Source organism: Kumtagia ephedrae (assembly GCF_003012745.1).
GTDB classification, from domain to species: Bacteria; Pseudomonadota; Alphaproteobacteria; order Rhizobiales; family Rhizobiaceae; genus Kumtagia; species Kumtagia ephedrae.
Genome location: NZ_PXYK01000036.1, coordinates 1 through 52,856, shown reverse-complemented (window position 1 = coordinate 52,856; position 52,856 = coordinate 1). Strand labels below are relative to the sequence as shown.

Here is a 52,856-nt window from a genome sequence, read left to right as displayed (position 1 = left end):
GCCGGTACACCGCGCCAGTCTGTTCATGCATGACCAATCACTCCAAAGGATGTGACCAGTCATGAATCACGGCAAACCGCGGCAGGAAATCAAAATCTCAATACGTTAACCTGAACTCGCTGCCGTGCCGTAACACCCAGGGCAATTGCAAATGGAGCTACCCCCACCCCTAACCCCTCCCCTCAAGGGGGAGGGGGATCTTGCCACTGCTGTGCGACACATGAATCGGTGACGATTTCGCTCGGCATGGCGGTCGCAAAGTCCCCCTCCCCCTTGAGGGGAGGGGTTAGGGGTGGGGGTACGAAGCGGCGCAAGTACTGTCGTTTCTCATATGCCCTGCCGTAACACCGGCGAAGCCGCCCTGCCCTACGCCGCCGGCTTTGGCTCCCGCGACGGCGCCAGCCGCAGCAGCCAGTCCGAAAGCCGCTCCATGTAGACGTAGATCACCGGCGTGATGAACAGCGTCAGCACCTGCGACACCAGCAGGCCGCCGACCACGGCGACGCCCAGCGGCTGGCGCAGCTCGGCGCTGGCGCCGGCGCCGAGCGCGATCGGCAGCGTGCCCATCAGCGCGGCCAGCGTCGTCATCATGATCGGCCGGAAGCGCATCAGGCAGGCGCGGTGGATCGCCTCGTCCGGCGCCATGCCCTCGCGCCTGAGATTCAGCGCCACGTCGACCATCATGATGCCGTTCTTCTTGACGATGCCGATCAGCATCAGCATGCCGATGATGGCGATGATCGACACGTCCATCCCGGCCAGCATCAGCGCCAGCAGCGCGCCGACCACCGCCGACGGCAGGCCGGTCAGGATCGTCAGCGGGTGGACAAAACTCTCGTAGAGGATGCCGAGCACGATATAGATGGTCAGGATGGCGCCGCCGATCAGAAAACCCTGGTTGGCCAGCGAATCCTGGAAGGTCTTGGCCGTGCCGGCGAAGGTGGTCGAGATCGTCGGCGGCATCCCGATCTGCTGTTTCAGCGCGTCGATGCGGGTGACCGTGTCGCCCAGCGCCACGCCTTGCGGCAGATTGTAGGAGATCGTCACCGCCGGCAGCTGGCCGAGCTGGTTGACCGTCAGCGGCCCGGCGGTGCGCTCGACCCGGCCGAAGGCGCAGATCGGCACCAGGCTGCCGCTGGCCGTGCGCACGCGGATCGACTGGATGCGCTCCGGCGTCCAGTCGATGCGTGGATCGAGCTCCAAAATCACCTGATAGCTGTCGGCCGAGCCGTAGATGGTCGAGATCTGCTCGGTGCCGAAGCCGCCATAGAGCGTCGAGCGCAGCGTGTCGGCGTCGATGCCGAGGTTCGCCGCCTTGTCGCGGCCACAGCGTCAGCCCTGGATTGGGCACAGTCGCCTTGACCGCGAAGGTGCCGGAGGCGGTGTCGACGCTGGAATCGATGAAGTCGACGGTGCCGGTGCCGATCGGCGTGGGATCGTCGTCCTTGTGCAGCATCACCGTCGGCGGTGCCGGCGAGGCAAGCCCTTTCTGCAGCAGGCCGAGCTCCTTCTCGGGCAGATCGAACTGCACCTCGAGCGGGTCCATCTGCGTGATCGTCACCAGCGCGGCGACCGCCGTACCGCCGGTGTTCGGACCGACAAGATCGCCGATCGTCGTGTTCACCTGCCCCAGCCGGCCGGCGATCGGCGCGGTGATGGTGGCGAAGCCGAGCTGCACCTTGTCGGCGTCGAGCTGCGCCTGGTCGGCCGCCACGGTGGCGGCCGCCGACTTCTCCGCCGCAAGCGCCTGGTCGTAGGACTGCTGCGTTCCGATCCTGGTGGCGACGAGGTCCTTGGCCCGCCCGAGGTCCGCCTGGGCGCTGACCAGCAGCGCCTGATCCTTGTCGAGCATCGCCTGGTCGCGGTCGACCGCCGCCTGCAAGGCGCGGTCGTCGAGCTGCAACAGCACGTCGCCGGCCTTTACCATCTGGCCGTCCTTCACCTTGATCGCCGTCACCTGGCTCGACACCCTGGCACCAATCTCCACCACCGCCGGCGAGGTGACGAAGCCGATGGCGTAGCGGCGGATCGGAAAATCGGCCGTGCTGGCGACGGCGGTGGTGACGGTCGCTGCACGCGGGCCCTGGTGGCCTGCGTCCGCCGCTCGGACGCCGTGGTCCGTTGCAAGAAGCCGTGACGTCCTGTCGGCCAACCCCGGCGTAAGCACGAAGGCCGCGCCGACGGCCCCGGCGAGCAGGAGGATCGAGAACAAACCCTTGTGGCGCATCGTTCCGGGACCCCGCGATCTGGCGGTCGGCAAATATCTGCGCCAGGGTCATTACCCCCCGATAGATAGTCGCGCCGAGGGGCCGGACAGCGGCCGGAACCCTACATTAAGAACATTTAATGGGCGGTGAGCCGGGCGGCGTCACCTCAGCATCGGCCAGAGAGTCGCCGCCAGCAGCAGGCCCATCGCGATGTTGAACCACTTCAGCCGCATCGGATCGGCGAGAAAGCCGCGCAATGCCATGCCGAAGCCGGCCCAGGTCGAGACGCTCGGGAAATTGACGGCGGCGAAGGCGAAGCCGATCACCAGCACCGAGAAGAAAGGCTGCGCCGGATTGGTGTAGAGCGACATGGCGCCGACCGCCATCGCCCACGCCTTCGCGTTCACCCACTGGAAGGCAGCCGCCTCCAGGAACGTCATCGGCCGCGACTTGCCATCGACGCCGCCCAGCGTCCGCGACATGGCGATCTTCCAGGCGAGGTAGAGCAGGTAGGCGCCGCCGGCGACCTTCAGCACCAGTTCGAGCGCGGGAAACGCCTTGAGCACGGCGCCGAGCCCGAAACCGACCGCCAGAAGCAGCACCAGAAAGCCGATGGCGATGCCGGCCATATGCGGGATCGTCCGCACGAAGCCGAAATTCACGCCCGACGCCAGCAGCATGAGATTGTTCGGCCCCGGCGTGATCGAGGTCACGAAGGCGTAGACGATCAGGGCGAGGAACGTATCGAAGGGCATCGGGGACAACATCTGTAAATATGTCAGTGACACTGTCCCATTTCCGGTGGCCTGTCGATTTCCAACTTGTAATCGGGACAAGATTTCGGCCGGCCTGCCCCGACACAGTCGAGCGAGCCGCCGCGGAAAGGCAGCATCGACTTCGCCGATCCCGGCCGGCCGTGCTAACAGTGTCCGCATGCGGCCCGAATCCGTCGACTCGATCCTGGACTGGTTGGCTGAGGCCGGTTTGGCCGGAGCCGACGAAGCCGCGCTCGTGCGCGGTTTCTCGGAACGATGCATCGCCGCGGGGTGCCGGCTCAGCCGCGGCCTAGTCATCATCGACACGCTGCATCCGCTCTATGAAGGACGGGCCCTGATCTGGGAAGACGACCCCGCCGCCAATCTTCGCGACAACGAATTCCAGCCTGTCCGCGACGAGGACGAAAGCTGGGAGAACTGGCAGCGCAACCCATTCTTCCACATGTTGCGGGACGGCCAGGTCTACATGCGCTGCCGCCTGGTCGAAGGTGGGCCTCTGGACTATCCGCAGTTCGAGGAGCTGCGCCTGGCCGGCCAGACGGACTATCTCGCCGTCGTCCATCGCTTGCGCGACGCGCCGAGCGTGGAAGACGCGGACGGTTTCTATGCCAGATGGACGACAGCCGCGCCGCAGGGCTTCAGCGACGCCGACATCGATGCCCTCAAGAGGCTCACCACGCAGCTTGCGCTGGCGCTCCGGCTGGCGGCCCAGACGCGGCTCGCCGGCACCCTGGTCGAAACCTATCTCGGCCGCGACGCCGGCCGCCGGGTGCTGCAAGGCGGCATCGTTCGCGGCCGCGTCGAGAAGATCAGCGCCGTCCTGTGGTTCTCCGACCTTACCGGCTACACGCGGCTTTCGGAGGAGCTGCCGTCGGAGCAGATGATAACCCTGCTCAACGACTACGCCGAGGCGGTGATCGGCTCCGTGCACGACGCCGGCGGCGACGTGCTGAAGCTGATCGGCGACGGCGTGCTGGCGATCTTCCCCGGCCCCGATCTGAAGGAGGCCTCCATGGCAGCGATGGCGGCCGGGCGGGCTCTAGGGCAAAAACTGCGCAACCTGGCCGAGCGGCGCACCGCCGAGGGGTTGCCGGCCGCGAACGTCCATCTCGGCGTGCATTTCGGCGATGTCTATTACGGCAACATCGGCAGTCCCGACCGCCTCGACTTCACGGTGGTCGGCTCCGCCGTCAACGAGGTGAGCCGCATCGCGGCCATGTGCCATTCCGTCGATCGCCGGATCCTGTGCTCGTCCGAATTCATCGAGCTCTTGCCCGAGGCGGAGCGGTCCAACTTCGTGTCGGTCGGGCGCTTCGCGCTGCGCGGCGTCGGCAGAGCCCGCCATCTCTACACGCTCGATCCGGCGATGCTCCAGTACCGATAAGCATGTCGCCCGAAAGTGGGAACCGGTTTCGGGACCACGACATGCGTAGACACAAAGGTTAGAGCACGTCGGCATGAATCCGATTGGACGCGACGCGCTTTAGCGGATTACATCCCCTGCGGGCCGCGGTTCATCGCCGCCACGCCGGTGCGGCACACCTCGACCAGCCCGAGCGGCTTCATGATGGCGATGAACTGCTCGATCTTGGCCACCGCGCCGGTGATCTCGAAGATGAAATGCTCGGTATTGGCGTCGATCACTTTCGCCCGGAACGCCTCGGCCAGCCGCAGCGCCTCGACGCGATCATCGCCCTTCCCCGTCACCTTGACCAGTGCCAGCTCGCGCGCCAGCGGCTTGTCCTGTCCGAGCTCGCCGGCCCGCACCGACAGGTCGACGACGCGGTGCACCGGCACGATGCGCTCGAGCTGGTGCTTGATCTGCTCGAGCACGTGCGGCGTGCCGCGTGTCACGACGGTGATGCGCGACAGGTGCCTTTCGTGCTCGGTCTCGGAAACCGTCAGGCTTTCGATGTTGTAGCCGCGGCCGGAGAACAGGCCGATGACCCGCGCAAGCACGCCCGGCTCGTTGTCGACCAGCACCGACAGCGTATGCGTTTCGGGGCGCTCCGTCTCGCGGGCGATGAAATAAGCGGAGCCGGTGGGCTGGAGGTGGGGGTTCATGCGGTAACTCTCTGCGCTGCAGTTAAGGCGTGACGACTGGAATTGCGCCGGCGATCTTCTTGGCCCGCCGCTTGAAGTCAATGTCGAAGCTGGCCAGACCGTCGCATCCTTCCGAAGCGTGAAGGTGCATCGCATCGGCAAAATCCAGTCCCGCGCCGTGCGAAGTGATCACATCTGCAAGGCCGCGGCGATCCGAAAAGCTGATGTTGGCGCTGGCGAGGAGTGTCGCGAAAGTGCGGTTGATGTGGCTTCTGTCGAGTTTCATGATGCTGCGAAGCAACCATTCCGTCTCCAGAAGTACTGAGTCCGGGACAAAAATTTCCTTTTCGCTCAATAGCATGCGAGATCGTCGCGCCTGCTCGGACCCATCGTCGACCAGGGCTCTTGCCAGGACATTCGTGTCAACGGCGAGTGGCATTGAACCTCCGAGCCGCCTCTGCCAGCATCGCGCGGTCAATCTCTTCATCGGTTGGGAAAGGCCGTTTAATCCGAACGACATGTTTGAGGAATTCGCCCGCCGGAACCTTCGGATACCTCAGGTCGAAATCCTCAACTGGCTGTACGAAGAAGCCGCGCCCCTGCGGAACGAACTCGACCTCGGTGCCGTCGGTGATGCCAAGGCCCTCCCGTATCTGCTTTGGAATCACGACCTGTCCTTTGCTCGACACCTTCGCCCTGACGTTCATTGCAACCTCCAAGTAAGACACGGTAAGAAAATACATCTTACCGCGTCTTACTTCAACCTACACCAACTCCCGCCCCTTGGCGTCGATGGCGTTCGCCACCGCCTCGTCTGTCGCCTCGTCGGGCAGCAGCATCTCGTTATGCGCCTTGCCCGACGGGATCATCGGAAAACAGTTGGCCAGGTTGGCGACGCGGCAGTCGAACAGCACCGGCTTCCTGACGTCGATCATCTCCTTGATCGCGTCGTCGAGATCGCCCGGCTTCTCGCAGCGTATGCCATGCGCGCCGAAAGCCTGCGCCATCAGCACGAAATCCGGCATCGCCTCGGTGTAGGAATGCGACAGCCGGTTGCCGTGCAGCAGCTGCTGCCACTGCCGCACCATGCCCATGTACTGGTTGTTGAGGATGAAGATCTTTATCGGCGCATCGTACTGCACCGCGCAGCTCATCTCCTGCATCGTCATCTGCACCGAGGCGTCGCCGGCGATGTCGATGACCAGCGCATCGGGATGGGCGATCTGCACGCCGAGCGCGGCCGGCAGGCCGTAGCCCATGGTGCCCAGGCCACCGGAGGTCATCCAGCGGTTCGGCTTGTCGAAATGGAAATGCTGCGCCGCCCACATCTGGTGCTGGCCGACTTCCGTGGTGACGTAGACGTCCTTGTCGCGCGTCAGCTCGTAAAGCCGCTGGATCGCGTATTGCGGCATGATGACGTCGTTGCTGTTCCTGTAGGCCAGCGAATCGCGGGCCCGCCAGCGGGCGATCTGCTCCCACCACGGATGCAGCGCCTTCTTGTCGGCCTTGGCGGTCGCCCGCCACAGCCGCACCAGATCCTCCAGCACGCGGCCGACATCGCCGATGATCGGAACGTCGGCGCGCACGTTCTTGTTGATCGAGGACGGGTCGATGTCGATGTGGATCTTCTTCGAGTTCGGCGAGAACGCGTTGATGCGGCCGGTGATGCGGTCGTCGAAGCGCGCGCCGATGCACAGCATCACGTCGCAGTCGTGCATGGCCATGTTGGCTTCGTAGGTGCCGTGCATGCCGAGCATGCCGAGCCAGTTCCTGCCGCTGGCCGGATAGGCGCCCAGCCCCATCAGCGTCGAGGTGATCGGAAAGCCGGTGAGGTCGACCAGCTCGCGCAGCAGATGGCTCGCCTCGGGACCGGAATTGACCACGCCGCCGCCGGTGTAGATGACCGGCTGCCGGGCGGACGCCAGCAGCGCCACCGCCTCCTTGATCTTGTCGAGGTCGCCCTGCACCTTCGGCTGGTAGCTGGTGCGCGGCGCCGTCTGCGGCGGCGTGTAGACGCCCCTGGCGAACTGCACATCCTTCGGCACGTCGACGACCACCGGTCCCGGCCGCCCGGTCGTGGCGACGTGGAACGCCTCGTGGATGATCGAAGCGAGCTCGTTGACGTCCTTGACCAGCCAGTTGTGTTTTGTGCACGGCCGGGTGATGCCGACGGTGTCGCATTCCTGGAAAGCATCGGAGCCGATCAGCGAGGTCGGCACCTGCCCGGTGATGCAGACAAGCGGGATCGAATCCATCAGCGCGTCCTGCAGCGGCGTCACCGCGTTTGTGGCGCCGGGGCCGGAGGTGACCAGCATGACGCCGGCCTTGCCTGTCGAGCGCGCATAGCCCTCGGCCGCGTGCCCCGCCCCCTGCTCATGACGGACCAGGATATGCTGGACATCCTCCTGCTGAAACAATTCGTCGTAGATCGGCAGCACGGCGCCGCCGGGATAGCCGAAAATATGCTCGACGCCGTTGTCCTTGAGCGCCTGGACCACCATCTCGGCGCCCGTCATCTCGCGCCTGCCGCTCTCGCCCTTGGCCGTGCTCGTCATCTCGAATATCCCGTCTCTTCCGCCGCTGTCGGCGCTGCTGATCGTCTAGTCGTATCGTGGGCAATAAAAAAGGCCCCCGGGAGGGAGCCTGCGTTTAGCGCATGGGAGGACGTCGCCCGGCGGTTACACCGCCTTGCCCATGCGCATTCCTACGAGAATGAGGATCGTCTTCATGGGCGCGGACAATAGGGCCGGTTGTACCTTGCGTCAACAGGGTTTTGTCACAGCTTCGGATCGGCTTTTGCGGGATGCGGCCGTCACGCCGAAGCGCCGATCCGCTTCCAGTAGACCAGCGTCCCGGTCAGCCCGCCATGCGGCTTCAGCGCGAAGTCGGGTATCTCGCCGGCAAGCCGGAAGCCGAGCTTTTCGTAAAGCCGCCCTGCCCCGTTCTCGGTCGCGGTGTCGAGGACGAGCAGCGTCCTGCCGCGCTCCAGCGCCAGTCGTTCCGCGGCATGCATGAGTTGCAGGGCGACGCCCCTGCCGCGGAAATCCGGATGGGTCATCAGCTTGGCAATCTCGGCCCGGTGCGGCTGGTTAGGCGGGAAATCCAGCAGCAGCGTGACGGTTCCCGCCAGAACGCCGCCGACCCAGGCGCCGATCACGACGCGTTCGCCGCGCCCGGCGGCCGCCAGCGACGTCTCCCAAAAGGCATCCGCCGCCTCCGGCGCAAGCGGGTGCATGAAGCTGACTGATCCGCCGCCGGCAACCACCGCGACGAGAATCTCGCTCAGCCGCCGCTGGACGTCGGGCAAGGCCGTCAACGCCTCGATCGCGATCGGCGCCTCCGGCCCGTCCGCGGCCTGCTCCAGCAAAATATCATCCGACATGCTTCACCCGTCTCCGTTTTCGTGACCGCTTGGTCTCGCCGATACGCGCCGCGTCCTCCGCTTGCAGATGCCTGCCGCGCTCCAGCAGTTCGAGGGTGTATTCCTCATAGGTGAGCCCCAGCGCTTCGGCCTTGGCCAGCCTGAACAGCGCGATGTCGCGCGACTTCGGTTTCCAGGCGGCGTCATGCGCGCGCTTCCACTGCAGGAAGCGATGGGGATCGCCGCCCTTCCAGGGCGCCCCCTCATAATCGTCGAGCGGCGGCCCCAGATTGTCGCCGATGCGCCTGCGTTTACGCATCGTCAGCGCCTCAGCACGACCACCAGATAGACGGCTGGCGCAGGCCCCGGAGCATGGAAGGTGCAGTCCGTCGGCGGACCGAGCTCCAGGCAGTCGCCGGCATGCATCTCATGCACGAGCGAACCCTCGTGGAAGTCGAGCCGCCCGTCGATCAGCCAGATCAGATGACGGACGAAAGTGTAGGACGCCGCGGGAAAGCTCACCGACTGCCCCGCCGGCATCTCCACCCGGATCAGTTCCAGCGGACTGTCCGACGACGGCGAGACATGCCGGCGCACATAGCCGGTGGCGGGGTCGCGCCATTGCGGCTGCTCGGCGGCGCGCAAAAGCCTGCCCTGCGCCTTCTCGGCCCTGGCGATCAGCGCCGACAGCGTCAGGTCGAAGGCCGCGGCGATGCGCACCAGCAGGGCGGCGGTCGGGCTGGTCTCGCCGCGTTCGATGGCGCTCAGCATCGCTTTCGAGACGCCCGAGCGCTGGGCGAGATCGGCGAGCGACCAGCCGCGGCCGCTGCGTTCAAGGCGGATGCGATGCGACAGATCGGCGGAAGGATCGTCAGAAGAAGAAGACATTCGTCCAATATATCGGACGAATATCCATCATGGAAGCCCTGCTCGCCGAACCGTACCGCTGCAACTCTTCCTTGTAACGGACCTGAAACAAAGAGCGCGCTCATCCGAAATCAGATCGAAACAGAACGAAACGATAGAGGCGCCGCGGAACACGCCGACCGGCAGGCCCTGAATCGACGCGGGGCGGCGCCGGGAAATCAGCCGGCAAGCGGTCGCAACGCACCGACCGCAACAGACGAGGGGAATATCGGGGCCGCGCGTCGCAACGCGGCGATCGACGAAGACGTCGGAAGGCCGACGATAGTCGCTTTCATTTCCGGCCGCCAGGAGCGGCAGACGAACGTGCCCCGGATCGAGCGGGCACGCTTTTCCAAGTGCAACCACGAACCGCTCCGCGCCTCAAGGCGCGGGACGATCTTTGTCATTGAGGGAACCAAAGATGGCCGTCACCAGCACCTACCAGACCAACGTCACCACCAGCCAGTTCGCCGCCAACAGCTTCACCACCGGCGACCAGTTGCTGCCGCAGGTGACGGGCCTTTCCAACGGCGGCTTCGTCGTCGCCTATCGTAGCGGCGCCGTCGGCGCCGGCACCGTCCAGGTGGATTTCTACGACGCCAATCACAACCGCATCGGAACGTATCAGACTCCCAATGACGGGCCGATCTCGGCGATGGGCGCGCCGCAGGTGATCGAGCTGGCCAGCGGCGGCGTCCTGGTCGCCTGGAAGGAGAGCGGCGCCGGGCTGAAGGGTCATATCTTCTCGCCGCACGGCCAGCCGTTCGGCGACGAGATCGTGCTGACCACGGGCACCGGCGGAGAAGACTTCCAGTTTGCCGCGCGGCCGGACGGAGGGTTCGTCACGACGCACACCGTCGACGGCAATGTCTATCAGCGCGTGTTCGACAACAACGGCGAGGCGGGCGGCGGCTTCCAGGTGAATGCCGGCCTTCCCGGCGACCAGATCGATGGCACGGTCGCCGTGCTCAGCACCGGCGGCTACGTCGTGACCTACACGGATACCGGCCCGACCGAGCAGACCATCCGCGCCCGCATCTACAATGCCGACGGCACCACCAAGGTCAACGACTTCGTGCTGGCCGACATCGGCGACAACACACAATCATCTGTCGTCGGGCTGGCGAACGGCGGGTTCGCAGTGGCCTACAAGGACACCGGTTGGCCTGGAGCCGATACCGGCAACAGCGCAATCACCCTGCAGCTCTTCAACGGCAACGGCACCAATGTGACGCCCAATGTCCACATCCGGGTCAACACGCCTTCCGCACAGATCGAAGGCGATCCGGATATCACCGTCCTTGAGAACGGCTTCATCGTCGTCTCCTGGACGAAGCAGCTGAGCGCCGGCGATCACGACATCTGGGCCCGCGTCTATACGCCGGCCGGGGCAGCCGTCACCGACGCATTCGCCGTCACCGCCTCCGGCGACCTGGACATCCGCTCGTCGGTTTCCGCCCTGCTGTCCGGCAGCTTCGTTACGGCCTGGCAGGACAACACCACTGACGGCAGCGGCGGCCAGATCAGCGCACAGGTCACCGAGATCGTTCGCACGACCAACGGCGACGACTCTGCCGATGAAATTTTCGGCGATGCCCTCCGTGATGTCATCTTTGGTCACGGCAACAACGACAAGCTCGACGGCTTCGGCGGCGACGACTCCATCGAAGGCGGCTTGGGCAACGACATAATTGCCGGCGGCAACGGCAACGACGTCCTACTTGGCGGCGCCGACGACGACACCCTCTTCGGCGGATGGGGCGACGACTCACTCTGGGGCGGATCAGGTATCAACACGCTGACCGGCGGCATCGGCAATGACTTCTACATCCTGGAGGGCGATTTCGACACCATCATCGAGACCGCCGGCGGCGGCACCGACAGCGTCAAGGTGTTTGAAAACTACGCATTGGCCGACGACGCCGACATCGAAATTCTGGCTGCCTACCTAGCCAAAGGAGAAGACGACCTGAAGCTCACCGGCAATGCGGTGGCGCAGACCATCACCGGCAACTACGGCGACAATGTTCTCGACGGCAAGGGCGGGGCCGACAAGCTCCTAGGTCTGCTCGGCGACGACACCTATTATGTCGACGACGCCGGCGACATAATCGTCGAGGCAACCGGCGGCGGTTCCGATACGGTTGCAGTCAGCGTCAGCTACGCGCTCGGCGCGGACGCCGACATCGAGTTGCTGCGCACGACCTCCAACGCTGGCAAGGTGGCGATCGACCTCACCGGCAACAAGCTGGCGCAGACGATCACCGGCAATGCCGGCGACAACATCCTGCATGACGGCGGCGCCGGCGCGGCCGACACGCTGAAGGGGCTGGGCGGCAACGACACCTACCGCATCTTCAACGCGGGAGACGTCATCGTCGAAGGCGCGGGCCAGGGCACCGACAAGGTGATCGCCGCCGTCGACTACAAGCTCAGCGCCGGCGTCCATGTCGAGATAATGCAGACCAACGGCAGCGCCGGCAAATCGGGCATCGACTTGACCGGCAACGAGTTCGCCCAGACCATCACCGGCAACGCCGGCGACAACCGGCTGGAGGGCAAGGGCGGCGCCGACACGCTGACGGGCCTGGGCGGCAAGGATACCTTCGTCTTCGCCACCGCGCTCGGCGCCGGCAACGTCGATACCGTCACCGACTTCAACGTCGCCGACGACCGCTTCCTGCTGTCGGACGCGATCTTCAAGGCGCTCACCCCCGGCACGCTTGCGGCCGCGGCCCTCCGGGCCAACACGACGGGCCTGGCGGCGGACGCCAGCGACCGCATCATCTACGAGACCGACACGGGCGAGCTCTATTACGACGCCGACGGCAACGGCGCCGGCGCCGGCGTGCTGTTCGCAAAACTCGACATCGGCCTCAGCCTCACCAACGCGGACTTTGCGATCGCGTAATCCCTACAAGGCTCAACCTCGGCCGAAGGCTCCGGCCGAGGTCATTGTTGGTCGCCAAAGAACAAAACATGATCAAAATTCCATGCAAGCAATTGGCATGGAAGAGAAAGAAAGCCGCCTGTGGACGGCAAGCGCAGAACAACCATCCCCCACTGGAAGGCGTGCGGAAGGACATCCCTCGGTTGCGAGACGAGTTCGGGGCAGAGGAGTAACATATCGACTGCAGGCGAATGAAACTTCCATGCGCGTCTATCGTATCTGGGAAGAACGGCACCTGTTCCGTCGTTCATACGTCTTGATACGGCCTTATCGGCCGATCGATTTCGGATAGGTCAAAAAAAGCAATTCTGGGAGGACAGCATGGCCGACATCACCCTTGGCTCCGGCGACCAGACCTTCGATTTCTCTTCCGGATCGGGCGCCAATACCATCCTCGATTTCCGCTCCCGCTATTTCAGCGCCGTCCTGACCGGCGCCAACGAAGTCCCGGCGAATGCCAGCACCGCCACCGGCACCAGCACGGCGGTGCTGAATTTCAACCAGGACAGGCTCGACATCGACGTCAGCGTGCAGAACCTGAGCACCAATGCGATCAGCGGCCATATCCATCAGGAAGTCGCAGGCAAGAATGGCGGCATCGTCTTCAACCTCACGCCACCGTCGGCGCAGACCTTCGACATCTCCAGGACCTGGGACATTCCGATCACCGCGGTCGACGACCTGTTCGCCGAGGGCCTCTACGTCAACATCCACTCCTCGAAGTTCGCCGGCGGCGAGATCCGCGACCAGTTGCGCGCCGACAAGGGCGACACCGGCGCCGACGCCATCGATCTCACCGACTTCAACGTCGGCACCTTCGACGCGCTGCTGCATGTCCTGTCCGATACGGCTGGGGGCGCGGCGATCACCATCCGCAACAACGGCGTGGCCGACGTGCTGACGCTGGCCGACATCGAGGTCTCCGACCTGCAGGCATCGTTCTTCAAGTTCGCCGGCAACGTCAAGGAGACCATCAACGGCGCCGCCGGCATCGACGACCTGTTCGGCGCAGGCGGCGACGACACGATCAACGGCCTCGGCGGCGACGATCACCTGCTCGGCGAGACCGGCAACGACACGCTGGTCGGCGGAGCCGGCGGCGATCACCTGCATGGCGATGCCGGCAGCGACACGGCGAGCTATGCCGGCTCGAACGCCGCCGTCAGCGTGAACCTGTGGACCGAGACCTATTCGGGCGGACACGCGGCCGGGGACGAACTGTTCTCGATCGAGAACCTCACCGGTTCGTCGCACAACGACACGCTGGTCACCAACGATCTGAACAACAAGATCGTCGGGGGAGCCGGGGCGGACTCGATGAAAGGCCTGCACGGCGACGACTCCTATTTCGTCGACAATGCCGGCGACACGATCCTGGAGGCGGCCGGCGAAGGCACCGACACCGTCGCCAGCAGCGTCACCTACGTGCTCACCGCCGGCGCCGCGGTCGAGACGCTGCGCACCACTTCGAATGGCGGCACAGGTGCGATCAACCTGACCGGCAACGCCTTCGACCAGACCATAATCGGCAATAACGGGACCAATGTCCTGAAGGGCGGCGGCGGCAAGGATACGCTGCAGGGGCTGGGCGGCAACGACACCTATCTGATCTACACGGCGACCGACAAGGTTCTGGAGACCGCCACCGGCGGCACCGTCGACAAGGTGGCGGCAGCCGTCTCCTATACGCTCGCCGCCGGCGTGCATGTCGAGCAGATGAGCACCACCTCGGCGGGCGGAACGTCGGCCATCAATCTCGGCGGCAACGAGCTCGTCCAGATGATGACCGGCAATGCCGGCGCCAACCGGCTGGAAGGCAAGGGCGGGGCCGATCAGCTGCGCGGCCTCGGCGGCGCCGACACCTTCGTCTTTGCCACCAAGCTTGGCGGCGGCAACATCGACGCCATCCTCGACTTCAGCGTGCCCGACGACCGCTTCCTGCTGTCGGACGCGATCTTCACCGCGCTGAATCCCGGCACGCTCGCCGCCTCCGCCTTCCGGGCGAACACCACCGGCCTGGCCGGCGACGCCACCGACCGCATCATCTACGAGACCGACACCGGAAAGGTCTTCTACGACGCCGACGGCACCGGGGCCACGGCCGGCATCCATTTCGCCACGATCACGGCCGGACTGGCGCTCACCAACGCCGACTTCTCGGTGGCTTAGACCTGCCCTGCGCCGGCTGCCGCCCCACCACGGACGCGGGGCGGCAGCCGGTTTCGCACGAGATCCTCATGCTTGTTTCGGCCGTGGCGCAGTCGAGCCATACGGTTTCCATGCCTCCCCGCGGGAGAACTACCGGCAGCGCCATGGCAGCGGCGTGAACTGTCACGCACATAGCTCTTGATCCAAGCCGATCCCTCATCTACTGGGCTTTTGGTCCGCCGTCTGGACGGCGACGCGAGACGTGCACTTGGTTGCACCCATCGGCAGGCAATGCTCTGCCTGGGCAACGCCGCCGGTGTCGTTCCGAAATTGGTTGGGGTTTGATCGTTTGAACGGCTCGCTGGGGAAGGCTGAGATGTCCATTCGAGTTCTCGCGGCAAGACCGGCGCGCGGCGGCGGGTCGAGCCCGGAGGATGCCGCCCGCATAGAGCCTGCCGCCGGATCATGGTGCATCCCCTGCCGGTCCCGGTCGGGAGCGTCGGCGTGAGTTCCGCCCTCCTCGAGGCCAGCCCGGTCGAAAACGGCACCAGCGACCCAGTCACTGCCAACAGGGCCTCCGGTGTCCAGCGCATCGACGGCCTGCTCACGCCGAACAGATGGTCCGACGGCTCCATCAGCTACAGCGATCCGAACGCGGCCTCCGACTATGGCGCCGACCATCCCGAGGCGTTCAGCAACTTTTCCCAGTTCACCGCACGGCAGATGGTGGCGGTGCACTTCGCCCTCGATACCACGATCCGGACCCAGCCGAGCGGCGCGGCCGGCTTCTCCGTCGAAGGTTTTACCGGCCTCAACGTGAGCTATGCGGGAGCAGGCACCGGCAACGCGACGCTACGTTATGCCAATACGAGCAATCCCAGCACCGCTTATGCCTACTATCCGACCGCGCAGAATTATGGCGGCGACAGCTTCTACGGGCGCTCGGGCGACTTGCCGACAGCCGGCAATTACGACTGGCACACCATCATCCACGAGACAGGCCACGCCCTGGGACTGAAGCACGGTCACGAAACCGGCGGCTTCGGCGCGCAGCCGGCCAACCGGGACTCGCTCGAATACAGCGTGATGACCTACCGCACCTTCATCGGCGACGACACCAGCGGCTATAACTACGAGACGTGGGGCGCGCCGCAGACCTTCATGATGGACGACATCGCCGCCCTGCAGCACATGTATGGCGCCGACTACAGCACCAACAGCGGCGACACCGTCTATTCCTGGAATGCGAGGACCGGCGAAACCTACGTCGATGGAAAGCTCGCCATCGACCCGGGCGGAAACCGGATCTTCCAGACCATCTGGGACGGCGGCGGCAACGACACGTACGACCTGTCCGGCTACACCAGCAATCTGGCTGTCAGCCTGACCCCGGGCGGCTATTCGACGTTTTCCAACGAGCAGCGCGCCTATCTCGGCGGCGGTCCGAACGGCGGCTATGCGCGCGGCAACGTGTTCAACGCCTTCATGCACAAGAACAACCCGGCGTCGCTGATCGAGAATGTCGTCGGCGGTTCGGGGGCGGACAATATCAGGGGGAACGCCGCGGCCAACCGCCTGGATGGCGGAGCGAACGCCGACACGCTCATGGGCCACCTGGGCAACGACACCTACATCGTCGACAACATCGCCGACATGGTGATCGAAGCGGTCGGCGAGGGTATCGACACCGTGCTGGCCTCCGTCTCCTGGGTGCTCGCGGCCGCCGCCGAGATCGAGTTCCTCAAAACCCTGTCGCAGCCGGGCACGACGGCGATCGCCCTGACGGGCAACGAGTTCGCCCAGACCATCTTCGGCAATAACGGCGCCAACATCCTCGACGGCGGGGGCGCCGCCGACACGATGCAGGGTCTGGCCGGCAACGACACCTATTTCGTCGACCATATCGGGGATATCGTCATCGAGGCCGTCGGCGACGTCGCCGACATGGTCGCCACCCGGATAAGCTATGCGCTCGCCGCCGATGCCGAGATCGAGACGCTGCGCACCACCTCGAACGGCGGCACGGGAGCGATCAAACTGACCGGCAACGCCTTCGAACAGACCATCGTCGGCAATAACGGCGCCAACACGCTGAAGGGCGGCGGCGGGCTGGACACATTGTCGGGCCTCGGCGGCAACGACACCTATCTGGTCTACACCGCCACCGACACGATTGTGGAGACCGCTACCGGCGGCGCCCGCGACAAGGTGGCGGCGGGAGTCTCATACACGCTCAGCGCCGGCGTCCATGTCGAGCAGATGACCACCACTTCGGCGGGCGGCACCGCGGCGATCAATCTCGCCGGCAACGAGATCGGCCAGACGATCACCGGCAATGCCGGCGCCAACCGGCTCGAGGGCAAGGGCGGCGCCGACCAGCTGCGCGGCCTCGGCGGCGCCGACACCTTCGTCTTCGCCACGAAGCTCGGCGGCGGCAACGTCGACGCCATCCTCGACTTCAGCGTGCCGGACGACCGGTTCCTACTGTCGGACGCGATCTTCACCGCACTCGATCCCGGCACGCTCGCCGCCTCCGCCTTCCGGGCGAATACGACCGGACTGGCCGACGACGACACCGACCGGATCGTCTACGAGACCGACACCGGGCACGTCTTCTACGACGCGGACGGCAGCGGGGCCGCGGCCGGCATCCATTTCGCCACCATCACGGCCGGGCTGGCGCTCACCAACGCCGATTTCTCGGTGGCTTAGGCCCGCCCCAGCCCCGCTCCGCCTGATCCCGAAAAGTTGCAGACTTTTCGGAGAAAGATCATGCGGCAGAACAAGGAGATCGAGCGGAATGCGGTCCATCCCGATCGTATTCCGCTTTGGACGGCGGAGCCGCACCCGGCCTGCGGCATGCACCAGCCGGCGCGAACGGAGCGCCGCGGCGATAGCTGCAACTTGAACGATCGCGTTAAGACTTTCTCGACCAACCCCTCACACGCCACCTTAACCCGCCATCTCTAGGGTTTTCAGAACACGGGTGTGCGGGGACGGCACGAAGCATGTATGTCGAGGATAATCGGTCCGCCGGGGAAGGCACGGTGCAGGAACGGCGCGACGCATCCCAGAACGACAAGCGCATCCTCGGCCATGTGGTCCAATGCGACGGCGCCCGCGCGACCATCGCCGCCTTTGCCGACACCGAGGACGGCGCCGTGACGGGCATGTGGACCGTCGGCAAGATGATCTCGATCAATCTCGGCCCGATCCGCACCGTCGGTCTCGTCTATGCCATCGGCAAGCAGGATCGCGCCTGGAATACCGGCGACAAGAACCCCATCGAGGTGAGCGTCGAGCTGGTCGGCGAGGTGCGTGACAGCGAGCCGCCGGCCAAGCCGGTCTTCGATCGCGGCGTCACCCAATATCCGCATATCGGTGCAATCGCCCACCGCATCCGCCAGCGCGACCTGCAGGCCGTCTACGATCTCGCCGGCCGGCGGGCGATCACCATCGGCGCGCTGTCGCAGGACGAGGCGATCGAGGCGCGCATCGCCATCGACGACACGCTCAGCCGGCATTTCGCCGTCGTCGGCACCACCGGCGTCGGCAAGTCGACGGCGGTCTCGCTGCTCCTGCGCAAGACGCTGGAGGCCAAGCCCGACCTGCGGGTCCTCATCCTCGATCCGCACAACGAATTCGCCGATGCGCTCTCCGAGGTCTCCTACCGGATCGACACCAACAGCCTCGAGCTGCCCTTCTGGCTGTTCAGGCTGGAGGAGCTCGCCGAGGTTCTGTTCCGCGGCCGCGAGCTGGTGGCGGAGGAAATCGAGGTGCTGCGCGACCTGATCCCGGTTGCCAAGAGCGCCTACCGCAACGCCAATTCCGGCGGCGTCCTGCGCCGCGGCCAGGATGCGATGACCGCCGACATGCCGGTCCCCTACCGCATGGCCGACCTGATCCGGCTGATCGACGAGCGGACGGGCCTGCTGGAGAGCAAGCACGACCGGCCGGTCCTCAAGGCGATCCGCGCCCGCATCGAATCGGCGCTCGCCGACCCGCGCTACCGCTTCATGTTCGCCTCGCGGCTGATCGAGGACTCGATCCACGAGACCATCGGCAGGATATTCCGCGTACCGAGCGGGGGACGCCCGGTCACCTGCTTCGAGATGGCGGGCCTGCCGTCGGAGATCGTCAATGCGGTCTGCTCGGTGCTGGCGCGGCTCGCCTTCGATCTCGCGGTCTGGAGCGAGGGGCGGCTGCGCATGCTGCTGATGTGCGAGGAGGCGCATCGCTACATGCCCGCCGACCCGCGCCTCGGCTTCACGCCGACCCGCCACGCCCTGTCGCGCATCGCCAAGGAGGGCCGCAAATACGGCTGCTACCTGGGTGTGGTCACCCAGCGCCCGGGCGAGCTCGACCCGACCATCCTGTCGCAATGCTCGACCATCTTCGCCATGCGGCTCGCCAACGAGCAGGACCAGGCGATCATCAAGTCGGCCATGGCCGATTCCTCGACCTCCACCCTCTCCTTCCTGTCTTCCATGGGCCAGCGCGAGGCGATCGCCTTCGGCGAGGGCGCGGCCACCACCATGCGTTTCAAGTTCGAGCGCCTGCCTGCCGACCGCATTCCCGGCGCCCGCAAGGATCACACCGTGGAGGCCATGCCGGCCGACGGCGAGATCGACCTCGGTCGCATCGTCGATCGGCTGCGCAACCTTCACCGTCCGCTCGCCGCCGCCTCGACCGTGGTCGAGCCGGCGCCCGCCGGAGTTCAGCCCGGCGATCCCGGATATCGCCATCCGCCGTCCGCCGGCCAGCGCCCGGTGGTGGTCGAACGGGAAGAGCCCAGGCTGGACGTCAGGAACGCCGCTTTCGGCCTGCGCAGCAGGTAGGCGGCCTCACCCGCTGCGGCGGCTATTCGCTTGTCAAGACAATTGCTTGCAGCCGCCGGCCGACTCGACGCACGAACTGGCCCGCCTCACGCGCTGACGCGGTTGCGGCCCTGTTTCTTGGCCTGGTAGAGCTGCTGGTCGGCGCGCCGGAAGAATTCTTCGGCGCTCTCCTTGCGGTCCCACACGGCAAGCCCGACGCTCGCGGTGATCCGCAGCCGCACATTGCCCGACAGGATCGGCATGTTGGCGATGCCGCTGCGGATGCGCTCCGCCAGACGGCTCAGGCTTTCCACGTCCATGTTTGGTGCCACTACGGCGAACTCCTCGCCGCCGAGCCGCGCCACCACGTCGTGATAGCGCGTCATGTCCTTCAGGCAGCCGGCGACAGCGCGCAGCACCTCGTCGCCGACGTCGTGGCCATGCGTGTCGTTGACCTGCTTGAAGTGATCGAGGTCGAAGACCATCAGCCCGACCGGCTTGTCGATCTTGCTGAACTCCTCGAGATATTCGGTCAGCGCCTCGTCGAAATAGCGCCGGTTCTGCATGCCGGTGAGCGCGTCGGTCAGCGCCGCCTGCTCGAGCGTCTCGGAGCGGGCGCTGAGCGTCTTGGTCATCGCGCGCAGCTTGCCCTCCTCCTTCACCTGGGTGCGGATCAGCGGGTAGATGAAGAAGATGCCGAAGAACAGCGCCGTGGCGATCAGCACGCCGGTGGCGAAGAGCAGCCGGTTGAGCAGGGCGAAGTCCTGCATGCGTCCCGGCTGGTAAAGATCCGCCACGTCGGAGCGAAGAAGACCGTAAGCATACAGGATCAGCGCCCCCGCCGCGAGGATCACGACGATGAAGACGAAGAAGGCAGATTCTGACTTGTGGAAGCGCATCATCTCTCCGCACAGGCACCGACCAGCTTATCGCAGTTTCGGGCTTACGGAGCGTTAATGGCAGGCGCATGTAGCATCGCTACCACAACTTCTTATTGCGACACTTCGGCACCCTGCCCGAGCATTTCCACGACTTTCCGCGGATCGGCGACGCGCTGCCATTCCGGCCCGAACTGATTTCGGAACCATGTCGCCTGACGCTTCGCATATTGCCGGGTGGCGATCTTGGCGCGCAGGATGGCCTCGTCCTCGGAAACCTCGCCGGCGGCGGCCGCGGCGAGCTCGCGCACGCCGATCGCCTTCATCGCCGGCAGCCCCGGATCGAGGCCGAGAGCCGTCAGCGCACGCACCTCCTCGCGCGCGCCGCAATCCAGCATGCGATCGAAGCGGACCTCGATGCGCCGCACCAGTTCCGCCCGGTCGGGCTCCAGCACGAACAGCCGGGCCGTGCCGATATCCACCAGCGGGCGGCTCGCCGCGCCCTGCCAGTCGCGGATGGAACGCCCCGATGCGTCCAGCACCTCCAGTGCCCGCACGATCCGTTGCCCGTCGCCCGGCTGCAATTGCGTCGCCGTCTCCGGATCCCGCCGCGTCAGCAGGGCATGCAGGGGCTGCGCTCCCTCGTCGGCCAGCCTGCCGCGCCAGTGCTGGCGGACGGCCGCCGGGATGTCCGGCATCTCCGACAGCCCGTGCAGTAGCGCGCGGAAGTAGAGGCCGGTGCCCCCGACGAAGACGGGCACCCGCCCCGCCAGCGCACCGCCGTCGGCGAGCCGCCGCACGTCGCGCAGCCAGGCTCCGGTCGAATAGGATGTCGACGGATGGACATGGCCGTATAGATGATGCGGCACGCTTCCCAGGTCTGCTGTCGACGGCCGCGCCGTCAGAAGGTCGAGGACCGCATAGACCTGCATGGAATCGGCATTGATGATGGCGCCGCCGAGCCGGTCTGCGATGTCGAGCGCCAGCGCCGACTTGCCGCTGGCGGTCGGGCCGGCTATCAGGATCGCGCCCTTGAGCCGTCCGCCGACTTCCTCCTGACCGGGTCCCTGCATGTCGCTTGTCGCCACCTTGATCTCGCACCCGGCCCGACCTGCCGTGACGGGTCCGCTGGTGGATATGGCATCGCGCGCCCTCCAGGCAACAGGCAGAAGCTGGCTGGCCGAGGAGATCGCCTGCGATCTGGCGCTGCCCGACGGTTTCGACGGCGGCTCGGCCGTGCTCGATCTGCGCGCGGCGCTGGCCGAAAGCCGCGTCGACCTCGTCGTCCAGCCGGCCGAGGGAAGGCGCAAGCGCCTGCTGCTCGCCGACATGGACTCCACCATGATCGACCAGGAATGCATCGACGAGTTGGCCGACGAGGTCGGGCTGAAGGCGCATGTGGCCGCCATCACCGCGCGCTCGATGAATGGCGAGATCGCCTTCGAGCCGGCATTGCGCGAGCGCGTCGCCTTGCTCAGGGGCCTGGAGATCGGCGTCATCGACCGCATCATCGCCGGCCGGCTGACGCTGGCATCCGGCGGCCGCGAGCTCGTCGCCACCATGCGCCGCGACGGCGCCTGGACGGCGTTGATCTCCGGCGGCTTCACCGCTTTCACGTCGCGCATCGCCGACAAGCTCGGCTTCGACGAGAACCGCGCCAACCGGCTGATCGAGGCGGACCGCAAGCTGACCGGCGAGGTCGCCGACCCCATCCTCGGCCGCGAGGCGAAGGCGGACGCGCTCCTCGAGATCGCCGCGCGTCTCGGCATTTCGGCCGCCGACGTCGTCGCCGTCGGCGACGGCGCCAACGATCTCGACATGCTGGCGCTCGCCGGCACCGGCGTGGCGCTGCACGCAAAACCGTCGGTTGCCGAGAAGGCGCGCATCCGCATCGACCACGGCGACCTTACTGCCCTGCTCTACATGCAGGGTTATGCGCAGGCGGATTTCAGCCGATGACGCCGCTGCGCACGCAACGCCTGATCCTGCGCAACTGGCTGGAGAGCGACCGCGACCTCTTCCACCGCATCAATTCCGACGATCGGGTGATGGAGTTCTTTCCGTTCCGCCGCGACCGCGCCGCCAGCGACGCGATGATGGACAGGATGCACGCCGGGATCGAGGCCGACGGCTACGGCTGGACGGCGGCCGAACGCATCGACACCGGCGAATGCATCGGCTTCATTGGCCTGCACAAGGCCGAAATCCCGGGCATCGCCAAGCCCGGCGCGCATGAGATCGGCTGGCGGCTGGCACCGGAATTCTGGGGCAAGGGTTTCGTGACGGAAGGGGCGGCCGCCCTGCTCGACTTCGCCTTCGAGGAGCTCGGCCTCGACGAGGTCATCTCCTTCGCCGTCTGGAACAACGACCGTTCCACCGCGGTGATGAAGCGGCTCGGCATGCGGCGCGATGGCGACTTCGACCACCCGCTCGTGCCCGACACGCATCCGCAGCTTAAGCGCCACGAGTTATACAGGCTGGCGGCCGAAGACTGGCGTCAGCGACGCCGGTAGTCACCGCCAGTTAGCTGGAAGTTCATCCCCGGTTTCCGGTGGACCGTCAGGCACTCTCTTCAGCACGTCCGAAAAATCCTCGACAGAAGCCGCTCCCGCCTTCCGCCGCAGGAAATCGGCGGCCGTCTCGACCGCCCCTACCTTTTGAGCGACTGCCGAAGCTATCCACTGGTTCAACGATACGCCGTCTGCCTTGGCGAGGCGAGCGGCGGCTTCCTTGATCGACAGCGGGAGCTTCAAGGGGTAGGTCGCTTTGCTCATATCCGTAGTCCTTTCAAGAGTTCGGCCGGGCCAAGGACCTTGACGTCAAAACGATCTGCCGCGACGCCAAAGTCCCGACGATTATGCGTCACCAAGGCATCAGCTCTGCCGTTGATCGCGGCTTCCAGCACCATTTCGTCCTTGGGATCGTTTAGCTGAGGACGCCAGAGAAAATGGACATCGACGGGTTCCGATAGCAGAGCCAAGCCCGCCAGGAAACGATCCAGTTCCAAAGAAGACAAACCATGGACCGCGCACTGATCCGGACGCATCAACACCGCTTCGTATTCAAGGAAGAGGACTGTTGTTACCAAGGGGCATAGCCCGCCGATCCGCAATCAACTTCAATACGGCGAACGAAGCTCCGCTACGACTACGCAATCCTGCCGTCACGACGTTTGTGTCCAGGACGATACGCTTCATACGCCAACATAGCACATCCCATGGGATGTTTAAGACGCTGCTGGGCGCGAAAACCTCAATCCATGCGCAGCGTGACGAAGCGCAGCTCGCCGCTCTTCGACGACAGCATCAGCAGCGCGTTCTTGCGGCCCTGGTCCTTCAGCGAGGCGATCCGGTCGACCACGTCCTTGGGCGTCGACACGGATTCCTGGGCGATCTCGGTGATCACCTCGCCGGCGAGGATGCCGCGCTCGGCGGCGATCGAACCCTGCGCCACCTCGGTCACGAGCACACCCGACACGTCGGCGGCCACCTCGAACTTCTTGCGCGTCTCGTCCGTCAGCTCGCCGACGGTCATGCCGAGCACGCTCTGCGTGGCGACCGCCGCCGGATCGTCCTGATCCTCGGGTTGCGCGGAAGCCTGCTTCTCGCCGTCCTCCAGCCGGCCGAGCGTCACCTTGACGGTCTGCTCGACGCCCTTGCGCACGATGATGACGTCCACCGCCTTGCCCACCGGGCTCTCGGCGACGACGCGCGGCAGGTCGCGCATCTCCTTCACGTCCTTGCCGTCGAACTTGATGATGACGTCGCCGGGCTGGACCGTGCCGTTGTCGACCGGCCCGCCCTTGATGATGCCGGCGACCAGCGCGCCGGTGGCGGTCTTCATGCCGAGGCTCTCGGCGATCTCGTCGGTCACCGGCTGGATGCGCACGCCGAGCCAGCCGCGCCGTGTCTCGCCGAACTGCCTGAGCTGGTCGACCACGCCGACCGCCAGCTCGGAGGGGATCGAGAAGCCGATGCCGATGGAGCCGCCCGACGGCGAGATGATCGCCGTGTTGATGCCGACGACCTCGCCGTCCATGTTGAACAGCGGTCCGCCGGAATTGCCGCGATTGATCGCCGCGTCGGTCTGGATGAAGTCGTCATAGGGGCCTGCGTTGATGTCGCGGTTGCGCGCCGAGACGATGCCGACGGTCACAGTGCCGCCCAGGCCGAACGGGTTGCCGATCGCCATCACCCAGTCGCCGATACGGATCTTGTTGGAATCGCCGAACTTCACCGCGGTCAGCTTCTTCAGCGTCGGATCGACCTTGAGCACGGCGATGTCGGTCTTGGTGTCGGTGCCGACCAGCTCGGCTTTCAGCTTCGAGCCGTCGGGGAAGTTGACCTCGATCTCGTCGGCGTCGGCAATCACGTGGTTGTTGGTGACCAGGATACCCTGCTCGGCATCGACGACGAAGCCGGAGCCGAGCGATTGCACCTTCTGGGCACCGCCGGGTCCACCCTCGCCTTCGCGATTCTTGAAGAAGTCGTCGAAGAAGTCCTGGAACGGCGAGCCTTCCGGAAGCTGCGGCATCGGCACGGCGTTGGGCGCCTCGGTGCCCTTCACGTTCTGCGAGGTGGAGATGTTGACCACTGCCCCGAGCAGCCCTTCGGCCAGATCGGCGACGGATGCCGGCCCGTGCGTCGGGGCGAGCGACGGCGCTGCCGGAGGCTGGACCGTCGGCGCTTGTGCCGCCGCCGGCTGCTCCTGCGCGAAGGCCGGCGGCGTGAGGGACGGGACGGTCAACGCTCCGGCCAACAGCATGGCTGTCGTCAAGGACAGTCGCCTGCGTATGGCCGAACCGACGGACGCTGCGCTCATGAACATGGTCTCCGGAGAATTGCGGGGCCTGCCCGGCCGAAAAGGCCTGACGGCCCTGCGATGCTGCTTCGGACCGTGGTCAAGAAATAGGGCGTGTTTGCGGCCGTGCCTATCGGGAAAATGACAAAGTTGCGTTACCCGCGCACCAGCCAGACGATGCCGACACCGGCGGCGATCGCCACCAGTCCGCCGACGCGCAGGCTGTTTTCCGGCATCGAGAGGACTTCGGTGGCAAGCCGCTTCGCCAATCCGGGAAAGCCGCCATAGACCAGGCCCTCGACGACGAGGACCAGGCCGACGGCGGCGAGAAAATCGGCCATGCGCCGTCCCTACTGGACGGCGCCGGTGGTCGAGTTCCCGTTCGACGCAGGCTGCGCCGGAGTGGCCGAGCCGGGCTGGGCCGCAGTCGGCTGGGCGGCCGGGCCGCCCTGCGCGTTGTTGAAGTAGCGGAAGAACTCCGAGTCCGGCGACAGCACCATGCTGGTCCCGTTGCCGTTCAGGCTGGTCGCATAGGCGCCCATCGAGCGGTAGAACTCGAAGAAGCCGGGGTCGCGCTGGAAAGCGTCGGCGAAGATGGCGCTTCGCTGCGCCTCGCCCTCGCCTCGCAGGATTTCCGATTCTCTTCGGGCTTCCGCGACCGTTTCGACAACCTCGCGGTCGGCACGGGCGCGGATGCGCTGCGCCGCCTCGTTGCCGCGGGCCCGCAGCCGCTCGGCCTCGGCCAGGCGCTCGGCCTTCATGCGGTCGTAGGTCTGCTGCGACACCTCCGCCGTCAGGTCGGTGCGGCGGATGCGCACGTCCTCGATCTCCAGCCCGAGCGAGGTCGCGTCGGGACGAAGCTGGTCGCGCACCTCGCGCATCATCGAGGCGCGCTCCTCCGAGAGCGCCGCCTCGAAGCCGCGCAGGCCGTAGACGCGGCGCAGGGCCGCGTCGAGACGGGTGCGCAGGCGCTGCTCGGCCAGCGGCACGCTGCCCGAGACCGCCGCGCGGAACACCCGCGGATCGCTGATGCGATAGGCGATGAAGGCGTCGACCTCGTAGAACCGGCCGCCCGACACCTGGACGCGGATGTCGTCCAGGTCGAACCGCATGACGCGGTCCTCGATGATCTGGACGTTGTCGGCCTCCATGAAGGCGAACGGCGCCTTGAAATAGATGCCCGGCTCCGTCTTGACGTCGACGATCTCGCCGAAGCGCAGCACGATCGCCTGCTCGCGCTCGTTGACCACGAAGATCGACGAGTAGATCAGGAACAGGATGACGATGGCGACGACGCCGATTGCTGCAAAGCGGTTCGACATCAGTTCGCTCCTCCGGTGGCGGCGCGCCTCTGCAGTTCAGGCAGCGGCAGATAGGGAACGACGCTCTGGCCGCTGCCCTGTTCGACGATCACCTTGTTCGTATCCCGCAGCACCTGCTCCATGGTTTCGAGATAGAGGCGCTTGCGCGTCACGTCCGGCGCCTTGGCATATTCGTCGTAGACCGAGATGAAGCGCTGCGCCTCACCTTCGGCTTCCTGCACGATGCGGTTCTTGTAGGCGGCGGCCTCTTCGCGGATCTGCGCCGCGTCGCCGCGCGCCGCGCCGAGCTTCTGGTTGGAATACTGGTTCGCCTGCTCGACGAAGCGGTCCTCGTCCTGCTCGGCGCGCTGCACCTCCTCGAACGCGTCGGCCACCTCGCGCGGCGGCGCGGCGTCCTCGATGGAGATCGCGTTGACGTTCAGCCCGGCCTGGTACTCGTCGACCGTCTGCTGGATGATGCCGCGCACCGCTTCGGCGATGCCCTGGCGGTCGTCGCGGAAGATGTCCTGCGCCGGCCGGCGGCCGACCGCCTCGCGCATGGCGCTCTCGGCGACCTGGCGGATCATCTCGTCGGGCTCGGCGACGTTGAACAGATAGGCCTTCGGGTCGGAGACCTGGTAGGCCACCGAGAACCGCACGTCGACGATGTTCTGGTCGCCGGACAGCATCAGGCCCGACGGGGTGCCGCCGGTGCCGCCGCCGATATTGATCAGCTTCTCGGCGGTGTTGGCCTTCTCGACCGTCTCGATCGGCCACCAGTGGAAATGCAGGCCCGGCCCCGACAGCTCGGCCTTCGGCCTGCCGAAGCGCAGCTCGACGGCCATTTCGTCCGGCTGCACGGTATAGACCGACTGGAACAGCCAGAACACCAGCAGCACCACGCCGATGATGACGAACATGGCCGGATTGGCGGCGCCGCCGCCTGGCAGCGCGTTCTTCAGCCGGTCCTGGCCGCGGCGGATGATGTCCTCCAGATCGGGAGGCGAGCCCTGTGGTCCGCTAGGGCCGCGCGGCCCCTGCCCCCAAGGGCCGCCGCCGCCGCCATTGCCGCCGCCGCCCCACGGGCCGCCGCCGCCGCTCTGATTCTTCCAGGGCATCGAGTTCCTTCCATGTCGGTCTCCGGGCGGGGAGCCCGGCAGGCGTATGAAGACGTTGGTCCTTGTATAGGATCGCCGCGCCACGCTTTCAACGCAGGCGGACGCGGTAAACGCCTTGCTCGCCTACAAAAAGCGGTGACGGACGGTGCTCCTCCTCATTGCATCTTCGCACGGCGCACGTAAACAGCATAGCGTGTTGCATGGCTGTCCTTGTCGCCGGCGGGAACGGATTCGGAGGAAACCGCCTGCCAGACCGTCGGATCGATGCGCGGAAAGCTGGCGTCGCCCTCGAATGCGCTCTCGACATGCGTGAGCTTGAGCTGGTCGGCGATCGCGATCGCCTGCCGGTAGATCTCGCCGCCGCCGACGATGCAGATCTCGTCGGCGCCGACCATGCAGCGGCCCTTGGTCGCAGCCAGCTTCAACGCGTCCTCCAGCGAGGTCACCGTCTCCGCTCCCTCGGCGCGATAGGCCGGATCACGGCTGATCACGATGTTGAGGCGGCCCGGCAGCGGACGCCTGGGAAAGCTCTCCCAGGTCTTGCGGCCCATGACGATCGGCTTGCCCATGGTGCCGGCCTTGAACCGCTTCATGTCGGTCGACAGCCGCCAGGGCAGGCCGCCGTCGCGCCCGATGACCCCGTTCTCGGCAACCGCCGCATAGATGGTGACCTGCATCAGCCGCCGCTCCCCGTCCGCGCGGCCGCGGGCTCTCCGCTTTCGCCCGGCCAGCGCTTCAGCAGCAGGATGTCGATGTCGCGCTGCGGATAAAAATCCTTGGCCGACATCTCGAAGGTGGTGGGGCCGGTCTTCCTCACGCCGCTGCCGCAGAAGCTGATCAGCGCGGTCGGATCGCCCTTGTCGACGGTCAGCCTGAAGTCGCCGATCGTGCCGTTGGCCCAGTTGCCCCCGGTGGTCAGCACGTATTCGATCCGGTTCTCGTAGAGTGCCGGTTCGCCGTCCTTCGCGGCCGCGGCCGCTTTCGCCACCGCCCGCTCGAAGGCGGCATCGATGCAATATTTTGCTTTGTAGTCTTCATAGACCTCGCCACCCGGCTTGCCGCCGGTAAGGAAGCTGAGCCCGACGGTGCTGCCGACGCTCGGCTTGTAGCGGTGCGACACGCGCACGTCCGCATTGGCGGGGAACCGGCTGCGCCACCAGTAGACCGACTGCAGCCGCCAGAAGGGTGAACGCACCTTCTTCCAGCCCGAGCCGTCGTCATATTCCTCGACGACGATGATACCGCGGTCGATCCAGTCGGCCGCCACCGCATCAGGTATCTTGGCGAGCGCTCCGCTCGCCGCATCGCCATTGGGATAGAGCGGCACGCCCTGCGCGACGAGCTCCTGCGTGACGTCGATGCCGGCGGCGAAGGCGCGCTGCTGCAGCGCGGCCTCGACCGGCTTGCCGTCGACCGAAACCTCGAAGCCGAGAAAATTCGCATCGGCATCGTTGGGGATCGCCGGCATGGTGTAGGGATTGCCGTCGATGTCCGGCATCGGGAAGGCGACGATCGTGTCGACGTCGGCGTCCGTCTCGTTGCGGAACACATAGTCGACGCGCACGATCTCCTCGGAGATGAACAGCTCCTCCTTCTGCATGGCGATCGCATCGGTCCGGGCGAGGATCAGCCCTCCGGTTCCGAGCTCAGCGGTGGAATCGTTGGCGAGGGCCGGCGCCGCGCCGGACAGCAGGCCGGCAAGCACGATCCCGGGAACAAGCGGACGGAACATCGATACCTCTCGTGAAGCGCTGCCGGTTGTCGGGAATTATGGCAAGTCGCCGGCCCGAGCAAACCGGCGCCGGTTGGCGCCCGCTTGCCCGCTCACACCGCGATCGGCGCCTTGATCGCGGGGTCGGCCACATAGTTCTCCAGCGAAAAATCCTCGTAGCGGAAGGCGAAGAGATCGCGCACCGCCGGATTGAGCCGCATCGTCGGCAGCGGCTTGGGCGTGCGCCGCAACTGCTCGCGCGCCTGCTCGAAATGGTTGGCGTAGAGATGCGCGTCACCCAGCGTGTGCACGAAATCGCCGGGCTTGAGGCCGGCCACCTGCGCGACCATCAGGGTCAGCAGCGCGTAGGAGGCGATGTTGAAGGGGACGCCGAGAAAGATGTCGGCGGACCGCTGGTAGAGTTGGCAGGACAGCTTGCCGTCGGCGACGTAGAACTGGAACAGGCAGTGGCATGGCGGCAGCGCCATGGCGTCCACCTCCTCCGGGTTCCAGGCCGAGACGATCAGCCGCCGCGACGAGGGGTTCTTGCGCAACTGGATGAGAAGCTCGGCGATCTGGTCGATCTCGCCGCCGTCGCGCTTCGGCCAGGAGCGCCACTGCTTGCCATAGACCGGCCCGAGATCGCCGTTCTCGTCGGCCCATTCGTCCCAGATCGTGACGCTGTGGTCGTTGAGATATTTGACGTTGGTGTCGCCGGCCAGGAACCACAGAAGCTCGTGGATGATCGACTTGAGATGCAGCTTCTTGGTGGTGGTGACGGGAAAACCCCGGCCGAGGTCGAAGCGCATCTGGTAGCCGAACACAGAGCGCGTGCCGGTGCCCGTGCGATCGGGGCGGTCGGTCCCCTTGGTCAGGACGTGGTCGAGGAGGTCGAGATACTGGCGCATCGGCTTTCGGCTGATTCTTTTCCGGCCGACAGGATACCCCACCTGCCCGCCACAATCACCGCCCCCGCCCGGAATTCCCGGTGAATGTCGTATGCCGCTCGACCTATGGGAGGCTCACCCCTGACCACCGGCGTCCCGTCATGGATGCGACCCATCCGGTTCGCCGGGGCCGTATATTCGAGCCGCGCGATCTCGCTATCCGGCGAGCGGAACGAATCCACGCCGGACCGGTTGCGGTAGGAGGCCCTCCGGGGCAGCAAACGGAGTTGAATTGCCATGGAAATGCTCTGGCTTTTCGTAGTGGCATGCGGACCGGTGATCCTGGGACTGCTGATCGCGTATGCGCTGATGACACGCCGCCGCCGCGGACCGGCGGAGCGGCGGGCTACCGAGGAAGCGACCGCGCGTCTTTACGGGACGAGCACAATCGCGGCGCTGCAAAACGCGGATGATCGCCCATCCTGTCCGGTAGGCGCCGAACGAAGGCGCCAGCCGCGCGGCCGTCAGCGCAGCGCAATCAGGAATCCCGCGCGGAATCCCGGTTGAGCATCATGCGGCGGAAGCTCATGGAGATATGCGCACGCCTGATATGGCCGATCGATTCCAGGTCGCCGATCTCGGCGGCCGCCAGCACCTCCGCCATCTCGTTGCGAAATGCCGTGAACTCCTCGACCAGACCGAGCTGCGGCATCATCTTCAGCACGACGCGCGCCACCTGCACGTAAAGCCGCTCGCTGACCTCGCGCAGCGGCTGGTTGCCGGTGATGGCGGTGATCTCGGCGACGAACTCCATGTTGAGGCGCAGGAAGACGCGCTGGTCCGGGTTGAGCAGCGCCGCGTCGCAGCGAGCGATCAGCGCCCGGATGCGGTCGAGGTCGGCCGCCGTGCGCGGGATCGGCGACAGCTTGCCGGTCAGCGTCGCCAGCTCCAGCCGCAGGTGATAGACCTGCTGCAGCTCTTCGATGTCGACGTCGGTGACGATGGTGCCGACGCCGTGCACCGATTGCACCAGCCCCTCCGACTCCAGCCGGGCCAGTACGCGGCGCACCGGGGTGCGGCTGATCTCGAACTCCTGCGCCAGTTCCTCCTCCGACAGCCGGCTGCCCGGCGGATAGTCGAGCACGCAGATGCGGTCGCGCAGGATGCCGTAGATGCGCTCGAAGCGCTCCCTCACCGACGACGGCCGGACCACGGCAAGCGTCTCCGCCTCGAGAACGGCCTCCTCTCCCAGCGTCATCCCGCCTCCAGAACGGCATTGAGGAACTGCCGCGTGCGCTCGTTCTTCGGCGCACCGAACAGCTCGGCCGGCGGCCCCTGCTCGCAGATCTTGCCCTGATAGAAGAAGCAGACGCGGTCGGAGAATTCCCTGGCGAAACCCATCTGGTGCGTCACCATCAGCATCGTGAGGTCATGCTCGCGTCCGATCTGCCTTATCACCTGCAGCACTTCGCCCACAAGCTCCGGGTCGAGCGCCGAGGTCACCTCGTCGAACAGCATGATCTTCGGCCGCATGGCGAGCGCGCGGGCGATGGCGACGCGCTGCTGCTGGCCGCCGGAAAGCTGCGAGGGATAGTGGTCCTTCTTCTGCGACAGCCCCACCATGCCGAGCAGCTCGGCGGCGCGCGCCTCGGCCTCCGCCCGCTTCATGCCGAGCACCGTCACCGGCGCCTCGATGCAGTTCTGCATCGCCGTCATGTGCGGGAACAGGTTGAAGGACTGGAACACCATGCCGATCTTGCCGCGCACCCGGCGCACATGCGCGAGGTCGGCCGGTACCAGCTTGCCGTTGCGCTCCATATGGGTCAGCGGCTCGCCCTCGACCCAGATGACGCCGTCGTTGATCTTCTCCAGCGTCATCAGCATCCGCAGCACCGTCGTCTTGCCGGAGCCGGACGGGCCGATGACAGAGACCTTCTCGCCGCGCATGATGTCGAGGTTGAGCCCGTCGAGCACGGTCAGCGGGCCGTAGCGCTTCGACACATTGTCGAAGCGGACCATCGGTTGGTCGGTCATCGCAGGATCCTCCTGTTGAGCAGGCGCTCGATGAGACGGATGAGCGCGGCCGATATCAGGCTCATGACCAGGAAGAACACGCCGACCAGGGTGATCGGCTCGGTGTAGCGGAAAGTTTCCGAGCCGATGATCTTGGCCGTCTGCATGAGCTCGAGCACGGCGATGGCCGACAGCAGCGGCGTCTCCTTGAACAGCGCCACCAGATAATTGCCGAGCGCCGGCACCACCGGCGGCACCGCCTGCGGGATGATGATGTCGCGGAAGGTCGTCCACGCCGACAGATTGAGGGCGATGGAAGCCTCCCACTGCCCGCGCGGGATGTTGTCGAAGCCGGCGCGGTACACCTCGGAGCAATAGGCGGCGTAGTGGATGCCGATCGCCAGCACGCCGGCGGTGAAGGCGTCGAGCACGATGCCGAACTTCGGGAAGACGAAATACAGGAAGAAGATCTGGATGAGCAGCGGCGTCGAGCGGATCAGCTCGACCAGCACCGAGATCGTCCAGGCCGTCGCCGGCACGGCGATGCGGACCACCGCCAGCACCAGCCCGAGCACGGCGGCGATGACGAAGCCGAGCAGCGTCGCCTGCACGGTCACCACGGCGGCGCGGGCGAGCGTCGGCAGGATCTCCAGCGCGAAGGCCCAGTCCCAGATCATGCCGCCCTCCCCCGCGCCAGCCCCAGCGAGGCCCGCCGCTCCAGCAGGCGCATGACGATGGTGATCGCCAGCGACATGACCAGATACATCAGCAGCACCAGCGTGAAGATCGGCACCGTCTTAAGCGTGGTCTGGTTCATCTGCTGGGCGCGGAAGGCGAGATCCGACAACGTGATCAGCGACACCAGCGCCGTCGATTTCAGGAGCTCGATGAACAGATTGCCCCAGGGCGGGATCATGGCGATGAAGGCCTGCGGCAGGATGATGCGGCGAAGCATCTGCGGCCGGCTCATGTTGAGCGCCGTCGAAGCTTCCCACTGGCCGCGCGGCACCGACTGGATGGCGCCGCGCACCACCTCCGACCCGTAGGCGCCGACATTGAGGCCGAGCGCCAGCACCGCGACCGGAAAGGCGTCGAGCGTTACGCCGAACTGCGGCAGCACGAAAAACAGCCAGAACAACTGCACCAGCGCCGAGGTGCCGCGGAAGATCTCGACATAGACCGTCGCCAGCCAGCGCAGCGGCGCCGGCCCGTAGAGCCGGGCGAGCGCCGCGAGCACGCCCATCACCACCGCCAGCAGCGAGCCGAGCACGGCGATCTGCAACGTCAGCACCGCGCCCTGCAGCAGGCCCGGCACGAACAGGCTGTACTCTTCCCGGAAGGAAAGCACGCCGATCACGGCGAGTGCCGCGACCAGCATCGCAACGAGCGTCGGAATACCCATGCGCTACCCCGATCTGGAACGGGCGGCGACGGCGCGCCGCCCTGGGGTGGGCAGACTACTCACCCGCGCAGAGTTGGGCAGTCGTCTTGTTCGGCAGATAGTCCTTGCCGAAGCCGAGCGGCTCGACGAGGGCGATATGCTCGGGGGAGCCGAGGAATTTCGCCAGCTCGGCGTTGAAGGCCTCGAGCAGGTCGGTGTCGTCCTTGCGGAAGCCGAAGCCGCCATGGCCCTTCACCGACTTGCCGGCGACCTCGCCGAACGGCGTGGTCGATTCCACCCCTTCCGCCTTCTTGGCCATGTCGGCGATCGACAGCGCCGTCAGCGCGGCGGCGTCGGCGCGGCCCGACTGCACGGCGGCGACTAGGCTCGACTGGTCCGGCAGCGACACGATCTGCTCCTGCGCCACGCCGGCATCCTTGGCGTAGCCGCTCTCGACCGCGCCGGCCATCACGGCAAGCTTGAGGTCGGCATTGTCCTTGATGCTCGAATAGTCCTTCACGCCCTTCGGATTGCCCTGCTGCACCAGCATGGCCTGGCCGATGCCGTAGGAGGGCTCGGAAAAATTGATCTCTGCGCAGCGCTTGGGATTGATGAACATGCCGGCGGCGATGATGTCGAAACGTCCGGCCTTGAGGCCGGGGATGAGCGAGCCGAATTCGGTCAGCACGCCGTCGACCTGCGCGATGCCCATCTTGGCGAGCACCGCCTTGGTCACTTCCGGCGCCTCGCCGGTCAGCTTGCCGTCGGGCGTGGCGAAGCCGAACGGCGCCTCGTTGGCGAAGCCGACGCGGATGTATCCATCCGCCTTCGCCTTTTCGAGCGTCGATTGGGCGAACGCCGGCACCGCCGCGAACGTCGCGGCGGAAAGCGCCAGGACGGCGGCGGACTTGATCGCCATACGGCGGGACATCGATGATCTGGACATAGGTTCCCCTTTTTCTTGGTAGCCAGGCTCGGACTGCCGACGCCTTCCTCCAGGTCGCCGGCAAGTTGCATAGACGTATACAACTAGCCTAGACAGCTTGCAAGCAAAGATGTAGCTATCCAGAAAATGCCAAGCGACCAGCCGCATTCTTGAGCGGAGCCGCCCAACAGTTGTGCACATTATGACCTTGCCGGGAACCGCTGACGGAATTCGAGGCGCCGCCTGATGGATCGCAACCCCTTCACCGAAGCCGAGATCGCCGCACGCCTGGCAAGGCTGCGCGGGCTGCTCGCCGCGCGGCAGGTGGATGCCGCCGTCTTCGCCGCGCCCGAAAGCGTCTTCTACCTGACCGGCCTCGACCACTGGGGCTATTTCGCGCCGCATCTGCTGATCGTCCCTCTCGAGGGAAGACCGGTCCTGGTCACCCGCGCGATGGAGAGGGTGACGATCGAGAAACAGGTGACGGCAGCGGATTTTTACGGCCATTCCGACAGCGAGACCGCCGCCGACCTCGCCGCGCAGCTGCTCGGCGAACGCGGGCTGGCCGGCAAGCGCATCGGCCTCGAATGCTGGACCGCCGGCCTGAGCCACGGCCTCGCCCTGAAATTGCAGGCACAGCAGGACGCCCTGTGGAGCGACGTCTCCGGCGTGGTGGACGGAATGCGCCGGGTCAAGAGCGCCGAGGAGCAGGCGCTGATGCGCCGCGCCGCCGCCGTCAGCGACGCCGCCGCGGCAGCTGCGATCGACGCCATCGCCGACGGTGCCGCCGAACGGGAGGTCGCCGCGCAATGCGTCGCGGCGATGCTCCGCGCCGGCGGGCACCCGCCGGGTTTCGGCCCGTTCATCCGCCCGGTATCCCGCCTCGGCGAGGAGCACACCACCTGGGGCGACGGCGTCTACCGCAACGGCGAGCCGGTGTTCCTCGAGCTCTCCGGCTGCGTGTCGCGCTACCATGCACCGCTCGGCCGGCTCGTCCGCATCGGCGGTATCGGGGCCGAGGACGCCGCCATGGCGGAAGTGACGGCGCGCGCCTTCGACGCCGTCGTCGCGGCGCTGCGGCCTGGCGTCAGGGCGCGCGACGTCTATGCCGCCTGGCAAGACGTCGTCGATGCGGCCGGCCTCTCCCACTATCGCCGCCACCACTGCGGCTACCTCGTCGGCATCGGCCAGCCGCCGTCCTGGACCGGCGGCAATTCGGTGACGGGGCTCAGGCATGATTCCGACCTCGTCGTCGAGACGGGCATGAGCTTCCACATCCTGTCCTGGCTGATGGGCACCGGGCGCGGCGACGACTTCGTCTCCAACACGGTGCTTCTGACGGAAACGGGCGCGGAGGTGCTGACCAAAACCCCGGCCGGGCCGATCGTCCGGTAGCGCCATGGTTTCAGACTCCCTCTCCAACGCGGCGGATAAGATGATGCAGCCGGTCTCCCTTGCCGATATCGAGGCGGCGCGGCGGCGGATCGCCGGGCGGATCGAGCCGACGGCGACGGTCCCCTCGGCATCGCTGTCGGAGATCGCCGGCGTCCCGGTGTTCCTCAAGCTGGAGCACCGCCAGACCACCGGCAGCTTCAAGCTGCGCGGCGCCTCCAACGCCATCGCGCAGCTGAGCGCCGCCGAGAAGGCGCGCGGCGTGGTCGCCGCCTCCACCGGCAATCATGGCCGCGCCCTTGCCCACGCGGCCAGGCTGAAGGGCGTGCGCGCCGTCATCTGCATGTCGAAGCTGGTGCCCGAGAACAAGGTCGCGGAAATCCGTCGGCTCGGCGCCGAGATCCGCATCGTCGGCGGCAGCCAGGACGATGCCCAGGACGAGGTCGACCGCCTCGTCGGGACGGACGGGCTGGCGATGGTGCCGCCCTTCGACGACGCCGCGGTCGTCGCCGGACAGGGCACGCTCGGACTGGAGATGATCGAAGCCGTGCCGACTGCGCGGACGGTGCTGGTGCAGCTCTCCGGCGGCGGGCTTGCCGCCGGCATCGCCGCGGCGGTCAAGGGCCTTTTGCCGTCGACCAGGATCGTCGGCGTGTCGATGCAGCGCGGCGCCGCCATGAAGGCGAGCCTCGACGCCGGTCGGCCGGTGCAGGTCGAGGAGTTGCCGACGCTCGCCGATTCGCTCGGCGGCGGCATCGGCCTCGCCAACCGCCTGACCTTCCAGATGTGCAAGAACCTGCTCGACGACGTCGTGCTGCTCACCGAGGCCGAGATTGCCGCCGGCATCCGCCACGCCTACGCGGCCGAGCGCGAGGTCGTCGAGGGCGCCGGCGCGGTCGGCATCGCCGCCATCCTCGCCGGCAAGGTCAGGCTCGACGGCGAGACGGTCGTGCTCGTCTCCGGCCGCAACATCGACATGGACCTGCACCGCGGCATCGTCTGCGGAAGCTGGGCCGACGCAACGGAGGCACGCTGACATGGCCCGCATGACCATCCTGACCGAGGCCGACCTGCGCAAGATCGTGCGGCTCGACCTCGACGCCGTCGCCTGCGTGGAAAATGCCTTCCGCGCGCTCGCCACCCTGCCGGTGGCGATGCCGCCGATCATGCGCCTCGACATCCCCGAGCACCGCGGCGAGGTCGACGTGAAGACCGCCTATGTGCCCGGCCTCGACGCCTTCGCCATCAAGATCAGCCCCGGCTTCTTCGACAATCCGAAACTCGGCCTGCCCAGCCTCAACGGCATGATGGTGCTGCTGTCGGCGAGGACCGGCCTGATCGAGGCGCTGCTCTTGGACAACGGCTTTCTCACCGACATCCGCACCGCCGCCGCCGGCGCCGTCGCGGCAAAGCACCTGTCGCGCGAAAATTCCTCGGTTGCGGCGATCTTCGGTGCCGGCGTGCAGGCAAGACTGCAGCTGGAGGCGCTGACGCTGGTCCGGCCGATCGCGGAAGCGCGGATATGGGCGCGTGATGCTGCCAGGGCGGAAGCCGCGGCGGGGGCGCTGCGTGAGCAGCTCGGCATCATCATACGCGCCACGTCCGACCCGGCGGAGGCGGCCGCCGGGTCGGACATCATCGTTACCACCACACCCGCGACCGAGCCGATTATCCAGTCGGGCTGGATCGCCGCCGGCCAGCACGTCACGGCGATGGGCTCGGACGCCGAGCACAAAAACGAGATCGCGCCGGCAATTCTCAGGCTCGCCGACCTCTATGTGGCCGACGCCGCCCGCCAGACTCGGCGGCTCGGCGAGCTGCACCACGCAATCGAGGCCGGACTGATCTCTGGTGATGCGGAGGTGACGGAACTCGGCGAGGTGATCGCCGGCCTCAAGCACGGCCGCCGCTCGGCCGACGACATCACGGTGGCGGATCTGACAGGAACCGGCGTCCAGGACACCGCGATCGCAACGCTGGCGCGCGACCGCGCCCGCGCGGCCGACGCGGGCACGGTTTTCGAAGGCTGAACGGCAGACAGGAAGAGCAAGAAGAATGGGCACCCCTAACCTCCGCTTCAGCCGGCAGGAATATGCTGAGCGCCTGGAAAAAACCCGCCGCGCCATGGCGGTGAAAGGCATCGACCTTTTGATCGTCAGCGATCCCTCCAACATGCACTGGCTGACCGGCTATGACGGCTGGTCGTTCTACGTCCACCAGGCCGTGATCGTGCCGCCGGACGGCGAGCCCGTCTGGTACGGCCGCGGCCAGGACGCCAACGGCGCCCGCCGCACCGCCTGGCTGGCTGAAGAGAACATCGTCCCCTATGCCGACCACTACGTGCAGTCGACCGAGCGGCACCCGATGGACTACCTCGCCGAGGTGCTCGCCGCCCGGCGCTGGGACAAGTTTTCCATTGGCGTCGAGCTGGACAATTACTGGTTCTCCGCCGCCGCCTATCTGTCGCTGCAAAAACACCTGCCCAATGCCCGCCTGGTCGACGCCACCGGACTGGTGAACTGGCAGCGCGCGATCAAGTCACCCACCGAGATCGGCTACATGCGCAAGGCGGCGCGCATCGTCGAAGCCATGCACCGGCGCATCGTCGAAAAGGTCGAGGTCGGCATGCGCAAAAACGACCTCGTCGCCGAGATCTATGACGCCGGCATCCGCGGCGTCGACGGCGCCGAGGGCAGGATCGGCGGCGACTATCCGGCGCTGGTGCCGCTGCTGCCGTCCGGCGAAGACGCCTCGGCCCCGCACCTCACCTGGGACGACAGGCCGATGAAGGCGAACGAAGGCACGTTCTTCGAGATCGCCGGCTGCTACCACCGCTACCACTGCCCGCTGTCGCGCACGGTGTTTTTGGGCAAGCCGACGCAGGCCTTCCTCGACGCCGAGAAGGCGACACTCGAAGGCATGGAGGCGGGGCTCGCGGCGGCGAAGCCGGGCAACGCCTGCGAGGACATCGCCAACGCCTTCTTCGCGGTCCTGAAGCGCTACGGCATCGTCAAGGACAGCCGCACCGGCTATTCGATCGGCCTCTCCTATCCGCCGGACTGGGGCGAGCGCACCATGAGCCTGCGCCCCGGCGACCGCACCGAGCTCCGGCCGGGCATGACCTTCCATTTCATGACCGGCCTGTGGCTGGAGACGATGGGGCTGGAGATCACGGAATCGATCCTGATCACCGACACCGGCGTCGAGTGTTTTGCCGACGTGCCGAGGAAGCTGGTGGTGAAGGATTGATTTGGATGCTGGTCCGCTTCGCACCCCCCTCTGTCCTGAGCTTGTCGAATGGGCCGGCCATCTCCCCCGCAAGGGGGGAGATTGGCTGTCAGCTCGGCCTCCGCCAATCGCCGATGTTACAGAACGAGCGTCGCCAGCGAAGCTGCCAATCTCCCCCCTTGCGGGGGAGATGGCCGGCCCATTCGACAAGCTCAGGACAGAGGGGGGTGCGAAGAAACACCGTCGCTGGCAGGGAGTGGGAGCAATGAAACCCTCCCCCATCTCCCCCACCATCGACCTTGACAAAAACGGCGCCCAGCACGGCCATCTGCGCCTGCCCTACAGTCGCGACGACTCCGCCTGGGGTTCGGTGATGATCCCGATCGCCGTGGTGCGCAACGGCGACGGCCCGACCGCGCTGCTCACCGGCGGCAACCACGGCGACGAATATGAGGGGCCGCTCGCCCTGTTCGACCTTGCCCGCACCCTCGACGCCGAAGACGTCGGCGGCACGGTGATCATCGTGCCGGCCATGAACTACCCTGCCTTCCGCGCGGCGACGCGCACCTCGCCGATCGACGGCGGCAACCTGAACCGCGCCTTCCCCGGCAAACCCGACGGCACGGTGACCGAGAAGATCGCCGACTATTTCCAGCGCGAGCTGCTGCCCCGCGCCGATCTCGTGCTCGACTTCCATTCGGGCGGCAAGACGCTCGATTTCATTCCGTTCTGCGCCGCGCACATCCTTCCGGACCAGGCTCTGTCGGCACGGGCTTTCGCCGCCGTCGAGGCCTTCGCCGCGCCGTGGTCGATGAAGATGCTGGAGATCGACGCCGTCGGCATGTACGACACCGCGGCGGAGGAGATGGGCAAGGTATTCGTGACCACGGAACTCGGCGGCGGCGGCACCGCGACGGCGGCGACCGTGCGCATCGCCCGGCGCGGCATCACCAACGTGTTGAAGCACGCCAGCATCCTGGCGGGCGAGATCGACCGCCGGCCGACGCGCTGGCTGGACATGCCGTCGGGCGACTGCTTCTGCTTCGCCGAGGAGGACGGACTGTTCGAGACCATGGTCGACCTCGGCGGCACGGTAAGGCATGACCAGGTCGTCGCGCGCATCCACCCGATCGGGCGCACCGGCGTCGCACCGCAGGAGATCAGGGCCAAGATGGACGGCATCCTCACGGCACGTCACTTCCCCGGCCTCGTCAAGGCCGGCGACTGCGCGAGCGTGATCGCCGTGGCCGGTTGACATCCGAGGTTCCGATTTGATCCGTCAGTTCCGAGCAGTTCGTCCCAGGACCTTCGGCCGACCCCTCTTCCTCATCGAGGAAAGGGGCGTCGCACACGAACTTACCCCCACCCCTAACCCCTCCCCACAAGGAGGAGGGGAATCCTGCTGCGCCCGCGCCAGGCGCCAATCGTCGATGGTTTCGCATGGCATGGCGGCCGCAAAGTCCCCCTCCCCCTTGGGGGGAGGGGTTAGGGGTGGGGGTACTCGGCGGGATGACGCTTCCACGATTTCCCCGACAATCGGCATGCTACGGCGCTCCCGATGAGCAGCCTCAAGCTCGACGCGATCGACCTGAAGATCCTCATGGCCGTCCAGCAGGACGGCCGCATCACCAAGCTGGCGTTGGCGGAAAAGGTCGGCCTGTCGCCGACCCCCTGCTGGCTGCGGCTGCGCAAGCTCGAAAAGGCAGGGATAATCGGCGGTTATCACGCGCGGATCGAGCCGCGCGTGATCGCGCCGGTCGCCAGCGTGCTGATGGAGGTGACGCTGGGCAGCCACCGGCAGGCCGATTTCGACCGTTTCGAGCGCGCCGTCCGCGAGCTGCCGGAGATCGTCGCCTGCTGGGCGGTCGGCGGCGGCGTCGACTATGTGCTCAAGGTGATGACGCGCGACATCGACGCCTATCAGCGGCTGGTCGACGGCCTGCTCGAACGCGACGTCGGCATCGACCGCTATTTCACCTACATCGTCACGCGCACGGTGAAGGAAGACATCGTCCTGCCCCTGCCCGAGTTGGCGCCGCCGCTCGAAAGATAGAGAATTTCACTACAGGACGTAGTATTTTTGGCCTGTTCCGCTGCGTTTTTTCACGCTTTTGGCCTCGTTCTCTCCTGCATCCGGCTACGATTCCCGCAACAAAAAAAGCGGAGGTCTCCATGTCGGCTCTGTTTGCCCCCCTCACCCGCGACGATGGCCTCGATACGCTCGTCGACCGCCGCCTGCTGCGCGAGCTCGCTTATGTCGACGGCCGCTGGACCGCCGGCGCGGCGTCGCGCCGCTTCGAGGTGAGCGACCCGGCGAGCGGCGCCACCGTCGCCTGGGTCGCCGCGCTGGAGGCTGCCGATGCCGACAGGGCGATCGACGCCGCGGCCCGGGCTTTTCCCGGATGGCGGGCCCTTCTGCCGCAGCAGCGCGCCGCGATCCTGCGAAAATGGCACGGGCTGATGCTCGAGGCGAAGGACGACCTCGCGCTGCTGATGACGCTCGAACAGGGCAAGCCGTTGCAGGAGGCGCTCGGCGAGATCGACTACGCCGCGTCCTTCGTCGAATGGTATGCCGAGGAAGGCAAGCGGATGAACGCGGAGGGCGTCACCAGCCATCTGCCGAATGCCGAGATGCTGGTGCGGCGCGAGCCGGTCGGCGTCGTCGGCATCGTCACCCCGTGGAACTTTCCGTCCGCCATGCTGACCCGCAAGGCGGCCGCGGCGCTGGCCGCCGGCTGCACCGTCGTCGCCCACCCCTCTTCGCAGACGCCGCTGTCGGCCCTGGCGCTGGCCGAGCTCGGCGAACGAGCGGGACTGCCGGCCGGCGTGTTCAACGTCGTCACCGGGGATGCGGCAGCCCTCGTCGGCAGGCTGTGCGCCGACCCCAGGGTCCGCGCCATGAGCTTCACCGGCTCCACCGAGATCGGCCGGCTGATCGCCGCGCAATGCGCGCCGACCATGAAGCGGCTGGTCATGGAACTCGGCGGCCATGCCCCGCTGATCGTGTTCGACGACGCCGACCTCGACCGCGCCGTCGGCATCGCCATGGACGCCAAGTTCGCCACGTCCGGACAGGACTGCCTGGCCGCCAACCGCATCTATGTCCAGCGCGGCATCCACGATGCCTTCTGCGCCGCCTTCGCCGAGCGGATCGCACGGCTGAAGGTCGGCGCCGGGCTCGACCCCGCCACCGAAATCGGCCCGCTGATGCACGCACGCGCGCTTGCCAAGGTCGACGCGCAGGTGAAGGATGCCCTCGCCCGCGGCGCGCGCTGCCTCGCCGGCGGCAGGCGCCACGGCGCCGGCCCGCTGTTCTACCAGCCGACCCTGCTCGCCGATGTCGGCGACGACGCGCTGATCATGCGCGAGGAGACGTTCGGCCCCGTCGCTGCCGTCACGATGTTCGACAGTGAGGATGAGGTGGTCAGACGCGCCAACGCCAGCGAATACGGCCTCGTCGCCTATGTCGTCACCGACAACGGCGCCCGGCAGATGCGTCTCGGCCGGGCGCTTGACTACGGCATGGTGGCGGTCAACCGCGTGAAGATCACCGGCGCGCCGGTCCCCTTCGGCGGCGTAAAACAGTCCGGGCTCGGCCGCGAAGGCTCGCGCCACGGGCTGGAAGCCTTCACCGATCTAAAATATCTCTGCATCGACGCAGCCTGACCCAGGAGGACCCCGCAATGCACGACCGCTCCAACGAACTCGCAGCCTGGGACCGCGACCACTTCTTCCACCCCTCGACCCATATGGGGACGCATGCCCGCGGCGAGACGCCGACGCGCGTCATCGGCGGTGGCGAAGGCGTCTACATCACCGATACCGCCGGCAGGACCAGCCTCGACGCCTTTGCCGGCCTCTACTGCGTCAATGTCGGCTACGGCCGCCAGAAGATCGCCGATGCGATCGCCGCCCAGGCGAAGGACCTCGCTTATTACCACGCCTATGTCGGCCACGGCACGGAAGCGTCGATCCGGCTTGCCAAGATGATCATCGACAGGGCGCCGGAAGGCATGAGCCGCGTCTATTTCGGCCTGTCGGGATCGGACGCCAACGAGACCAACATCAAGCTGATCTGGTATTACAACAACGTGCTCGGCCGGCCCGAGAAGAAGAAGATCATCTCGCGCTGGCGCGGCTATCACGGCTCCGGCGTCATGACCGGCTCGCTCACCGGCCTGGATCTCTTCCACAACGCCTTCGACCTGCCGCGCGCGCCCGTCCTGCACACCGAGGCGCCCTACTACTTCCGCCGCGCCGACCGCTCGATGAGCGAGGAGCAGTTCTCGCAGCATTGCGCCGACAGGCTGGAAGAGATGATCCTGGCCGAAGGCCCGGATACGGTCGCAGCCTTCATCGGCGAGCCCATCCTCGGCACCGGCGGCATCGTCCCGCCGCCGGCCGGCTATTGGGACAAAATCCAGGCCGTGCTCAGGAAATACGACGTGCTGCTGGTCGCCGACGAGGTGGTCACCGGCTTCGGCCGCCTCGGCACGATGTTCGGCTCCGATCACTACGGCATCAGGCCGGACCTCATCACCATCGCCAAGGGGCTGACCTCCGCCTACGCGCCGCTGTCGGGCGTCATCGTCTCCGACAAGGTGTGGCAGGTGCTCGTCCAGGGGTCGGACAGGCTCGGCTCGATCGGCCATGGCTGGACCTATGCCGCGCATCCGATCTGCGCCGCCGCGGGCGTCGCCAATCTCGAGCTGATCGACGAGATGAACCTCGTGAAGAACGCCGGGGAAACCGGACTCTACTTCCGAACCGAGCTGTCCAACGCATTGTCCGGACACAGGAATGTCGGCGACGTCCGCGGCGACGGGCTGCTCGCGGCGGTCGAGTTCGTCGAAGACAGGGACGACCGGAAATTCTTCGACGCGTCGCGCAAGATCGGGCCGCAGGTCGCGGCCGCCCTGCTGGAGCGCGGCGTCATCGGCCGCGCCATGCCGCAGGGCGACATCCTAGGCTTCGCGCCGCCGCTCTGCCTGACGCGCGAGGAAGCCGACATCGTCGTCGGGCGCACGGCGGAGGCGGTGAACGCGGTCTTCACCGACCGCTGATGCGGGCGGTGGCGGTCCTACCAGGCTGCCATGAGCTTTGACCGGATGAAGGCGCGTGGTGCGAGCGGCCCAAAAGCAGCTGGTATCACTGTCTTGGCCGAAAACGGCCAACCATCTGCCCGGAAGCGCGGCTTCCCGACACCATGCCCGTCTCCTCCGAAGCCGGCCTGACGGCCGGCCGCAATCCTGCCCTCAGAGACTGCTCAGCTTGTCGAGATGTTTCGCGGTCAGGTAATAGAAGGTGACACGGCTCTTGGTGTTGTCGGCCGCCATCGCCTTGACCGTCTTGTCGATCGCCGCGTCGGCCTTGGCGCCGTCGGTCACGCCGAGCTTCTTGCCGATCCAGTTCGCCTTCACCCGGTCCAGTTCCTTGGAATCGGTCGCCGAGACCAGCGAGGAATCGCGGTTGCGCAGGGCGATGCCGAGATGCTTGACGATCTTGTTGACGACCTCCTCGCTGGCGCTGGAATCGTATTTTCTCACGTCTGCAAGATAGTCGGCCATGTCCATCCTCTCCAGGGCTCTGCGCCTCGCTCGACGGGCCGAATCGCCCGTCCGACGCGGACAACGCTGCAACGTCGGGGAGAGTTGTTGACGCTTTCCGCTAAGTCAAGCGCAACGACGATCCACAGGCACGCCGAAGTTGCGCCAGGGGGGCTTTCAATCCTGTGGCCGGCTGCCTATATTCGAGGCGTCAGCTTGTCTGACTATGGCGATAAACAGGCGATGCAATAAGCCGTTCGGACCCGGGGGCAGTACCCGGCGCCTCCACCAAAAGCCGCCGTCGATGGCGGCGGCTTCTGATGGGGGCGAAACAGGATCGACGAAGGTGTAAAGATCGTTCTTTTGCCCGGCATTGTACCGCCGTTATCGGGCTAAACTTATAGTTGCCAACGACAACTATGCTGAGGCACGTCTCGCTGCTTAATGCGGCGCGATAGTCTCGAATCAAGCCCTGTGGGTTAGCACCTTCAGGCGGGGTCCGGAGGCACCTGGCAACAGAAGCCTCCACTTTCTTCTGTTCCATGATAATCTGCCGCCATGAAACTGGCCGATGTCCTTGCAACGCTGAAGAAGGCCGAGCCTGAGTTGCGGCCGCATGGAGTTCTTCATGCCGGCGTTTTTGGATCGGTGGCGCGCGGAGAGAACCGACACGACAGCGACATCGATATTGCCGTCGATTTGGACGATCTGACGGTTCTAACGATTTACGACTACGCTCACGTCAAGAACGTGGTCGCCGATCTCTTCGATCTCCCCGTAGATGTCGTCAACCGAGCCGCACTCAAGCCATATTTGCGAGACCACGTCGAACGTGAGCTCGTATATGCCTTTTGACAGAACCTCGGGCCACCTTCAGGACATTCTTGCCCAGATAACGCTCGCCGAAGAATTCCTCGGCGAGCTAGCACCAGAAGAGTTCGCCGCCGACATCCTCCGCCTGTATGCCGTCGTCAGATGCCTCGAAATCATATCGGAAGCGTCGCGTCGTCTGGATGAAAACCTGAAATCAAGGCACCCGGAGATCGATTGGCGGGCGGTAGCGGGCGCGGGCAACGTCTACCGACACAGCTACGAACGCGTGCTGGCGAAAGAAATCTGGAAAACCGTGAAACTGGCGCTGCCTACGCTGCGCACAGCAGTGATGAGCGAACCTTCAAGCTAACGCGTACACGTGCGTACGCGAGACCGAATCTCCAGAGACAACATTTTGCAAGCCGACGCCTTCTTCGTGCTGACCGGCGGCCCCGGTTCCGGCAAGACCACTTTGATCGACGCTTTGCGCGGCGAAGGTTTCGCCGGCACGGAGGAGGCCGGGCGCGGCGTCATACGCGACCAGGTCACGGTCGGCGGCAGCGCGCTGCCCTGGGGCAACCGGGCGCTGTTCGCCGAGTTGATGCTTTCCTGGGAGATGCGCTCCCACGCGCAGGCGCTCGAAACGACCGGCCCGGTGTTCTTCGACCGCGGCGTTCCCGATTGCATCGGCTATCTGGAACTCTGCGGGCTGCCCGTCCCCGACCACTTCCGCAGCGCAGCGGACCGCTTCCGCTATCACCCGACCGTCTTCGTGCTGCCGCCCTGGCCGGAGATCTATAGCGGCGACGAGGAGCGAAAGCAGGATTTCGACGAGGCGGTGCGCACCTTCGAGGCGGTTTCGGCGGCCTATGCCGCGTGCGGCTATACGCTCGTCGAAGTGCCGAAAACTACGGTCTCCGAGCGCCTCGCCTTTGTTCGCGCGAGGGCGCCCTACCCCCGCTGAACATGCCTTGCCTGTGTGCCAGCCTTCCAATGGCCCCAGCCGGCCGCCCCACCTGGATCAGAACTTCGTCGTGAAGCCGCCCATGATGGTCCGGCCGGATCCGTACTGGAAGGAGTTGTCCTTGGCGACGAGATAGCCTTCGTTGGTGATGTTCTCGGCCGTCAGGAACGCGCTGACATTCTCCGACACCTGCAGGTTGAGGAAGGCGTCGTACAGACGGTACTCCGGGTTCGGGGTGATGGTGCCGAGGACATTGAATACCTCGGATTCCGAGACGAAGCGGACGCGGCCGCCCAGCGTCAGTCGCTCGTCGAACAGGCGCAGGCCGGCGGTGGCGGTCCACACCTCCTTCGGCGGCGTGAGCGTCAGGCCGAAGGTGGGAGCCGGCGGCGCAAGACGGATATCGGTGTTGGTATAGGCGAGGCCGGCGAAGACATAACCGAGGTCGTAGTTGGCCTCGAGCTCGAAACCTTTCAGCCGGGCCGGATCGGCCGTGTTCATGTAGGTGAAGTTGATGCCGCCGGCGATCGACCAGACGCTGGTGATGTAGTCCTCGACCTCGTTGTCGAAATAGCTCGCCTTGACGCGCAGCCGGTCGTCCGCGAACAGCAGGCCGTCGAAGCTGAGATTGGCGCCGACCTCCCAGCCGGTCGAGACCTCCGGCTTGAGGAACGGATTCGGCCGAAAGCGCAGGAACGACATGTTGCCGGGATGGATGCCGGCCATCAGCGTCTCGGTGATGGCCGGCGGGCGAAAGCCCGTGCCCCAGGAGCCGTAGATCTGGATCCCCTCAAGCGGTGTGAACGCCAGCGTGCCCTTGCCGGTCAGCTTGCCCTCGGAATTGTCCACGCTGAACGGCCCGACCGGGATCAGCCCGCCCGGAAAGGTATTGTAGCCGGAGCCGGTCAGCGTATAGGCGTCGTAGCGCAGCGCGCCGATCAGGTCGAACCGGCCGAGGCTCAGCGTCGACTTCGAGAACACGCCGCCGACGCCGCGGTCGCCGGCGGGCGTCAGGCCGCCATAGGCGCCGTCGGGGGTTCCGCCCACCGTCGAGCTCGCGGTCGTCCGCACGGCGTCGAAATAATATTCACCACCATATTCGACGGCGAGTTGCGCCTGACCGAGGTCGAAGCGGGAGGTGTTGGCGATGCTGCCACCCGTGCCCTTGTCCTTGTACTCGACCAGCGTGTTCCTGGAGATGTGGCTCGGCCCGAACAGTTGCTCGAAGCCCGCGTCGTTGTGGTAGGCATTGATCCTGAGGTCGATCAGGTCGTTGCCGACCGGAGTAAAGGAATAGGCCGCGGTGAAGGTGTTGACGTCCGCCTCCATGTCGGTCGCGCCGACGGTCCAGTCGTTGCGGTACAGCACGGCGCCGAGATCGAGCTTCTGGTCCTCCCCGGGATTGGCGTTCAGCTTCAGCAGGCCCGATGACAGCTCCTGGCCCGTCCCCGCAACGGGAAAACCCCAGGCGTCGGTGTAGTCGGAGGACTTGCGCCCGCTGATCGCGCCGGCGAAGCCGAAATCCTCGTTCAGCCTGACGCCGGCGGCGGCCATTCCGGAGCGGCCGAAGCCGTTGTCGCCCCAGGTCGTCTTGGTCATCGCGCCCCACTGGCGGCCGGGCTGCACAACGTCATCCACGCCGATGGTGCGGAAATCGACCGCGCCGCCGATGACGCCCGAGCCCTGGGCGCTGGAGACGATGCCGCGCTGAACGTCGATGCCGACGAGCAGGTTGGGATCGACGAACACCCAGCCGTTGGAGCCGTGGCCGCTGACCTGCAGGTTCTGGCGCGCCCCGTCGATGGTGACGGCGTTGCGGCCGAAATCCTGCATGCCGCGGATGTTGACGGAAAGCGCGGGTGAGCGCGTATTGCTTTCGGTGAACACGCCGGGGACGGTACGCAGCAGGTCGCCGACGCTGTTCTGGCCGAACCGCTCGACGTCTACGGCGTCGAGCGAGGTGACGGCGGCGGGGGTCTTGTAGGCCTTGTCCTTGGCGGACTGGCCGCCGACGGTGATCCGCTGCAGTACGGTCGCCCCGGAGGCCGCCCCGGACACGTCAGCTTCCGCTTCCGCATCCGCCTCCTTCTGCTCGGCCTCGTCGGCCGTCGCCGCCTGCGCCATGGCCGACGCTGGTGGCAGGACCATCAAGGCGGCAGCACTCAACAGCAGCGCCGCGTTCAGCCGCGCCAACGATCCAACCCGACAAGGCATGCTTTTCGTCCGTATCCAGTGCTGATGATGATCTGCTGGCTACGGTTGGGGCGGACAAACCGCCGGCGCTGCTGGCTATTCGTGAGGAGAGGCGACGCGTCGTCGCCACAATTTCACCCCACTATCGCCACACTGGCGCCAGGTCAATGAAACTTGTGCAACTTTGTCAAGAAATCTACAGCTATCGTGAATTGCCCGGCTTTGTTCGGAAAAGCACAGTCCGCCTCCGTTTCAAGAGAGCGGGGCCGCCCGCTCCGGAGTCGGTGGACCGGCCTACTCGGCCGGCATCTCGGCGACCGCGCGGCGGCGTCCGAGCGTGAGTTGGGTCAGCGCGAAGGCGATCACGGCGCAGGCGGCGATGCCGGTCACCATCGGTAGCGGCGTGCCGTCGAAGAACAGGCCCGCCACCGCCATCGCCAGGGCGCCCGTGGCGAAATGCAGCGTGCCCATCAGCGCCGAGGCAGTGCCGGCGATCGCGCCGTGCTCCTCCATCGCCAGCACCGAGGTCGTCGGGATGACCAGGCCGAGAAAGCCGTAGCCGACGAACAGCAGCGAGGCCATCACCGCGAGCTGCTCGACGCCGGTCGACATGACCGCCAGCAGCACGACCATGGTCGCCGCGTAGCCGACGACCGCGACCCGCACCACGCGCTTCAGGCCGAAGCGGTCGGCGAGCATGCCGGTGAGCTGCGACATGCCGATGAAGGCGACGGCGTTGATGGAGAAGAACACGCTGTAGAGCCAGGGCGACAGGCCGTAATGGTCGATGAGGATGAAGGACGAGCTGGCGAGATAGACGAAGAAGCTGGAGATGCCGAAGCCGCCGATGAAGGTGAGCCCGAGGAAATTGCGGTCGCCGAGCAGGAAGCGGTAGCCGGACAGCGCGCTGGCGAAGGAGCTGCCGACCCGGTGCTCGGCCGGGCGCGTCTCCTGCAGCGCGGTCATCAGCATGACCGCCGCGACCACCGCCGCGATCGTCACCGCCCAGAACACCGCGCGCCAGCCGAAGCTCTCGATGATGACGCTGCCGGTCAGCGGCGCCAGGATCGGCGACACGCTGAAGACCAGCATCAGCAGCGACATCAGCCGCGCCGCGTCGTTGCCGGTATGCAGGTCGCGCACAATCGCCCTCGGCACCACCATGCCGGCGCAGGCGCCGAAGCCCTGCAGGAAACGGAAGGCGATCAGCGACTCCACCGTCGGCGCCAGCGCGGAGCCGATGCTGCCGATGATGAACAGGCCGAGGCCGACCAGCAGCGGAGCGCGGCGGCCGACCATGTCGGAGATCGGCCCGACGACGATCTGGCCGAGTCCCATCGAGACGAAGAACACCAGCAGGCTCATCTGCACGGCATTTGTGCTGGCCCGCAGGTCCTGGCCGATGGTCGGCAGCGCCGGCAGGTACATGTCGACGGCGAAGGGGCCGATCGCCGATAGCAGGCCGAGGACGACCGCGGTGCGGAGGAATTTCTGCTGCATGACCAAGCTCGTTTCGGTTGGGCCGGTACGGCCGAATGCCGTGGGGCGGCTGGATTTTTGGCGCTGCCGCTCCTCCGACGGCAGCACGCCCAGCAAATGGATGTCGAGTTTTTTGGACGGGCTTGTCCAAAATGTCAATCAGCTATATACAAATCCGTGATGCCAACTGTCACGGTTCCTGACATAGCCGGCCCTCGCGGCCATCTGGAGAAGCGCGTCTCCATCATCGATGCTGCCGCCTGCGTGTTCTGCCGCGAAGGCTTCGGCGGCACCAACATCGACATGATCGCCGCCCAAGCCAACGTGTCGCGCCAGACCATCTACAACCATCACGGCGACAAGGAAAAGCTGTTCCGGGCGGTGGTGCGCGACGTGACGGAGCGCATCAATGCCGGCATCTTCGAGACGCTTGCGACCTTTCCCGACAAGCCCGTCGATCTGCAGGCCGACCTCTCCACCTTCGCGGTGCGGCTGATGCGCAACTGCATCTGCAACCGGGACGGAAAGTTCCTGCGCAAGCTGATCCAGTCGGAGGGCGACCGCTACCCCGATCTGTTCGCCGACTGGCGCGACAACGGCCCGGCCCGCGTCTGGTCGGCGCTGGCCGCCCGGCTCGCCCGCCTCGCGCTTGCCGGCCATCTGGAGCTCGACGACCCCGACCTCGCCGCCCGCCAGTTCCTGGCGCTGATCAACGCCGACCTGCAGATCGCCCTGCTGCTCGGCGACGACATCGCCCCGGAGGAACTGGCACGCTCGGCCGACAATGCGGTGCGCACCTTCCTGCGCGCCTTTGCCCGCCGGTCCTGAGCCGGCGTCTGCCGCGACGGAACCCTGACCGCACGGTCCCGTGTCCCTATATTCCGTTTACGACCGCGCCAAGCTTCATTAGAGGTAGGGGCAGTCGACTCACTCGGAACCTGTGCCGCGATGGCCGAAGACCACATCCGCTACGACATCCTCGCCCAGGAGGCCCTGCGCGGCGTCATGCGCAAGGTGCTGGCCGAGGTAGCGCGCACCGGCCTGCCGGGCAACCACCATTTCTACATCACCTTCCTCACCGGCGCGCCCGGCGTGCGCATCTCGCCGCGCCTGCGCGAGCGTTATCCTGAGCAGATGACCATCGTCATCCAGTTCCAGTACTGGGACCTGAAGGTCACCGAGACCGGCTTCGAGATCGTGCTCTCCTTCTCCGACGTGCCGGAGAAGCTGGAAATCCCCTTCTCCGCCGTGCGCGGCTTCTACGACCCGTCCGTCACCTTCGAGATGGAGTTCGACGTGGCGATGGAGTCGTCGCCGGAGGCCGAGGCGCCGAAGCCGGGCAAGCCGGTCGCCGTCGACAAGCCGGCGCGGCCGGCCGCAGCCCCGAAGAAGGGCGAGCCGAAGCCGGCACCCGCCAGGGCGGAGGCCGACGCCGAGGACGGCAAGGGCGCCGACGTGGTGTCGCTCGACGCCTTCCGCAAGAAGTAGCCTCGCCGTGGGCGACGTCGTCAACCTGCGCGGCGTGCGCAAGCAGCGTAAGCGCGAGGATGAAACGCGCCGCGCCGACGAGAACCGCGCCCGCCACGGCCGCAGCAAGGCCGAGAAGCAGCGCGACCGGATCGAGGCCGAACGGCTGCGCACCCATGTGGAGGCGCACCGGCGCGACGGCGACGATGCCGCGCAGGACTGACGCTCCGTGGTGCCCAGCCCCCGGATCACAGCCGGGATGCCTTGCGTGAGTACGGTGCGCAAGCGCTCCGTGGTCATCCGCGGGCACCGCACCAGCTACTCGCTCGAAAAACCGTTCTTCGACGAGCTCGCCGCCATCGCGGCGGCGCGCGGCATGGCGCTGGCGGCGCTGATCGCGGAGATCGACGCGGCGCGGCCGCGCGATGCCAACCTGTCCTCGGCGATCCGCGTCCATGTGCTGGAGTGGCTGAAACGCACGGGCGGCAATTAAGGTCTTGTATCAGGGCCCGTGGCACCGCTTGCCTCGGGCCGTTCCGATCTCCAGTCGAGACACCGGGGAAGCTCGGCGGCCGACGCAAACACGGCCTGGCATCGCCGTTGCGATGCCAGGCCGAAGGGAGGCGGCGGACCCAGATGGTCCGCGATCCTGGGAGTTCGGCCCCTCAGAACAGCCCCTCGATCTGCCCCTCTTCGTTGAGGAAGATCTTCTCGGAGGATGGTGCCTTGGGCAGGCCGGGCATGGTCATGATCTCGCCGCAGATGGCCACCACGAAGCCTGCGCCGGCGGCCAGCCGCACCTCGCGCACCGGCACCACATGGCCGGTCGGCGCGCCCCTGAGGTTGGGGTCGGTCGAGAACGAATACTGGGTTTTGGCCATGCACACCGGCAATTTGCCGTAGCCGGCGTCCTCCCAGGCCTTCAGCTGGTCGCGCACGCTCTTGTCGGCGATCGCCTCCGAGCCGCGATAGATGCGCTTGACGATGGTGTCGATCTTGTCGAACAGCCGGACGTCGTCGGCATAGAGCGGCGCGAACTGCGAGGCGCCGCTCTCGGCGAGCTGCACCACCTTGTTGGCGAGCGCCTCGATGCCGGCCGAACCCTCGGCCCAGTGGCGGCACAGAACCGCCTCCTCGCCCATGCCGGCGACATAGTCCTTCATCGCCTGGATCTCGGCCGGCGTGTCGGAATGGAAATGATTGATGGCGACGACTGCCGGCACGCCGAACTGTTTTACGTTCTCGATGTGGCGGCCGAGATTGGCGCAGCCTTTTCTCACCGCCTCGACGTTCTCCTTGGAAAGGTCTTCCTTCTTCACTCCGCCATTCATCTTCAGGGCGCGCACGGTGGCCACGATGACGGCGGCGGCCGGCTTGAGCCCGGCCTTGCGGCATTTGATGTCGAAGAACTTTTCCGCGCCGAGGTCGGCGCCGAAGCCGGCCTCCGTCACCACATAGTCGGCGAGCTTCAGCGCCGTGGTGGTGGCCACCACCGAGTTGCAGCCATGGGCGATGTTGGCGAACGGCCCGCCATGCACGAAGGCCGGGTTGT

The 52,856-nt window shown here is 66.3% G+C and carries 52 protein-coding genes, 1 other RNA gene and 2 pseudogenes; 25 read left to right on the top strand and 30 right to left on the bottom strand.

Annotated features, from left to right (window positions below):
- Nucleotides 1-366: 366 nt before the first annotated feature.
- The 3 genes and pseudogenes from C7I84_RS30755 to C7I84_RS26280 all read right to left on the bottom strand — a co-directional run.
- Nucleotides 367-1,323, bottom strand: a pseudogene (locus C7I84_RS30755) (efflux RND transporter permease subunit); the annotation flags it as partial.
- 52 nt (nt 1,324-1,375) lie between these two features.
- A pseudogene (locus tag C7I84_RS30750) lies at nt 1,376-2,227 on the bottom strand (efflux RND transporter periplasmic adaptor subunit); the annotation flags it as partial.
- Nucleotides 2,228-2,368: 141 nt separating this feature from the next.
- Entirely contained in the window at nt 2,369-2,962 is a 594-nt protein-coding gene (locus tag C7I84_RS26280; protein ID WP_106775189.1) for a LysE family translocator, read from the bottom strand.
- A gap of 178 nt (nt 2,963-3,140) precedes the next feature.
- Here C7I84_RS26280 and C7I84_RS26275 point away from each other — a divergent pair, with 178 nt between their 5' ends.
- Nucleotides 3,141-4,367, top strand: a complete 1,227-nt coding sequence (locus C7I84_RS26275; protein ID WP_106775184.1) for an adenylate/guanylate cyclase domain-containing protein — start codon at nt 3,141-3,143, stop codon at nt 4,365-4,367.
- A gap of 107 nt (nt 4,368-4,474) precedes the next feature.
- On the opposite strand, the gene ilvN is transcribed toward C7I84_RS26275, so the two are convergent.
- The 7 genes from ilvN to C7I84_RS26240 all read right to left on the bottom strand — a co-directional run bounded on the left by ilvN (nt 4,475) and on the right by C7I84_RS26240 (nt 9,275).
- Nucleotides 4,475-5,047 (bottom strand): acetolactate synthase small subunit, encoded by a 573-nt coding sequence (gene ilvN, locus C7I84_RS26270; protein ID WP_106775183.1) that lies wholly within the window; start codon nt 5,045-5,047, stop codon nt 4,475-4,477.
- 22 nt (nt 5,048-5,069) lie between these two features.
- Nucleotides 5,070-5,465 carry a type II toxin-antitoxin system VapC family toxin gene (locus C7I84_RS26265; RefSeq protein ID WP_165816229.1) on the bottom strand — a complete coding sequence of 132 codons (396 nt, stop codon included), beginning with the start codon at nt 5,463-5,465 and terminating at the stop codon, nt 5,070-5,072.
- Nucleotides 5,449-5,733, bottom strand: a complete 285-nt coding sequence (locus C7I84_RS26260) for an AbrB/MazE/SpoVT family DNA-binding domain-containing protein (protein ID WP_106775181.1) — start codon at nt 5,731-5,733, stop codon at nt 5,449-5,451. The genes C7I84_RS26265 and C7I84_RS26260 overlap by 17 nt, the downstream gene beginning before the upstream one ends.
- Before the next feature lie 57 nt (nt 5,734-5,790).
- On the bottom strand, nt 5,791-7,581 hold the full coding sequence (locus tag C7I84_RS26255) for an acetolactate synthase 3 large subunit (RefSeq protein WP_280954235.1): 1,791 nt from the start codon (nt 7,579-7,581) through the stop codon (nt 5,791-5,793).
- Between the two features lie 257 nt (nt 7,582-7,838).
- Complete coding sequence (locus tag C7I84_RS26250) at nt 7,839-8,408, bottom strand: GNAT family N-acetyltransferase (RefSeq protein WP_106775180.1); 570 nt, start codon at nt 8,406-8,408, stop codon at nt 7,839-7,841.
- Nucleotides 8,398-8,706, bottom strand: a complete 309-nt coding sequence (locus tag C7I84_RS26245; protein ID WP_106775179.1) for a hypothetical protein — start codon at nt 8,704-8,706, stop codon at nt 8,398-8,400. Before C7I84_RS26245 ends, C7I84_RS26250 begins: the two co-directional genes overlap by 11 nt.
- Before the next feature lie 2 nt (nt 8,707-8,708).
- Nucleotides 8,709-9,275: a helix-turn-helix domain-containing protein gene (locus tag C7I84_RS26240; protein WP_106775178.1), complete on the bottom strand. Its 567-nt coding sequence runs from the start codon at nt 9,273-9,275 to the stop codon at nt 8,709-8,711.
- Nucleotides 9,276-9,714: 439 nt separating this feature from the next.
- Between C7I84_RS26240 and C7I84_RS26235 the strand changes: the two genes are divergently transcribed.
- From C7I84_RS26235 to C7I84_RS26215, 5 genes are all read left to right on the top strand, one after another.
- Nucleotides 9,715-12,204, top strand: coding sequence for a calcium-binding protein (locus tag C7I84_RS26235; protein ID WP_106775177.1), 2,490 nt, complete (start codon nt 9,715-9,717; stop codon nt 12,202-12,204).
- A gap of 360 nt (nt 12,205-12,564) precedes the next feature.
- Nucleotides 12,565-14,412, top strand: coding sequence for a CHRD domain-containing protein (locus C7I84_RS26230; protein ID WP_106775176.1), 1,848 nt, complete (start codon nt 12,565-12,567; stop codon nt 14,410-14,412).
- A 483-nt stretch (nt 14,413-14,895) separates the two neighbouring features.
- Complete coding sequence (locus tag C7I84_RS26225; RefSeq protein WP_165816228.1) at nt 14,896-17,103, top strand: M10 family metallopeptidase; 2,208 nt, start codon at nt 14,896-14,898, stop codon at nt 17,101-17,103.
- Between the two features lie 60 nt (nt 17,104-17,163).
- A complete protein-coding gene (locus C7I84_RS26220) occupies nt 17,164-17,361 on the top strand; it encodes a hypothetical protein (protein WP_106775174.1) in 198 nt (65 codons plus the stop codon).
- Between the two features lie 38 nt (nt 17,362-17,399).
- Nucleotides 17,400-19,229, top strand: coding sequence for an ATP-binding protein (locus tag C7I84_RS26215; protein WP_106775173.1), 1,830 nt, complete (start codon nt 17,400-17,402; stop codon nt 19,227-19,229).
- A gap of 86 nt (nt 19,230-19,315) precedes the next feature.
- Here C7I84_RS26215 and C7I84_RS26210 read toward each other — a convergent pair whose 3' ends face one another.
- Together C7I84_RS26210 and miaA are read right to left on the bottom strand one after the other, a co-directional pair.
- Complete coding sequence (locus C7I84_RS26210) at nt 19,316-20,107, bottom strand: GGDEF domain-containing protein (protein ID WP_106775187.1); 792 nt, start codon at nt 20,105-20,107, stop codon at nt 19,316-19,318.
- A gap of 92 nt (nt 20,108-20,199) precedes the next feature.
- Nucleotides 20,200-21,159, bottom strand: a complete 960-nt coding sequence (miaA, locus tag C7I84_RS26205; protein ID WP_106775172.1) for a tRNA (adenosine(37)-N6)-dimethylallyltransferase MiaA — start codon at nt 21,157-21,159, stop codon at nt 20,200-20,202.
- On the opposite strand from miaA, the gene serB reads away from it, so the two are divergent.
- Both serB and C7I84_RS26195 read left to right on the top strand, forming a co-directional pair.
- Nucleotides 21,158-22,045, top strand: a complete 888-nt coding sequence (gene serB, locus C7I84_RS26200; protein WP_106775171.1) for a phosphoserine phosphatase SerB — start codon at nt 21,158-21,160, stop codon at nt 22,043-22,045. The two genes, miaA and serB, sit on opposite strands and share 2 nt — an antisense overlap.
- Entirely contained in the window at nt 22,042-22,599 is a 558-nt protein-coding gene (locus C7I84_RS26195) for a GNAT family N-acetyltransferase (protein ID WP_106775170.1), read from the top strand. The genes serB and C7I84_RS26195 overlap by 4 nt, the downstream gene beginning before the upstream one ends.
- On the opposite strand, the gene C7I84_RS26190 is transcribed toward C7I84_RS26195, so the two are convergent.
- The 14 genes from C7I84_RS26190 to ehuB all read right to left on the bottom strand — a co-directional run bounded on the left by C7I84_RS26190 (nt 22,600) and on the right by ehuB (nt 34,216).
- Nucleotides 22,600-22,860 carry a pilus assembly protein HicB gene (locus tag C7I84_RS26190; RefSeq protein WP_106775169.1) on the bottom strand — a complete coding sequence of 87 codons (261 nt, stop codon included), beginning with the start codon at nt 22,858-22,860 and terminating at the stop codon, nt 22,600-22,602.
- On the bottom strand, nt 22,857-23,174 hold the full coding sequence (locus C7I84_RS26185) for a PIN domain-containing protein (protein WP_245428616.1): 318 nt from the start codon (nt 23,172-23,174) through the stop codon (nt 22,857-22,859). Before C7I84_RS26185 ends, C7I84_RS26190 begins: the two co-directional genes overlap by 4 nt.
- Before the next feature lie 164 nt (nt 23,175-23,338).
- Nucleotides 23,339-24,907, bottom strand: a complete 1,569-nt coding sequence (locus C7I84_RS26180) for a DegQ family serine endoprotease (protein WP_106775186.1) — start codon at nt 24,905-24,907, stop codon at nt 23,339-23,341.
- A gap of 134 nt (nt 24,908-25,041) precedes the next feature.
- Nucleotides 25,042-25,227, bottom strand: a complete 186-nt coding sequence (locus tag C7I84_RS26175) for a DUF2065 domain-containing protein (RefSeq protein ID WP_106775168.1) — start codon at nt 25,225-25,227, stop codon at nt 25,042-25,044.
- 9 nt (nt 25,228-25,236) lie between these two features.
- Entirely contained in the window at nt 25,237-26,208 is a 972-nt protein-coding gene (gene hflC / locus C7I84_RS26170) for a protease modulator HflC (protein WP_106775167.1), read from the bottom strand.
- Nucleotides 26,208-27,305 (bottom strand): FtsH protease activity modulator HflK, encoded by a 1,098-nt coding sequence (gene hflK, locus C7I84_RS26165; protein WP_106775166.1) that lies wholly within the window; start codon nt 27,303-27,305, stop codon nt 26,208-26,210. Before hflK ends, hflC begins: the two co-directional genes overlap by 1 nt.
- A gap of 155 nt (nt 27,306-27,460) precedes the next feature.
- Nucleotides 27,461-27,982, bottom strand: a complete 522-nt coding sequence (locus C7I84_RS26160) for a dihydrofolate reductase (RefSeq protein ID WP_106775165.1) — start codon at nt 27,980-27,982, stop codon at nt 27,461-27,463.
- Nucleotides 27,982-29,037, bottom strand: a complete 1,056-nt coding sequence (locus tag C7I84_RS26155; protein WP_106775164.1) for a DUF4424 domain-containing protein — start codon at nt 29,035-29,037, stop codon at nt 27,982-27,984. The genes C7I84_RS26160 and C7I84_RS26155 overlap by 1 nt, the downstream gene beginning before the upstream one ends.
- A gap of 92 nt (nt 29,038-29,129) precedes the next feature.
- Nucleotides 29,130-29,924 (bottom strand): thymidylate synthase, encoded by a 795-nt coding sequence (locus tag C7I84_RS26150; RefSeq protein WP_106775163.1) that lies wholly within the window; start codon nt 29,922-29,924, stop codon nt 29,130-29,132.
- 517 nt (nt 29,925-30,441) lie between these two features.
- Nucleotides 30,442-31,161 carry a GntR family transcriptional regulator gene (locus C7I84_RS26140; protein ID WP_106775161.1) on the bottom strand — a complete coding sequence of 240 codons (720 nt, stop codon included), beginning with the start codon at nt 31,159-31,161 and terminating at the stop codon, nt 30,442-30,444.
- Nucleotides 31,158-31,937, bottom strand: a complete 780-nt coding sequence (ehuA, locus tag C7I84_RS26135; protein WP_106775160.1) for an ectoine/hydroxyectoine ABC transporter ATP-binding protein EhuA — start codon at nt 31,935-31,937, stop codon at nt 31,158-31,160. The genes C7I84_RS26140 and ehuA overlap by 4 nt, the downstream gene beginning before the upstream one ends.
- Nucleotides 31,934-32,593, bottom strand: coding sequence for an ectoine/hydroxyectoine ABC transporter permease subunit EhuD (gene ehuD / locus C7I84_RS26130; protein ID WP_106775159.1), 660 nt, complete (start codon nt 32,591-32,593; stop codon nt 31,934-31,936). Before ehuD ends, ehuA begins: the two co-directional genes overlap by 4 nt.
- Complete coding sequence (gene ehuC / locus C7I84_RS26125; protein ID WP_106775158.1) at nt 32,590-33,318, bottom strand: ectoine/hydroxyectoine ABC transporter permease subunit EhuC; 729 nt, start codon at nt 33,316-33,318, stop codon at nt 32,590-32,592. Before ehuC ends, ehuD begins: the two co-directional genes overlap by 4 nt.
- Before the next feature lie 55 nt (nt 33,319-33,373).
- Nucleotides 33,374-34,216, bottom strand: a complete 843-nt coding sequence (ehuB, locus tag C7I84_RS26120; protein WP_245428615.1) for an ectoine/hydroxyectoine ABC transporter substrate-binding protein EhuB — start codon at nt 34,214-34,216, stop codon at nt 33,374-33,376.
- Between the two features lie 252 nt (nt 34,217-34,468).
- Here ehuB and C7I84_RS26115 point away from each other — a divergent pair, with 252 nt between their 5' ends.
- From C7I84_RS26115 to C7I84_RS26080, 8 genes are all read left to right on the top strand, one after another.
- Nucleotides 34,469-35,617: a M24 family metallopeptidase gene (locus C7I84_RS26115; protein ID WP_106775156.1), complete on the top strand. Its 1,149-nt coding sequence runs from the start codon at nt 34,469-34,471 to the stop codon at nt 35,615-35,617.
- Between the two features lie 43 nt (nt 35,618-35,660).
- A complete protein-coding gene (eutB, locus tag C7I84_RS26110; protein WP_165816230.1) occupies nt 35,661-36,650 on the top strand; it encodes a hydroxyectoine utilization dehydratase EutB in 990 nt (329 codons plus the stop codon).
- A 1-nt stretch (nt 36,651) separates the two neighbouring features.
- A complete protein-coding gene (gene eutC / locus C7I84_RS26105) occupies nt 36,652-37,644 on the top strand; it encodes an ectoine utilization protein EutC (protein ID WP_106775154.1) in 993 nt (330 codons plus the stop codon).
- Between the two features lie 25 nt (nt 37,645-37,669).
- A complete protein-coding gene (gene doeA, locus C7I84_RS26100; protein WP_106775153.1) occupies nt 37,670-38,863 on the top strand; it encodes an ectoine hydrolase DoeA in 1,194 nt (397 codons plus the stop codon).
- A 244-nt stretch (nt 38,864-39,107) separates the two neighbouring features.
- Nucleotides 39,108-40,097 (top strand): N(2)-acetyl-L-2,4-diaminobutanoate deacetylase DoeB, encoded by a 990-nt coding sequence (doeB, locus tag C7I84_RS26095; protein ID WP_165816227.1) that lies wholly within the window; start codon nt 39,108-39,110, stop codon nt 40,095-40,097.
- A gap of 303 nt (nt 40,098-40,400) precedes the next feature.
- Nucleotides 40,401-40,895 carry an Lrp/AsnC family transcriptional regulator gene (locus tag C7I84_RS26090; RefSeq protein WP_106775151.1) on the top strand — a complete coding sequence of 165 codons (495 nt, stop codon included), beginning with the start codon at nt 40,401-40,403 and terminating at the stop codon, nt 40,893-40,895.
- Nucleotides 40,896-41,014: 119 nt separating this feature from the next.
- On the top strand, nt 41,015-42,508 hold the full coding sequence (locus tag C7I84_RS26085; protein ID WP_106775150.1) for an NAD-dependent succinate-semialdehyde dehydrogenase: 1,494 nt from the start codon (nt 41,015-41,017) through the stop codon (nt 42,506-42,508).
- Between the two features lie 17 nt (nt 42,509-42,525).
- Complete coding sequence (locus C7I84_RS26080) at nt 42,526-43,905, top strand: aspartate aminotransferase family protein (protein ID WP_106775149.1); 1,380 nt, start codon at nt 42,526-42,528, stop codon at nt 43,903-43,905.
- A gap of 192 nt (nt 43,906-44,097) precedes the next feature.
- Here the strand turns inward: C7I84_RS26080 and C7I84_RS26075 are convergent, their stop codons facing one another.
- Nucleotides 44,098-44,409 (bottom strand): DUF2853 family protein, encoded by a 312-nt coding sequence (locus C7I84_RS26075; protein ID WP_106775185.1) that lies wholly within the window; start codon nt 44,407-44,409, stop codon nt 44,098-44,100.
- Between the two features lie 150 nt (nt 44,410-44,559).
- Between C7I84_RS26075 and ssrA the strand changes: the two genes are divergently transcribed.
- The 4 genes from ssrA (at nt 44,560) to C7I84_RS26055 (ending at nt 46,165) form a co-directional block, all read left to right on the top strand.
- Nucleotides 44,560-44,918: a transfer-messenger RNA gene (ssrA, locus tag C7I84_RS26070) on the top strand.
- Between the two features lie 28 nt (nt 44,919-44,946).
- Entirely contained in the window at nt 44,947-45,243 is a 297-nt protein-coding gene (locus tag C7I84_RS26065; RefSeq protein WP_106775148.1) for a nucleotidyltransferase family protein, read from the top strand.
- A complete protein-coding gene (locus C7I84_RS26060) occupies nt 45,233-45,571 on the top strand; it encodes a HepT-like ribonuclease domain-containing protein (RefSeq protein WP_106775147.1) in 339 nt (112 codons plus the stop codon). The genes C7I84_RS26065 and C7I84_RS26060 overlap by 11 nt, the downstream gene beginning before the upstream one ends.
- Before the next feature lie 45 nt (nt 45,572-45,616).
- Nucleotides 45,617-46,165 (top strand): AAA family ATPase, encoded by a 549-nt coding sequence (locus C7I84_RS26055; RefSeq protein ID WP_106775146.1) that lies wholly within the window; start codon nt 45,617-45,619, stop codon nt 46,163-46,165.
- A 57-nt stretch (nt 46,166-46,222) separates the two neighbouring features.
- Here the strand turns inward: C7I84_RS26055 and C7I84_RS26050 are convergent, their stop codons facing one another.
- Together C7I84_RS26050 and C7I84_RS26045 are read right to left on the bottom strand one after the other, a co-directional pair.
- The gene (locus tag C7I84_RS26050) at nt 46,223-48,358 is read right to left on the bottom strand and encodes a TonB-dependent receptor domain-containing protein (protein WP_165816226.1); all 2,136 of its coding nucleotides are present in this window, start codon (nt 48,356-48,358) and stop codon (nt 46,223-46,225) included.
- 294 nt (nt 48,359-48,652) lie between these two features.
- Entirely contained in the window at nt 48,653-49,858 is a 1,206-nt protein-coding gene (locus C7I84_RS26045) for a multidrug effflux MFS transporter (protein ID WP_106775144.1), read from the bottom strand.
- On the opposite strand from C7I84_RS26045, the gene C7I84_RS30215 reads away from it, so the two are divergent.
- The 5 genes from C7I84_RS30215 (at nt 49,857) to C7I84_RS26025 (ending at nt 51,797) form a co-directional block, all read left to right on the top strand.
- Nucleotides 49,857-50,018, top strand: coding sequence for a hypothetical protein (locus C7I84_RS30215; protein WP_165816225.1), 162 nt, complete (start codon nt 49,857-49,859; stop codon nt 50,016-50,018). The two genes, C7I84_RS26045 and C7I84_RS30215, sit on opposite strands and share 2 nt — an antisense overlap.
- Nucleotides 50,018-50,665 (top strand): TetR/AcrR family transcriptional regulator, encoded by a 648-nt coding sequence (locus C7I84_RS26040; RefSeq protein WP_106775143.1) that lies wholly within the window; start codon nt 50,018-50,020, stop codon nt 50,663-50,665. The genes C7I84_RS30215 and C7I84_RS26040 overlap by 1 nt, the downstream gene beginning before the upstream one ends.
- A 120-nt stretch (nt 50,666-50,785) precedes the next feature.
- Entirely contained in the window at nt 50,786-51,325 is a 540-nt protein-coding gene (locus C7I84_RS26035) for an SspB family protein (protein ID WP_106775142.1), read from the top strand.
- 7 nt (nt 51,326-51,332) lie between these two features.
- Nucleotides 51,333-51,527 (top strand): DUF4169 family protein, encoded by a 195-nt coding sequence (locus C7I84_RS26030; protein ID WP_106775141.1) that lies wholly within the window; start codon nt 51,333-51,335, stop codon nt 51,525-51,527.
- A 45-nt stretch (nt 51,528-51,572) separates the two neighbouring features.
- On the top strand, nt 51,573-51,797 hold the full coding sequence (locus tag C7I84_RS26025; protein WP_106775140.1) for a ribbon-helix-helix domain-containing protein: 225 nt from the start codon (nt 51,573-51,575) through the stop codon (nt 51,795-51,797).
- A gap of 172 nt (nt 51,798-51,969) precedes the next feature.
- Here C7I84_RS26025 and C7I84_RS26020 read toward each other — a convergent pair.
- Nucleotides 51,970-52,856, bottom strand: an 887-nt coding sequence (locus C7I84_RS26020) for a formate--tetrahydrofolate ligase (protein ID WP_120785132.1), incomplete at its 5' end; no start/stop codon positions are given.

Bases quoted from the DNA above. Each gene is read 5' to 3' on its own strand.
- C7I84_RS26090 (WP_106775151.1), top strand. From the start codon at position 40,401: ATGAGCAGCCTCAAGCTCGACGCGATCGACCTGAAGATCCTCATGGCC.
- C7I84_RS26150 (WP_106775163.1), bottom strand. From the start codon at position 29,924: ATGCGCCAGTATCTCGACCTCCTCGACCACGTCCTGACCAAGGGGACC.
- C7I84_RS26175 (WP_106775168.1), bottom strand. From the start codon at position 25,227: ATGGCCGATTTTCTCGCCGCCGTCGGCCTGGTCCTCGTCGTCGAGGGC.
- C7I84_RS26250 (WP_106775180.1), bottom strand. From the start codon at position 8,408: ATGTCGGATGATATTTTGCTGGAGCAGGCCGCGGACGGGCCGGAGGCG.
- eutB (WP_165816230.1), top strand. From the start codon at position 35,661: ATGCAGCCGGTCTCCCTTGCCGATATCGAGGCGGCGCGGCGGCGGATC.
- C7I84_RS26215 (WP_106775173.1), top strand. From the start codon at position 17,400: ATGTATGTCGAGGATAATCGGTCCGCCGGGGAAGGCACGGTGCAGGAA.
- C7I84_RS26235 (WP_106775177.1), top strand. From the start codon at position 9,715: ATGGCCGTCACCAGCACCTACCAGACCAACGTCACCACCAGCCAGTTC.
- C7I84_RS26075 (WP_106775185.1), bottom strand. From the start codon at position 44,409: ATGGCCGACTATCTTGCAGACGTGAGAAAATACGATTCCAGCGCCAGC.
- serB (WP_106775171.1), top strand. From the start codon at position 21,158: ATGTCGCTTGTCGCCACCTTGATCTCGCACCCGGCCCGACCTGCCGTG.
- miaA (WP_106775172.1), bottom strand. From the start codon at position 21,159: ATGCAGGGACCCGGTCAGGAGGAAGTCGGCGGACGGCTCAAGGGCGCG.
- C7I84_RS26045 (WP_106775144.1), bottom strand. From the start codon at position 49,858: ATGCAGCAGAAATTCCTCCGCACCGCGGTCGTCCTCGGCCTGCTATCG.
- C7I84_RS26245 (WP_106775179.1), bottom strand. From the start codon at position 8,706: ATGCGTAAACGCAGGCGCATCGGCGACAATCTGGGGCCGCCGCTCGAC.
- C7I84_RS26065 (WP_106775148.1), top strand. From the start codon at position 44,947: ATGAAACTGGCCGATGTCCTTGCAACGCTGAAGAAGGCCGAGCCTGAG.
- ehuC (WP_106775158.1), bottom strand. From the start codon at position 33,318: ATGGGTATTCCGACGCTCGTTGCGATGCTGGTCGCGGCACTCGCCGTG.
- C7I84_RS26115 (WP_106775156.1), top strand. From the start codon at position 34,469: ATGGATCGCAACCCCTTCACCGAAGCCGAGATCGCCGCACGCCTGGCA.
- C7I84_RS26240 (WP_106775178.1), bottom strand. From the start codon at position 9,275: ATGTCTTCTTCTTCTGACGATCCTTCCGCCGATCTGTCGCATCGCATC.
- C7I84_RS26230 (WP_106775176.1), top strand. From the start codon at position 12,565: ATGGCCGACATCACCCTTGGCTCCGGCGACCAGACCTTCGATTTCTCT.
- C7I84_RS26255 (WP_280954235.1), bottom strand. From the start codon at position 7,581: ATGACGAGCACGGCCAAGGGCGAGAGCGGCAGGCGCGAGATGACGGGC.
- C7I84_RS26265 (WP_165816229.1), bottom strand. From the start codon at position 5,465: ATGCCACTCGCCGTTGACACGAATGTCCTGGCAAGAGCCCTGGTCGAC.
- C7I84_RS26155 (WP_106775164.1), bottom strand. From the start codon at position 29,037: ATGTTCCGTCCGCTTGTTCCCGGGATCGTGCTTGCCGGCCTGCTGTCC.
- C7I84_RS26140 (WP_106775161.1), bottom strand. From the start codon at position 31,161: ATGACGCTGGGAGAGGAGGCCGTTCTCGAGGCGGAGACGCTTGCCGTG.
- hflC (WP_106775167.1), bottom strand. From the start codon at position 26,208: ATGTCGAACCGCTTTGCAGCAATCGGCGTCGTCGCCATCGTCATCCTG.
- eutC (WP_106775154.1), top strand. From the start codon at position 36,652: ATGGCCCGCATGACCATCCTGACCGAGGCCGACCTGCGCAAGATCGTG.
- C7I84_RS26220 (WP_106775174.1), top strand. From the start codon at position 17,164: ATGCGGCAGAACAAGGAGATCGAGCGGAATGCGGTCCATCCCGATCGT.
- ehuD (WP_106775159.1), bottom strand. From the start codon at position 32,593: ATGATCTGGGACTGGGCCTTCGCGCTGGAGATCCTGCCGACGCTCGCC.
- C7I84_RS26160 (WP_106775165.1), bottom strand. From the start codon at position 27,982: ATGCAGGTCACCATCTATGCGGCGGTTGCCGAGAACGGGGTCATCGGG.
- C7I84_RS26035 (WP_106775142.1), top strand. From the start codon at position 50,786: ATGGCCGAAGACCACATCCGCTACGACATCCTCGCCCAGGAGGCCCTG.
- C7I84_RS26060 (WP_106775147.1), top strand. From the start codon at position 45,233: ATGCCTTTTGACAGAACCTCGGGCCACCTTCAGGACATTCTTGCCCAG.
- C7I84_RS26260 (WP_106775181.1), bottom strand. From the start codon at position 5,733: ATGAACGTCAGGGCGAAGGTGTCGAGCAAAGGACAGGTCGTGATTCCA.
- ehuA (WP_106775160.1), bottom strand. From the start codon at position 31,937: ATGACCGACCAACCGATGGTCCGCTTCGACAATGTGTCGAAGCGCTAC.
- C7I84_RS26180 (WP_106775186.1), bottom strand. From the start codon at position 24,907: ATGAGCGCAGCGTCCGTCGGTTCGGCCATACGCAGGCGACTGTCCTTG.
- doeB (WP_165816227.1), top strand. From the start codon at position 39,108: ATGAAACCCTCCCCCATCTCCCCCACCATCGACCTTGACAAAAACGGC.
- C7I84_RS26040 (WP_106775143.1), top strand. From the start codon at position 50,018: ATGCCAACTGTCACGGTTCCTGACATAGCCGGCCCTCGCGGCCATCTG.
- ehuB (WP_245428615.1), bottom strand. From the start codon at position 34,216: ATGGCGATCAAGTCCGCCGCCGTCCTGGCGCTTTCCGCCGCGACGTTC.
- doeA (WP_106775153.1), top strand. From the start codon at position 37,670: ATGGGCACCCCTAACCTCCGCTTCAGCCGGCAGGAATATGCTGAGCGC.
- C7I84_RS26275 (WP_106775184.1), top strand. From the start codon at position 3,141: ATGCGGCCCGAATCCGTCGACTCGATCCTGGACTGGTTGGCTGAGGCC.
- C7I84_RS26080 (WP_106775149.1), top strand. From the start codon at position 42,526: ATGCACGACCGCTCCAACGAACTCGCAGCCTGGGACCGCGACCACTTC.
- C7I84_RS30215 (WP_165816225.1), top strand. From the start codon at position 49,857: ATGACCAAGCTCGTTTCGGTTGGGCCGGTACGGCCGAATGCCGTGGGG.
- hflK (WP_106775166.1), bottom strand. From the start codon at position 27,305: ATGCCCTGGAAGAATCAGAGCGGCGGCGGCGGCCCGTGGGGCGGCGGC.
- ilvN (WP_106775183.1), bottom strand. From the start codon at position 5,047: ATGAACCCCCACCTCCAGCCCACCGGCTCCGCTTATTTCATCGCCCGC.
- C7I84_RS26195 (WP_106775170.1), top strand. From the start codon at position 22,042: ATGACGCCGCTGCGCACGCAACGCCTGATCCTGCGCAACTGGCTGGAG.
- C7I84_RS26085 (WP_106775150.1), top strand. From the start codon at position 41,015: ATGTCGGCTCTGTTTGCCCCCCTCACCCGCGACGATGGCCTCGATACG.
- C7I84_RS26280 (WP_106775189.1), bottom strand. From the start codon at position 2,962: ATGCCCTTCGATACGTTCCTCGCCCTGATCGTCTACGCCTTCGTGACC.
- C7I84_RS26210 (WP_106775187.1), bottom strand. From the start codon at position 20,107: ATGCGCTTCCACAAGTCAGAATCTGCCTTCTTCGTCTTCATCGTCGTG.
- C7I84_RS26190 (WP_106775169.1), bottom strand. From the start codon at position 22,860: ATGAGCAAAGCGACCTACCCCTTGAAGCTCCCGCTGTCGATCAAGGAA.